This is a genomic window from Clostridioides sp. ZZV15-6388 (genome assembly GCF_020657755.1).
In the GTDB taxonomy this organism is placed as follows: Bacteria; Bacillota; Clostridia; order Peptostreptococcales; family Peptostreptococcaceae; genus Clostridioides.
The window spans coordinates 1-57,671 of the sequence record NZ_JAGWCU010000021.1 but is presented as its reverse complement, the minus strand read 5'-3'; the positions used below and the strand labels follow the sequence as shown (position 1 = coordinate 57,671).

The window sequence follows — 57,671 nt, the reverse complement described above, 5'->3', positions numbered from 1 at the left end:
ATTAAAAATAAATGGGATATATTAGTTAAAGAAAATGCTGCTCTTAGAGCCTTAGTAGGGGAAGAAATTAAAAGTGTTGAAGAAACTTATTTTGATAAATATATACTAAAAAATATCAGTGATAAATGTCAACCTTTAATTGGAGTTGTTGCAGAATGTATGTTTGAAGATGAAATGCGTGTAAAAGATTGGTTTATACTTTGGAGGATAGTGGAGTTATCAAAGTTAAAAATAATAGAAATAAAAGGAAGTAAATATGATTTTTATTCTGATAATGAGATAAGAAAAATTTAATTATTTGGAGGTATAAATATGAAATTCCCTAATTGTGGTAGTGAGAATATAGAGCAAGGTATTTCTACAGTCAGTGAATCAGGGTTTGTTATATATAGAACTGGCTTAGAATATAATACAAGATTTTCATCTAAGGTCTCAAAAACATATTCTGACTTATGTTTAGACTGTGGCGAAATAGTTAGAACTTACATAAAAGATGATACCAATAAGAAGTGGTGTAAAGATAAAAAATAGATTAAGTTAAAAGGTCATCTTAGTAGGTGGCCTTTTTTTATACAATAAATTAAAATGAGAATGTTAAATATGTTATGAGATTAAGTTTTTGAATTTATGAAACAGAGTAACAGAACTTAATAGGAATTAGCTTTATTCTTTATTATATGGTATAATGTAGAATAGAGATAAGGAAGTGGTTAGTATAGGAATATTAAAAAGTGCTGAATTAGTTAGAAAGATAGCACAAAGAATTGCTAGAGAAAAGGGAATAAGAGAGCAAGATGCATGAAATGATGCTGTTACAGAGTATAAACAAAAACATAGATACTTAGTCTAGAGAATCATCTTTATAGGTGGTCTTTTTTTATACAAGAAGTTTGTGTAATAAATTAAAAATAAATGTAAAAAATATTATACAACTATAATAAGATAAAGGAATGTTTTTAAGGAGAAAAAGATATGCTCAATCAGTTTAATGAATTTCTTGGTAACTATGTAAATATAATTTCTGTAATTGCATCATTTGCAGCAATAGCAGCCTTAATTATATCAATTATGGCTTTTATGGAATCTAATAAACAAGCCAAATTGATATTAAAATATAGAAGAAATAATGAGAATAATATGGCTGGTGATTATTATGAAAATGGTAATGGATATATTAGACTTAATTCAAATAAGATAGATGATAAATCTAATGTTTATGCCGAAATTCATAGTAACAACTTAGTTGATTTTGTAATAGAAAATAAAAGTACTATTGTTGCAAAAAGCCCTATATTAAGTTTGAAATTTATTAATATGGAAGTAGATATTGGAGAAAATAATAATTTTGAACAAATAAATAAAGAACTTAGATGGCACCCAAAAGATAATACTACAATTCATAAAGGAATAAATTTTAGAATAGAACAATTTAATTTTAAAAATTGTGTTATGCTTAAAAAAGAAGCGTATATAGAAGTAGTATTATCAGCTGATAATATGGAAACAAAAGAATTTAGGATACCCATAAAAGCGTATTAAAGAACTCAATAACAAGAGTTCTTTTTTTAGTGAAAGTTTGTATTATTTTGTAAACTGTGGAATAATTTTTGAAGGATATTGACTGTTTAAGTTGAGTTTTATACTTTAGAGGGAATAAAAATGGATAATTTAATAAGTTTTATACCAGAGCAACTTAATCAAAATGATGATATGAAAGCAATAGAAGAATTAATTGACAATTAAGATATATCAAAATCATATGTAGAGGGTAGAGATAGTTTATTTAATAAAGATATTGAAGATAAACTTCCATCTGTAATTAAAATAGCTGGAGAAGATAGAACAGAAACTAATTCAAAAGTAATAGATTATTTTTATGATAATGGCGTTTTAGATAATTTATATATTGTAAAAAATGGAGAAAATAGGGAAAATGATTTAGTTGATGCTTTATCAGTAGGAGTTCTTACAGGTAAGACAGAATCACCTGTATATTAGTTGGAGATGATATAAGAGATATCTAGAATAGTTTAATAAATAAGAAAGAATTTAGATATATAACTCAAATTAGAGGAAATGGAAATGAAAAAGCTTTTAGTGAAATAGAAAACTTAGTTAAATAGACTAGAAAGTAGCAACTAGAGTTAGTTGTTACCTTCTTTTCTTAATTTAATCAATCTTATTAGTTCTTACAGAGTTATATATTTCTTTCTAACTAAATAATAAGATACTAGTGTTATAATAGATACCAATATCACTGATATTATTGCAGTATCAAATTTTCTTATTAATAAACCCATTATTATGTATTCTAAACTTATTAAATAGTTAAAAAATAGTTCTAGTTTAATAGCTTTTTCTCTATCTATATTTCCATACTTCAACTCTAACTTATCTAAATATTTTTTCTTACAATAATTATCTTTACCTTTAATTAAATATCTTATTGTAGTTCCTATTGTAAATATTACGCCTATACTTAAAAGTGTATTGTTCCAAAAATCCATATAACATTATCTCCTTTATAATATACTCTATTTATATTTACTTTTCTTAATCAAAGTATATCAGTAACATAAGTATAAAGAGTGTCTAAAATATTACAAATATTAACAAAGCAAATAAAACTATAGTATAAGTTGTAATAATAAAACGAACGAAAATTATCATACTAAAACATAAGACATGTTATAGCTGTATTAGAAAATTTCAATTTAGGCTTTGGAAGAAAAGTAGTGATATATTGTTCATCCTGATAGGATTCTGTCAAAGGAATGCCACTTGCTTTTTGTTCTCCTTATTTTTATCAAAGTAACTTATGTATAATTTATCTTCTCATTTTTTTCACCATTTTCTAAAATCGTGATTTATGAGGTAGATTAGTGACTATATTTTAAAATAGGAATATGATAAAAATTTTGACACAATAAAACATGAATACGAAAACAAAAGGAAAGAGTTATTTTAATATTACAGCAAAATGAGAAGGTTATGGTACTCTACTAACATTTAATCTAAGAAGACGAGTTTGTAGGATAATACGAAAGATACCATCAGCAAGATTAGATACTCAGCAAATACGTAGAAAGTATGGTTTTCACAATTCTACTACAGCTACAAAAAAGACCAAGACAACTCTAAGTGGATTATTCTGAATGAGGATACTGTATTTGTGGTAAATTGGATATTTGTACTTTAATTTTGTTGATAAGATTTACGCATAAGAAAGCCGTAGAATACGTAAATATCCTACGACAAATCTTAAAAACAGAAAACATACTTATTAGAGTTGTGCTAATAGCACATTTCTATTTTTTTACTAAGTATTATATGGTCAAAGAGTATTTTGAAAACTTTTTAAATACTTGTATTTTTTTTAAATTAACAAATCAATTTAATATAATTTAAAAATATCCTTTTTATTTTAAATTACTTATTAGCCTATATTAACACCAAAATTTCCACATAATCCTGCAAGACCATCTTCAAAACCAGAACCTAAGGCATTGAATTTCCATTCTTCGTTATGTTTATATAACTCTGCAACCACTATTGCTGTTTCTATACTAAAATCTTCACCTAATTCATATTTGATAAGCTCTTCATTAGTTTCTTCATTATAAATTCTTATATATGAATTTTCAACTTGTCCAAAGTTTTGTCTTCTTGTAGCAGCTTCATTTATAGTAACAGTGAATGATATCTTTGCAATGTTTTGTGGTATTTTAGATAGGTCAACACTTATTTGCTCATCATCACCATCTCCAACTCCTGTTCTATTATCTCCCATGTATTCAACTGCTCCAGAAGCATGTTTTAAATTATTATAGAATATGAAATCTCCATCATTTGTTACCTTACCATCAGCTCCAGTTAAAAATGCAGAAGCATCTAAATCAAAATCAAAACCACCATCATATTTATTAGTATCCCATCCTAATCCTACCATTACTTTTTTAAGACCTGGGTTAGTTTTTGTTAAACTTACTTTTTGTCCCTTTGCTAAAGTTATACCCATTTAAAACAACTCCTTTTATAAATTTTTTATTATAGTTAGTATTAACGATATATATCAGTTAATTCATGAAGCTCTTCATTTTGACCAATTCCTAGGGCATTAAATTTCCATTCTTCATTTCTGCGATAAATTTCGCCTGCCAAAACTGTTACTTTACCAGAAAAGTCTTCTTGAAGGTTATATTTAAATAATTCTTGTCTAGAATTTGAATCAACTAGCCTTATAAAAGAATTATTCATCTGGCCAAAATCTTGATTTCTTTTTTTAGCTCTGTATATAGAAACTCCAAAAACTATTTTGTGTACATATTCAGGTATCTCACCTAAATTAACATTTATTTGTTCATCGTCTCCTTCGCCTCTTCCAGTTAAGTTATCACCAGTATGTATGATAGATTTAGAAGGATGTTTAAGATGTCCAAAATAAACTAAGTCTTTTGATGATTTCATTTTATCTTCATTAGTTAATGCTATTGCAAATGCATCTAAATCATAGTTTTTCTTACCTAGTTTGTTCATATCCCACCCTAATCCTACAACTAAATTTTTTACAGGATTAGCATCTTTTACTAAACTTACTCTTTGTCCTTTTTGTAAATTAACACTCATTTTAAGTTCTCCTTTTTAATATTTTTAGTTTTATTGACAGTGTTAAATATAATCATCATATTATTTTTATTATATACATATTTAGACCAATTTGGCTATATTTATGAATAATTTATTATATAAATATCTTATAATCCATAAATATAGGTCTTGTGTAATTTTAAAATACTTTATAATTAGTAATTGCATAGGTGTTTAAGTTTATATTTCGTTTAATTGTTAAAAAATTCAATAAATGATATAATGGAGAATAATAATTATAAAAACTTGTAGTTTGTAGATAAGATTATATGTATAGAAATTTATATAAAGTTGGGAGATATATATGGATTATTATAGGATTATTTTTAGTAATTGTTGTATGTTTGAATAAAATTTTTATAAAAATTAGACCTGAATACTTAAGTTTGATTAATCTTTTAATCAGTATAATTGGGATGATAATTCCTATACCTATCATTGATAGTAAGATAAAAAAGAAATTTATAGATAAGTAATCGTAATTTATATGTAAATTACAATTACTTATTATAGTAGTAGATAATTTAACATATATTTTATACAGATTTGTGTCAATGTAATTAATCTATTTTAAATTTATATTGATAGGAAAGTATATAAAATATAGATATTAAACTAATAAATAATGTAAATTTAGCACAATGAGATAAATTTAAAATTAAATCTAAGTGGTGTATTTTTTGATTGTTTATTGTATGAAAAACAGCAAGCACAATTTTCAAATATAAAAATATAAGTTTTTTATATCTGAAATTTATGCTTGCTATTTGTTTTTGTGATTATTCTATTTTTTTAAATCCATTTCCTAAAGCTTCATGTATATCTGTAATTATTATAAATGCATTAGGATCGACACTTTTCACTAATTTTTTTAGTTCAACAACTTCTTTTTTCTCAACTACAACCAAAAGTACATTTTTATTTTCTCCAGTATAAGCACCTTCGCCTTTTAGAATAGTTGCGCCTCTATCTAAATCTTCCATTATTATTTTACTTATGTCTGATGAAAGGTCAGATATAATAGTAAATGATTTTGAATAATTAAATCCTTCAATAAGTAAGTCACTAATTTTTACTAAAATGTATAGTGCTACAGTTGAATAAAGTGCAATCTCAACTTGTCTATTTACTATTCCCGATAGTACTACTACAACACAGTCGACAATACCCATCAAAACAGGGATACTAAGTGTAGGAAAATATTTATTTAATAGGAGTGCCATCAAATCGGTTCCACCTGTAGAGCCATTTATTCTAAAAATAAGGCCTTGACCAACTCCCATTAAAATAGAACCAGATATAATTGCAAGATACATATCATTTGTAATATCTAGTGTAGTCATATTTGCAGTAACTTTAAGTGCTATAGTAAGAAAAATTATACCTAAGACTGTTTTAAAGCAATCTTTCTTTGAAAGTATTCTGTAAGCAAATATGAATAGAGGTATATTTAAAAGTAAATTGACAATCCAAAGTTGTACACCAAATAATGAATTTAAAACAACTCCAAGACCTGTTATACCACCAGCAGCAATTGCATGTGGATTAAAAAACATGTTAAGAGAAATTGCCATTAATATACAGCCTACAATTAATATTAAAATTTCTGAAAAAGTTATTCTATCTTTTTTCAATAACATCACTCCTTATATATAGATTATAATATATATCATATAGTTTTTCCAATTTTTAATAAAAAAAATAAAAACATATTATAAAAATAATTTGATTGGAATTTTCTGAAAATTAATGCTATAATTAAAAATAAATTTAAGGGAGGTTATAAAATGGCTAAACTGACTTTAGAACATATAGAAGGAAATACATATTATATCCCACTTCCTACAATAGTAGGTGTATATGTAGATGGAAATAATGCAATTTTAATTGACAGTGGAAATAACAAAGATACAGCCAGACAAGTTCTTAGACTATTAGAGGAGCATAATTTAAATCCTAAACTAATAATAAACACTCATTCAAATGCAGACCACATAGGAGGGAATGCATATTTGAAAAATCAAACAAAATGCAAGATTGCTACAACTAAAATAGAAGGATACTTTACAGAAAATCCAATATTAGAATCAGCATTTTTGTATGGAGGGTATCCAAGTAAAGCATTAAAAAATAAATTTTTATTAGCAAAAGAGAGTGAAGTTGATTATATTATACCTTCAAATGGGAAAATTTTAGATACAGAACTTGAAGCGATTTCTCTTCCTGGTCATTATTTTGAAATGATTGGTGTTAGAACTCCAGATAATGTTTTGTTTGTTGCAGATAGCCTTACACCAGAAAATATAATTAGTAAATATCATTTCTTTTTTTTATTGGATATAGATTCACAATTTAAAACGTTAGAAAAAATGAAAACTCTTGATGCAGATTTTTTTGTTCCAAGTCACTCTGTCAAGACTACAAGTATACAAGATTTAATTGATGTCAATAAAGAGAAGATGGAAGAGATAATATCTAATATTAAAAAGGTTTGTTGTGAACCAATTATGATTGATGAAGTCATTGAAAAAATGTGTGATGTGTACAACGTTAAATTAGATGCTAATCAATACGTTCTAGTTGGTAGTACAATACGTTCTTATATAACATATTTATATGAACACAATATGGTTGAATATGTATTTGATGGTGGCAAGATGATGATAAAAGCTGTATAAATACTGAAAAATATCAAACTATGCAATAAAAATATTTTAATACAAGTATCTTCGAAAAAAAGAGATAAAAATAAAATTTGCCATCAAATTGCCACAACAAATACTTGGTCAAAGTATTGCTGGATTTCTTTTCTTATTTGGATTGCTAGAAGTACCAGCTCTAGATAACCGCTTTGCTTGGTCTAGTATTCCACTTATTTTGACAATAATATCAGATGTACTTATTTTAATTGGATTTATAATTGTATTCTTTGTTTTTCGATACAATTCCTTTACATCAAAAGTTATAACTGTTATGAGTAATCAAAAAGTGATTACTGATGGACCATATTCAGTTGTGCGACATCCTATGTATCTAGGTGCTATATTAATTATACTTTTTACACCTCTAGCACTGAATTCATGGTGGGGAATGATTGCTGCAATTACTTTATGCATAATAATTGTGTTTCGGATATTAGATGAAGAGAAGTTACTTAGTGCTGAACTTGATGGATATAAGGAATATTGTCAAAAAACGAAATATCGTATTATACCTTATATTTGGTAAAGTGTAAATTTCTAGTTTATTAATCAGATGAAATAACCTTGGTAAAAAGTCGAATATTTTAAGCTGTATTTCTATTTATTACTTACTTGACTATTAATTAATAAATAGAAATACAGCTTTTTTATATTAAATAATTTTAAGAGAATAGCTATTTAATTATAAAATTATGCTATAATTTGTAAATAAAGAGGTAAATTTATAAAAATTAAAAAAATAATTAATTATAAGAAGGGGGAAATAGTAGGGATTATGAATAAAAAGTTCAAAAAATTCAGTAAAAAAATAGGTATATCAACTTTGGCTTTGACTCTATTTTTTTTTAATAGTTTAACTGCAAGTGCACAAATTAAAGAGGATTCTATAATAGGAACTGATAGATATGAAACAGCAGGACTTATAGCAGATAAGCAGACTTATGACACTGTAATATTAGTTAATGGAGATAAAAATTTATCTGATGGGCTTTCATCAAGTGGGCTATCAGGTACTATCAATGCTCCAATACTTTTAACTAAAAAAAATGAACTACCAAATGCGACATTAAATAGATTAAATAATAAGAATTTGAATGTCGTAAAAAAAGTATATATAATTGGTGGTTATAATACAATTGATAGTTCAGTAGAAAAAGATATAAAAAGAAAAAATATTGAAGTAGAAAGAATAAGTGGAAATAGTAGAATTGAAACTAGTTACAATGTAGCAAAAAAAATAAATGGAGTTAGTAAAGTAAAAGAAGTTATGATAACAAATGGATTTGTCGGTGAGGCTGATGCTATGAGTATAGCACCTGTAGCAGCAAAAAATAAGGTGCCAATAATACTTACAGATGGTAAAAAAATTCCGTTTAGTACTAAAGAGTTAAGTGTTTATGCTATAGGAGGTAGTTCTGCAATAGATGAAAAGTTAATAAAAGAGACCAATGCAACTAGAGTTGGGGGAAATGATAGATTTGAAACTAATAAAAAAGTAATAGAAAAGTTTTATAATGGGGCAAATGGTTTTTACATAACAAAAGGATATCAATTAATAGATGCATTGACATTATCTCCTTTAGCAAAAGAAAAACCAATCGTTTTAGTTGCTGATGGAAGTAATAAAAGCATATTAAAAGGAGCTAAAAGTATAACTAAAGTTGGGGGAATCGATTCAAATACATATAAACAATGTTTAGATATAGCAGAGTATAGTGACATGGACATAACACCAAATATAATAAAACATTTAACTACAATTGATGGAAATGAAGTATCTGAAATGTCTATAGAGATGGATAATTTAGGTGTAATTATTGAAAAGACAGATACTAATAAATTTGAATTTGATTATGTTAGTGTTAGCAATGAAAAAAATTGTACTTTTTCTGTAAATAAAGAAGAATCTTCTAATAATGTAAAAAATGGTAAGGTGGTTGTAAGTGCTAAGAAAAAAATAGAAAAAAATACAGATAATACTGTAGAAGATATGAATGGTGATAATATTATAAATGCAAGTAAAGATAAGATGGTAAATATATTAAAGATAGGAATTCCTGATAGAGTTTATTCTAATTTTAAGATAGATACTGGAAATGGGTCAGTAAGAGTTTATAATATCAAAGGAGGAGCTACAATTAATGTTGATAATGGAACTGTAAACGTTGAAGATAGTGATATAACATATCCTTTTAATATAAATATTAATAACGGAGTTTCAAGTGTATCTGCTGAATCTATATTGTCTGAAATAAAGTTTAGAGCTAATAATGGTATTGTTGGGGTAACTGCTACAAATATAAATGGAAATATAAGCGTGTTTGGGAAAGATGACACAGATATATTTAGTGGTGTATTTAAATTAAAATTAAAAAAAGAACCATCAAATTTACACTTAAAATTGGATAATAGAGGATTAAACAAGTTACCAGAAGGTTGGTCTAATGATTATACTTTAGGTAATGGCCATCCAATTATAGAGGTGAAAAATAGTGGTATAAATGATATATCATTTCAAAACTAAAATACAGGTGGAAATAAAGCTTATATAATTTTTAAATTATATAAGCTTTATTTGTTTTATTTGTATTATTAAGTTATAAAATTTAGATAACTGTAAACAAAAAATTGTGTCTCAAAAAATAGTATTTTATTGTAGTATAGTTAATAGCTATCTGCTTTAAATGAATTATGTACAATGTTATAAATATATTTTGCAAATTGACGAGAGTGTTCTTCTTTTTCAGTATCCATAAAATTAGGTTTACCTAAATCACGTTCAACAAGCATTCCTATATATTTCAACTGTGAATGTTTGCAATAACGCTTTATACCATCTTCCCAGATATCAGCTCCTTTTTCAGGGCTATATCCACAAGTTGTAATAAGTGCTAGTGATTTTCCTGACCATAGTGCTGGTCCTTTTTCATCACCATAGTATTTATTCATACCATATACCAATCTATCAAGCAATGCTTTCATTGGAGCAGTGCAATACCAAGAATAAATTGGAGTTGCAAGAATAATCAAATCACACATAAGAACTTTTTTGAAAATTTTATGAACATCATCATCATGACAACATCCAAAAGAAGATAAATTTTTCTGACATTTTTTACAGGCAATACAAGGTTCTATTTGATAATCATATAACCATAACATTTCAAGATTTGCATTATAGTTTTCTAGTTCTTCTATAAATGGCTCTAAAATAGAAGCTGTATTGCCATTCTTCTTAGGGCTTCCCATAAGAATACATACTTTCATATTAACACCTCCATATTATTTTAAAATAATTTTTAATCATATAGTAATATTTAGATTTTATAAAAACTTTTTAAATATATATTACATAGAATGATTTTTATTTTATTTGGTAGTTTAAAACCAATAGTCTAAAGAAGTACTTTTAGAAAACTAGCAATATTAGTAACTATGTAGAATGCTAGTAAAATTAAAATCATCCATGTAAAAATATGATTTTTGTATGGATATACTTTATTAATTCTTTTTCCAATACGTACCAGTAAAATATACATTAAAAAATATGCTAAAAAGACTATTAAAAATTTCATATATAACCTCACAATTTTAAAGTTTAATATAAACTTAGGATACTACGAGAATACATTAACAACAATATACTTTTTTAATCTGTAACAAAGTTGAAATAAATTATTTCTATAGTAAAATATATTATAATTAGTATAGGAACTTAATTAATAAAATCATCTATAACCATGGAGGTATAAAATATGTATTTAAATCAAGAATATAACTTTATAAAAGAACATGCACCATGTTATATATATGATGAGGTTAATATAATCGAAAGATGTATGGAGTTAAAAAATAATATTTTAGGTTTTGACTTTTTATATTCCATAAAAACAAATCCATATAATAAAATTGTGAAAAGTATTGCTAAACAAGGGTTTGGAACAGATGCGGCATCAATGAAAGAAGTATTGATTTCAAAAGAATGTGGAGTGGTTAGAGATAATATTTACTATTCTGCACCAGGAAAGACAGAAGAGGATATAGAAGCTGTTTTAGATAAGTGTATAATTATTGCAGATAGTATAACAGAAATAGAACTTATAAATAAAATATCAAAAAAACATAATAAAAAAATTAAAATAGGTCTTAGAATAAATCCTGATTTTACTATGGATGATGATAGCTCTATATCAAGCAAGTTTGGTATTGATATAGAAGATATAGATAATGTTTTTAAAATACTAAATCTTTGTAACTATATATCTGTAGTTGGGATACATATACATATTAAATCTCAAGTGCTAGATTTTTAAAAGTTAGGATGTTATTATGAAAAATGTTTTCTCATAGCATTAAATTTAAATAAAAGTGAACATATAAACATTGAGTTTATAAATTTTGGTAGTGGTATTGGAGTAGCATATGATAATCTTAAAGAAAGTCCAGTTAATTTTAAAAAGCTTTCGATATTAACTGAAAAGATTGTTTCTACTAATGCAAATACATTAAAGGCTAGACTCTTTATTGAATCAGGTCGTTTTGTAGTTTGCACATCAGGCAATTACTATACTAAAATTGTCGATATTAAGGTATCAAGAGGGACAAAGTATCTTGTTGTAAGAAATGGTCTTAATGGATTTATGAGACCTATTATTTCTAATTTAATTGAGAAAGTAACTTGTGGTGTAGAATTAGAAGGGCAAGAACCATTATATACATCAAATCATGCATTTTCTTTTTCAGTATTAAGTAGTTCAGAAGAAGAAGAGTATGTAACAATAGTTGGAAATCTTTGTACATCATTAGATGTATTAGCCAATAATGTTAAATTAAAAAAGGCAGTTATAGGAGATGTGGTTTCAATTAATAATGCTGGTAGTTACTCGTATTCTCTATCTCCATTAATGTTTTCAAACTATGAATTTCCTAGACAATATTATAAAAAAAAAGATGGGTGGATTGAGTGAATTTTTCTGAAATCTTCAAACTGGAATATTCTATATTTCCTAATTTTTAATAAGTAAAAGCTATTTTATCATAACCATTTGGAATCTCATAAGAAGTCAATTTGATTCTTCTATTTTGTAATTCCTTGTGTTGTTCAGAATTATCGAAAGTACCTATTAAAATATTCATAAAAGAATTTAATTTGTCACCTATATCATAGATTAACTGGTAATGACTGATTATGATAAGCATACTTTATTTTTAGAGGGGAGTAAGTATGAAAATAGTGGTAGTCTACTATATAATAAAATTTTTACTTGATTCTACAAAATGAAAAATACATTGCCAAGAGTGAATTTGAACATAATGTGAAAATTAAATTTAATAAATTTGAATGGAATTTCATAAATCTAAAATATAATTAACGATGAATTTGATGGCAAATAAATTTGGTAACAAATTTATTTGCCACTAATTAAAAATTATTGTATAGTGTAGTAGCTTGATTTGGGATAAGTATACTTATAGTATAAAGTCTTATGTAGTTTTGTATAGTTATAAACAATCTACAATTGTTCCTTCAGGAAATAACCTCCTAAAAACAAATCTCACTAAAGGGCCTGCAATTAGTAGTTGTAATGGCAATGCAATAATAAAGTTGTTGAATATATTAACAACCCATACAAATAAGATTGTACTAGAGAAACCAACTGATTCAATGGCTCCAAATAAAGACATACATATAACCATTCCACATACCATACAACTTGATATAACAATGGCCTTTGCAATTTGTCTACTTTCTGGATTTACAATGCGAAATGCGATTTTTTTAGCAATTTTAGAAACAACAAACCAATCAAAAATCATACCTACTACATATGCTAGTGGAAAACTCATCCAAGCATTTTTTACAGTTTCTAGCGAAAGGCCTTCATGCAAAGAGACATTATAGACACTCATAAAAAATACCATAAAGGCACACATAATCACTGTAAATATTAAACTTTCTTTTCTATTTTGTGGCATATTCATTTACCTCCAAGTGTAATTTATTTCTATTAGGATTATACATGAAGAAAAATTTTGTCGTAAGTAAATTTTTAAAAATTTGAAATTTATTTTTGAAATAGATAGAAATATCCATAAAATATTTTTATTTTTATGGATATCCATGGAAATTAAGTTTTTTAAACTTTATAATTAATAGTATAAGGTAATAAAATTATAGTGCTGTCAAAGAAATTTAAAATTTAGGGGGTGTAGTTCTATATGGAATTGTGGAAAAGAAATTTATTTGTATGTTGGATAGGGATGTTCTTTAGTTCTATAGGTATGAGCCAAATAGCACCTATACTTCCATTATATATTAAGCAGTTGGGTGTAACTGATGTAGGCTTAATACAACAGTATTCAGGTATGATTTTTGGATGTACTTTTGTAGTAGCAGCATTTTTTTCGCCAATTTGAGGGAAAGCTGCTGATAAATATGGAAGAAAATCAATGCTTTTACGTGCAAGTATTGGTATGGGAATAGTGATATTTACCATGGCATTTGTACAAAATGTTTATCAGCTATTAGGGCTAAGGATTCTTCAAGGTGTTTTTACAGGTTATGCAACTGCATGTACTACACTGATTGCAACTCAGACAGATAAAAATCATTCTGGTTGGGCCTTAGGTACACTTGCAACTGCATCAACTACTGGTTCATTAATTGGGCCAACAGTAGGAGGGTATATAGAATCAATTTTAGGACTTAAAAGTGTATTTATTATAACAGGAGGATTATTATTTGTATCATTTATCATATCTATTCTGTTTGTAGTAGATAATTTTAGACCTAAAGAAATAAAAGAGTTAATTTCTATACCTAAAGAACAATTAAATCCATTGCCAAATAAGTTTTTAATTGCATCTATTTTTGTGACTACATTTATTACTCAGCTGGCATTATATTCTATAGAACCAATTGTAACAATATATATATCACAGCTTACAAATTTTGCATCAAATGTAGCTTTAATAGCAGGATTGACATTTTCTGCATCAGGATTAGCAAACCTATTGGCAGCTCAAAAACTTGGAAAAATGTCAGATAAAATAGGACCTCAAAAGGTATTACTAATTTCACTTTTATGGGCAGGAATTATATTTATACCACAAGCTTTTGTAAGAACTGCATGGCAACTGATGTTTATGAGATTTTTATTAGGATTATCAGTGGCAGGGCTTAATCCTTCTGTAAATAGTTTATTAAAAAAAATTGCACCAGAAGAATATGTTGGAAAAATATTTGGATATAATGCATCTGCTCAGTATATGGGATGTTCATCAGGAGCTTTTTTAGGGGGACAAATATCGGCCCATTTAGGTATTAGAACAGTATTTTTCTCAACAAGTATATTATTATTTTTGAATGCACTTTGGATGTATAAATTTACTGGATTATTTACTAAAGATAATGTAAAATAATCTTTAAACTTTGATAAAAAGGAAGAGTAGCTTTAGTACTATATTTAAAAAACTAATCAAAATTATAGATAAAAGAATTCATTTTTATGAATTCTTTTATTTTTATTAACCTTAAAATTGTGTTTTTACAACCTCCTTGTACCATTTGTTTGCCTGTTGTATAATGGTAGAAATTATAATAATATCTAAAACTAATGATTATTTTCACCCTGATACATTATTAGTAAATACTCAAAAAATTTCATAGCTTTATGAAGTGAAACAAATATTATTACTAATAAAATTGTACCAATAAAACAGGAAAGTGAAAGTTTAAACAGACTATAATTAAGCATATTCGATGTAATATAAAGTAGCCAGATACAGATTGGTAAAAAGATTATGGATGTGAATACGCCAGGAACATGGTGTTTAAATCGGATATATAAGTTAAAGTGAGGAAATATAAAATGAAATGTAAAAGCAAATAAACATCCATACCAAATGAAATAGTTGTCAAAGATACAAGATAGCAAAGTTATAATTGAAAGCGTAATAATAAAAAAGTGATATTATAAGAAAATCGAACACAAATTATTTTTTAATTTTTGTACGATTCTTTCAAAGAAAATGTCAAATATAAATGCTATATATCCAATTTTTATATATCAATTAAAGAAAAGTTTAAATTTTTAGTTTTTTAATAGTGTATATATTTAATTTCATAATGTAGAATAAACATTTCTTATGTAATTTGTTATAGAATTATATCAAGAAATAAATTATGGAAAAAATTGGAAAATATTATTATCGACAAAATCTTTGACTTAAAAACTATATTGCGATAGTATTAATTTAATAAAAGTTTGAGAGGGGCGTAAGGTTATGACAATTTCAAAAATACCACAAGCAGAGTTAAAAGTTATGAAGTTTATTTGGGAAAAAAATGATACAGTGACATCAAAAGAAACTATTGAAGCTATGGAACAAAAATATGGATGGAAACAAACAACAACATTGACACTTTTATCAAGACTTGTTAAAAAGCATTTCTTGGATGCAGAAAAAATAGATAGATATACTCATTATACGATAGTTGTTGGACACAAAGAATATTTAAATGTTGAGACAAAAGATTTTTTAAGTAATATACATGATAATTCTTTGCAAAGTTTACTTTCAGCATTACATGAAGATGAAGTTATTGACAAAAATGCATTAGATTTATTTGAAAATCATTTTAAAAATTTAAAGGATGAATAAGTATATGTGTTTGCATGCTTAAGTTTTTAATAGATAGATATATACAAGAATCTATGCTGGTATTATTTAATAAGTTATCAACTATTTATAAATTGATGATTAATAGGCGTAAATTCAGTAAAATACCTATAATGATTAAAGTAGATGGTATCAAATTAAATGATACCACCTATTTTAGTGCTCTATGTTTTTAGTTTTAAAAATAATCTTTTAATTCAATATTTTTTCTTAATTCAAGCAATTATTTTATTTAATCATATCAAACTGCCTTAATTGTTTCTAATTGTTCTTAGAGTCGACTTATATTTTTAAGCATAATTAAAATAAAATGAAGAAATAATTTTTATATTTTCTGATTGTATTGTTAACAACTTAATTGTCAATATTTCATAGTTGATTTTATACTATTATTAAAATCATTAAGTAATAATATCAAATTTAAGTGTCTTTTTATGTTATAATGAGTATGTATTTTTAATGGTATATTTTATTGTGAAGATATAAATTAATTATTTTTGGGGAGTTATTATGCTAGACACGTTTATAACAATTGTTTCTTCTATTATAGAGATATGGGCATGCAAGAAAGTATTTGATTATACAAGTAAAGTAAAAACTAATTTAATAAAGTTAAATATATCTTTCTTATTTTCTGTTTTTCTCATTATTTGTTCTTTTTATATAAATGTAGGAGCTAATGATAGAATATGGATATGTATTCTTATAACCTTTATTTTTTATAAGTCAAATTATAAGGTCAATATATATAAATGTTTAGTGATTTTGTTTTTTTATTGGATGGTGTTAATAGGTATAAATGCATTGAGTATGCTATTAGTAGTTTCAATGAACAATTTAGATAATATGAATATTTTACTTAATGGAAATTTATACAGATATGAAGCTATCTTTTTTGGAAAATTGATTTTAATTATATTATTGTACATATATAAAATTTCTTTTACTAATTTTAAAATTAGTAAAAAAGAATTGTATATATGTGTTCCAATGATAGCAAATTTATTATCTTTTTTTATACTTTACGATTATATTATTAATCTTTTAAAAATTTCTCCTGAAAAGAGAGTTGTTTTTATAGTAATAGTTTTACTATTGATATTGTCCAATATCTCAATATTTGTATTAATACGTATAATACTTAAAATTAAAGCTAAAAAAGATAATATAATAAATTAATTAATACATATAAAAATAGCTTAGTGAATATTTCTAATTGATATATTATAGCTTATTTGTTTTAAAATATTGAAACTTGAATTATCTGGTGAAGTAGATAAAGTTGATTGTGATAAGATTCTTTAAAATGAGTGCATTAGTGAAATAAGTAAGATTACATCAGATATTCCTAAGTTGTATGGTAGGAGTAAAAAATATATAAATAACCTTATTAAGAAAACTATTAAGTAGTTCATAAATTCCTCCTATTATTAGATGGTATTAAAGTTAGAATACTATGAAGAACTAATAGTGACAACATATTATGCAGATTTTTAAATAAATTGAAGCAAGTTATTCAGAATAAAAAAGAGTATTTTCACATATCTTTTGTGAATACAAGATTCTTGGATATGAAAAAATAGAAGCACATAAACAGATGGAAAATAGTAATTAGAACGGATATAAAGTATGAAGTCTAGACAGTACAATATTACAAAAGGATTATTGATAGTATATATAAAAACATAAGACAAAAATAATTATCAATGCATTAGCTTTGATTAGAACAATTCTTATGATAGGATTTTTAGGATTGATTGTTATTGTGAACCTATAGATATAATTATACAGGTTCAATTTTAAAAATTATCAAGTTTTAGTTTATAGAGCAGTTTATTTTAACATATAGACTGTTTTTTTATGTCCATAACTATACCATGTAATATTACTTATCAACTTTTTAATAATTTCAAGAAATGCTTACCTTGTAATGAGTAGTTTTTTCTAAAGGGGCCTTACGTTTTCAATTTAATGCTAGTGCAGAACAAGTAAATGTTCAGATTCTTCCACTGGCAGACTGAACATCATCAACTACTTTGTTCATTCCAGCTATTATAATAATTGTCTTTGGACCGTGAATAAGACAAGAGACACTTTGTAGTATCCTTTGTGCAAATCTGAAATCTTTTGCAAGTTATATAATTCCATATTTTTTACTTTAGACTTTATAGATAATCTGTGTTTGTTAGTTGTTACCACAAGATTGATTTTGGCTATATATTTGTGATATGTCTATGAACTTTCAATTGATAATTAAGAAGTATAAAATTATTTTAACAAATCTGTAATTAAATCTTAATCCTTAAAATTATACATATAAAAGTCAATATTTACTTTTATATGTATAATTTTACACAACTTTATTGAAGAGTTATTTTATTAAAGAAATATGTATCTATAATTACTGATATTATTTATAATAGGCTACTTTAACTTTAAAAATTAATGCCAAAAAATGAGTTTGTAAGTCAATATCAAAAATAACTTTATAAATATTTCAAATAGACTAATCTTACATATATTTCCGATAGATTAAATTGATAAAAAACACTAAAATTAAATTAATAAGAATACTTGGAGGGATGGTAATGAAAGAGGAATGTTTTATTAATATTGAACACGAAGATAAACGTTTTTCAATTAACATTAAAGAGATTTTGTACATAGAAAAGCAAGAGTATGAATCAAAAATTTATACAGAAAATGAAACTTATTATATTGGAGAAAATTCTTCTAGTATAAAAAAACTACTGAAAGAAGAAAATTTTTTCAAATGTAGTAACAGTTATATTGTAAATTTAGATAAGTGTGAATTTTATCTCAGCAATAATTGTATTTTTGTAGGAAATAACTTTATAAGAGTTTTAGGTTTAGATAGAAAAAAGAAATTAGAAAAGAAGTTAGAAAAATTATATGATTATAAATATTAACTTTGAGAGGCTGTATTTTATACAGCCTCTTTATTTATTTTATTGTATTATTAATAAACTTTAAATTATGATAAAATATAAGACAAGTATTGCTTTTAATAAATAAAATATAGGATAAGTTTTATTTAGTTACATGATTTTATATAACTGCGTAATAAGAAAAGTAGAATATATTTATATAAATAAAAATTAAACTCATAAACAACTTTTTCAAACAATACATGTAGGAGAGGATAGTAAAATGGATAAACCAAAAAATAGTCTAAACATTGATGAAAGAAAATTAAAATATCCTTGTATTTATAAACATTTTAAAGGAAAATATTATGCTACAATGGGATTGAGCAAAGCCATTGATAGTAATGATATAGAAAAAATCTGTGAAACATATAATGAAAAAGGGTTAACTAAAAACACAGTTAGGTATAAGCTAGATGTTAAGCATACTGAGCTAGATGAAAATATTTTTATATATAGAGACTTGAATGGAAACTTTTATCATAAAAAAGAAGAAGATAATAATAATTTGGTCTTATATAAAACTTTATATGATGATACAGGAGTATTTGTAAGGCCACTAGACATGTTTTTATCAAAAGTAGATAGAGATAAATATTTTAACCCGATTCAAGAATATAGATTTGAAGAATTTTATAAATAAAATATGATGATTACATTTTATAATTTAAGAAAAAAACTGTTATTATATAATAAATTGTGGTAAATATAAATAGGATGAGCTGAGAAGAGAAGAATATCTTAGATTAAGTTATAAAATAGAAACATAGTAAACTGTTATATGATATAATTAAATTTTGAGAAGTGACAATTTATATTTAATAAAAAATAGACAGATATATTAGGAGGAAATATGGGAAATACTTTTTATATAGTAAGACATGGACAAACAGATTGGAACTTATTAGGAAAAACACAAGGTCATGGTAATTCTGACCTTACAGCACAAGGGATAGAACAAGCAAGAGAACTTTCTGAAGACATTGGTAAGTATTCAATTGATTATATTTTTAGTAGTGATTTAGGAAGAGCAATGCAAACAGCTCAAATTTTAGGTGATAAGCTCAATATTGAAGTCCAAAAAACTGAAGCACTTAGAGAAATGGGATTTGGAGTTTGGGAAGGTCTTTTAATAAAAGAAATTCAAAAAGACTATTCAGATATATATTCAACATGGAGAAATGAGCCACATTTAGTAAATATACCAGAAGGAGAAACTCTTAAAATTATAAAAGAAAGAGTAGATACTTTTATAAAGGAATTAAATGAAAAATACAATGATAAAAATATAGTTCTTGTTACACATTCAATTACATTGAGGGTTATGTTACTATCATTCCTAGAGTCAGGTATGGAAAATATATACAGAATTAAGCAAGATAACACTGCTTTAAATATAGTAGAATTTAAAGATTACGGTCCAGTAGTAATAAAGATGAATGATACAAGTCATATAAAAAATCATGTAAAAATAAATAATTCTGCACTTGAGTAAGTATCAAATTATAAGGAGAAGTTTATGAGTAAAGTTATAGTGGTTGGTGGAGGTCCATCTGGCATGATGGCAGCCTTGTCAGCTTCAAAAAACAATAATGAAGTAATATTGATTGAAAGAAATGGAGAGTTAGGGAGAAAGTTAAGAGCAACTGGTGGAGGTAGATGTAACTTTACCAACAATAGAGAGATAGAAGCTTTTTTTGATAAGGTTGTAAACAATAAAAAATTTCTATATAGTAGCTTTTATGCATTTACAAATAAAAATCTTATATCGTATTTTGAAAGTAAAAATTTAGAGTATAAGATTGAAGAAGAAAATGACCATAAGGTTTATACTAAGAATGATAAATCGATAGAAGTAATAGAAGTATTAAATAAGGACTTAATTAATCATAATGTAAAGATAATGTATAATAAAAAAGTTGTGGATATTATAATTGAAAAAATCACTGAACAAGATGACCATAACAATAATAAAGCAAATTATTCAATAAAGGGTGTCATTTTAGATAATGGAGATAATATATTAGGTGATAAAGTTATTATATCAACTGGAGGAGTTAGTTATTCAAAAACAGGTTCAGATGGTTTAATGTATAAGGTTCTTCAAAATCATGGACATACATTAAATAAACTATATCCTGCTTTAGCTCCACTTACAATAGAAGAAAAATGGATTAAAGCTTTACAAGGAATATCTATGAGAAATGTAGAAATATCTTGTAAGATTAAGAAAAAGAAAATATCAAAATCAGGAGACATGCTATTTGCACATTTTGGGATAACAGGTCCTTGTGTACTTATAATGTCTTCTTATATCAATAAGATTATTGAAAAAGATAAGGTAGAATTAAATATAGATTTTTTACCAAATTTAGATGTCAATGAAATTTCTAATATAATTAGAGAAATTCCAAATAAAAATATCTTAAATAATCTTAAACAGATATTACCTCAAAACTTCTTAAGAGAAATTCTTTCTATATTATCTTTAAGTGATAAAAAAGCAAATGAGTTGTCTAAGGCTGATGAAATTAAAATTATTGAGTATATAAAAAATATGAAACTAACTTGTAATGGAACTACAGGCATAAACACTGGAATGGTTACTTCTGGTGGTATTTCAGTTAAAGAAATTAATTCTTCTACAATGGAGTCTAAGTTAATAAAGGATTTATTTTTTACAGGTGAGGTAATAGATGTAGATGCAGAAACTGGTGGATATAATTTACAAATAGCATTTTCAACTGGATATCTTGCAGGGACTAGTGTATAAGTATAGTTTTTAATAAGTCGATTATTAAATATAAATAAAATAGAGGTGTAGATATGAGTAATTTGATTATAGCTGTGGATGGACCAGCAGGGGCTGGTAAAAGTACAATAGCTAAGATAGTAGCAGAAAAACTAAATATAAATTATATAGATACAGGTGCTATGTATAGAGCTGTTACTTATAAGTGTTTAAAAAATAATATTGATGTCAATAATGAAAAAGAAGTTATTAAAATAGCTGAAAATTCGGATATAGATTTTAAAAATAATAGCATATATTTAGACCAAAAAATTATAAATGAGGAAATCAGAACAATAGAAGTAAGCAATAATGTTTCCAATGTAGCTAAGATAAAAGAAGTAAGAAAGTTGATGGTTGAAGTTCAACGAAAAATTGGAACAAAAAGTTCAGTAATATTAGATGGTAGAGATATAGGTTCATATGTTTTTCCAAATGCAGATTATAAATTCTTTTTAGTAGCTACACCAGAAGAAAGAGGAAGTAGACGCTATAAAGAACTTTGTAATAAAGGATATAATACTACTTTAAAAGAAGTAATTGAAGATATAGTAAAGAGAGATGAAATTGATTCAAATAGAGAATTTGCACCACTAGTAAAAGCTGATGATGCACTAGAAATAGATACTACAGGAAAGACTATAGAGCAGGTTGTACAAGAAGTTGTATCTAAGATAAGTTTTTAAGCTCAATGTATCTAAAACGAGAATATAATGTAGTATTGAAGGGAGATAAACGTGAATTTTTATAGATTTGCAATAAATATTTTTAGATGTTTTTCTAAAGTGTTTTTTAAATATGAAGTTATAGGTGCCGAAAATATACCAGATAGAGGAAATATAGTGGTGGCTTCAAATCATAAGTCAAATCTTGATCCTGTATTTTTAGCTGCAGCTATAGAGAATAGGGAGATAGCAGCTATTGCAAAACAAGAATTATTTAAAGTGAAACCATTAGGTTTTATATTAAAAAAATTGCATGTTATGCCTATAAATAGAGAAAAGCCAGATGTATCTACTATAAAAACTATTTTAAGGTCAATTAGAGATGGTTATGTGTTGGGAATATTTCCAGAAGGAACAAGAATTAAAGGAGATAACTTTGGCAAAGCTAAGGCAGGTCTTTCTCTATTTACAATAAAGAGTAAATCTAAGGTTGTACCAGTGTCGATAATATCTAAGTATAAACTTTTTAGTAAGGTAATTGTGTATTTTGGAGAGCCAATATCATTTGAAGAACATTTTAAAGAAAAGTTAAGTAATGATGACCATGAAAGAATGTCACAAGAAGTTTTAGAAATAATAAAACAGAATTACTTTAAATATTCAAAATAAGGGGGGAATTTTGTGAATGTTAAAATAGCAAAAAATGCAGGCTTTTGCTTTGGAGTAAAGAGAGCAATGAAAATGGCATGGGATGAAGTAGAGAAAAATGATTCTGGAATATATGCTTTAGGACCTCTTATTCATAACAAGCAAGCAGTAGCAAGATATGAACAGAAAGGTCTTAAAACTGTAGATGAAATTGATATAATACCAGATTATGAAAATATGATAATAAGATCTCATGGAGTTCCTGAGAAAGTATACAAAGAAGCTAAAAATAAAAAGCTTAAAATTGTAGATACTACATGTCCATTTGTAAAGAAAATACATACAGTAGTGAGTGAGTATCATAATAAGGGTTATGAAATAATAGTTATTGGAGATATGAAACATCCAGAGGTGATAGGTATAAATGGATGGTGCGAAAACTCAGCAATAATAATAAAAGCTGTAGAGCAAATGGAGAATATGGAATTTGACAATTCAAAACAATATTGTGTTGTTGCACAGACAACGATAAATCCAGATTTATATTCAAATATAGTTGACAAATTAGCTGATAAACTAGAACATATAGTGTTTAATGATACAATCTGTTCAGCTACAAAAACTAGACAAGAAGCTGCTAAAGAATTAGCAAGAGAAGTTGATTGTATGATAGTTATAGGTGGAAAACACAGTTCTAATACTCAAAAGTTAGTAAAAGTTTGTGAAGATTTAGTTCCAACTTTTGCAATAGAAACTAAAGACGAATTGGATGTAAATATGCTTAAGAAGTATAAAAATGTAGGAGTTACAGCAGGAGCATCTACACCAGATTGGATAATAGAGGAAGTAATAACATTTATTGAGAATTTATAAATATAGTAAACAATAAAAACATGTGTACTACTGGTATAATATATAAAATTTATTGTAATATCTATATGTAATTTTATACTATTACATGTGGCAACTAGATAACCTAATATCAGAAAGTGTGTATCTTAATATGCAAGAAATTAACAATATAAGATATGCACTTTTTAATATTAGAAATTTAAATAGTATAATGATATTGATTATCAATAACAAATAAAATATAATATAATTATTGCGAAATTAATATAGGAGGTAAATTAATGGAAATGTTAATATCTGCTTCTGAAGAAGCATTTTTACATGTGGGTTCTATGATTGGATTTTTTATTTTGCTATTTGGATATATAAACTATAAAACTAGTGGTAATTTTACTAATATTATATCAAAAAATAGAAAATATCAACCTTTAATAGGAGCTTTGATAGGAGCTATACCAGGTTGTGGTGGGAGTTTGGCAATCATGCCATTATATATAAGTGGAAAATTAAGCTTTGGAGCAATCATTGCAAGTTTAATAGCAAGTATGGGGGATGCTGCATTTATACTTATTTCATCAAATATTAAAATGTATTTTTTTGTGACTATAGTTAGTACAATTACAGGAATAATAACGGGACAACTAGTAGATTATTTTAAATTAGAAAAAAAATTGAAATTAAATAAATATAGAAAATCAGACAAACATAATATAGATAAAAGTGAGCATAAAGAGAATGAAGAGTCGCATAATCATGATGGTATAATTTTGGATAATTTAGCTAAATCTCATGGAAATACGAATAGACTTGCATTTATAATAACACATGGTAAAGGGTACAAAATTTATATAGGAATTGTATTAATAGGTTTTATATTTATGTCTCTTGCTCATTCTGGAATAAATCTTCCTATTATTGAAAAATTACATTCACTAGAAGAAGCAATAGCAGTTATAGGAATACTATTCTCAATAGTTTATATGTGGTGTTTTAAAAAAGTATTTAAAAATTCTAATCAAAAAGAGGAAGAAAATAAGAAGATTTCCTTAAGAGAAATGCTTATACATTCTGTAGGTGAAATTTCATTTGTTATTACATGGATTTTTATTGCATATCTTATTTACGATTTGATAATATTGGTTTTAGGTGGAGATGAATACTTAGTTAATTTAGTTTTATCAACAGGTGTAATTAGTGTATTTATAGGTGCAGGTCTTGGGCTTATTCCAGGGTGTGGTATACAAATTGTACTTATGTCATTTTACTTGAAAGGAACTATACCACTTGGTGCAGTAATAGCTAATTCCATATCTCAAGATGGAGATGCACTTTTTCCACTTTTAGCAATGGACAAAAAATCTTCCTTATGGGCTATGATTATTACTACTATACCAGCTATAATCGTAGGAATGATAGTTTATGCATTTTTAGATTAATTAAAAGTAGTTATTAGTATAAATGATAAAAATACATAAATCTATACTATGGATATAGCAACAAATATTAAAAATATAAAAAATAAAATTTAATATAATTAAAATATTTATAAAGAACATGAGAAATAATATTATTGTTTCTCATGTTTTTGTATTTAATTTAATAAATTATGGAATAAATGCTTTTTATCGAAGATAGGCCAAATACTCCATACTCAACGTAAGTAGGGTAGAGATGTAAGCATAAAATATGCTAATATAAATTAATATGATACAACAAGTATATTGATATAAAAAATTTAAGAGGAGTTGTAAAAATGAGTAATTTGAAAAAAAAGTGTGATGTAGCAAGTGGAAGAGATAAAGCTGATATTGTACTTAAAAATGGAACAATTATAAATGTATTCACAGAAGAATTAATAGTAGGAGATATAGCAATAGTAGAGGATACAATTGTTGGAATCGGCGAATATAGTGGAAAAGTAGAGATTGATTGTAGTGGTAAATACTTGTCACCTGGTTTTATTGATGCACATATGCATATTGAGTCTACAATGGTAATGCCAATTGAATTATCAAAAAAATTACTAAAGTCAGGTACAACAACTGTTATAGCTGACCCTCATGAACTAGTCAATGTAAAAGGAGCAAGTGCAATAGACTTTTTACTAGAATCAACAGAAGAGATACCTTTAAATGTATATATTATGCTACCATCATCTGTACCTGCAACAAGATTCGAAACTAATGGAATAGGAAATTTTAGTGCAAAAGATATGGATGCCTACATAAATAATCCTAGAATCTTAGGATTAGGAGAGGTAATGTGTTTTAATGATGTTATATCTGCTGAAAAAGAAATTTTAGATAAATTAGAGGCTTTTAAAGATAAAATGGCAGATGGACATGCACCAAATATAACTGGAAAGTCACTTCAAGCATATGTATGTGCAGGAATAAAAAATGACCATGAATGTATAACTTTTAATGAAGTGTATGAAAAATTAAGAGCAGGTCTAAAAATTTTTATAAGAGAAGGAAGTGCAGCAAAAAACTTAGAAGCTATAATAAAGGGATTATTGAAACATAGCTTACCAATTGAAGAATTTATGTTTTGTACAGACGACAAACATTTGGATGATATAGAAAAACAAGGGCATATAAGATGGAATATAAAGTGTGCAATCGATTTGGGTATGGAGCCAATTAAAGCTATTAAAATTGCAACTTATAATTCAGCAAGAGCATATGGTCTAAATAGAATTGGAGCAATAGGTGCTGGGTATAAAGCAGATATTGTTGTTCTAAACAATTTAGAAAATATGGAGGTAGCTAGTGTTTATAAAGATGGTAAATTGATAGATGAGGGAATTTTTTCTGATTATAATTATGAAATTAAGGATAAAGAGCTGCTTAATACAGTTAAATTTAAAGATATTGATAGAGAAAAAATACAATTAAAGTCAAATGAGAAAAATTATGTAATGGAAATTGTACCATATCAGATTCTAACAAATAAATTATTTGAATCTATACCAAACAAAAATGGATATTTCAATCCAAATGAAGAATATTCAAAGCTTTGTGTTGTTGAGAGACACAGAATGACTGGAAACATATCAGTTGCACCATTAAAAGGTTTTGGTATAAAAAATGGAGCAATAGCAACTACTGTAGCTCATGATTCACATAATATCATAGTTGCAGGAGATAATGATGAAGATATTATAGTTGCAGTAAATTACTTGAGAGATATACAGGGTGGCTATGTAATTGTATCAAATGGAAAAGTACTTGCTCACTTAAGTCTTCAAGTAGCTGGATTAATTAGTACTCTTCCAGCAGATAAAGTGCAAGAAACAACTGATAATATGTTAAAAATAGCAAGAAAAATGGGAGTTCCAAAGTATGTAGACCCTTTTATTACACTTTCATTTATGGCTCTTCCTGTTATTCCAAAAATAAGACTTACTGATTTAGGTCTATTTGATGTAGAAGAATTTAAATTTATATAGATTAGAGTATTAGAAGATTAAAAATAAATAAGCAGGATTTAATACATAAATTAAATCCTGTTTATTTTAATTACTATAGTTATTTAACATAAATTCCACTTTAAATGCTCTAATCAAATAAAGTTGAAATTTTTAGTATATAAAATTTACATATCCATGAAATTTTCCATATAAAAAAGTAAAATATTTTATTTATATATAGAAATATAGGGTATTAATATAAATATAGTATAAATTATTGATTAAAAAACAAAAGGAGAGATATTTATGTTAAGTATAGGTACAAAAGCACCAGAATTTACATTAGAAGATAAGGATGGAAATAAAGTCAGTATGTCAGATTTTAAGGGGAAAAAAGTGGTAATATATTTTTATCCTAAAGATAATACACCAGGATGTACACGTCAGGCATGTGCATTTAGAAACGCATATGAAGGATTTAAAAATAATGATATACCAGTTATTGGAATAAGTAAAGATAGTATTAAATCACATCAAAAATTTGCAGAAAAACATGAGCTTCCTTTTATTTTACTTTCTGATCCAGATTTAATTGCTATTAAGGCTTTTGATGTGTGGAAAGAGAAAAAAATGTATGGGAAAACTGCTTTAGGAGTCGTTCGTGCAACTTATATTGTAGATGAAAGTGGAATTATTGAAAAAGTTTTTGAAAAAGCAAAACCAGATACAAATGCACAAGAGATTCTTGAATATTTGGAAAAACAGGAGTAATAAGAATTTATGATTATAATGTTATCACCAGCTAAAAATATGAAACATGCACAAGCAGTTGATAGAGATTTAAGCTTACCCTGTTTTATAGATAATGCAAAAGAAATATCAAAGAATATAAAAAATTTTAGTTTAGAAGATTTTAAAAATAAAATGAAAATCAACGAGAAGTTAGCCATATTGAACAAGAGTAGATTTGATAATTTTAAATTTGACAGTCTAGGAAGTCCTGCAATCTTAACTTATGATGGAATACAATATAAAAATATAGAAGCAGAGCGTTTTACAAAGCAAGATGAGGAATTTGCAAATAATTGTATTCGAATCATAAGTGGATTGTATGGGGTTGTAAAACCTTATGATAGTATATATGAATACAGACTAGAAATGCAGACAAAGCTACAGATAAGAGAATTTAAAAATTTATATGAATATTGGGGAGACAGTATATATAAAGAATTAAGTAAAGAAAATACAGCTATTGTCAATCTTGCATCAAGTGAATACAGTAAAACTGTGGGAAAATTTATCGATGATAATCATACATATGTAACATGTAATTTTAAAATAAATAAAAATAATATATTAAAAGTTGAATCAACACAAGCAAAGAAAGCTAGAGGAATGATGGTAAAATATATTATTAAAAATAAAATAGAAGATATTAACGACTTAAAAAAATTTAATTTAGAAGGGTATAAATATCAAGAAAACTTATCTAACAATAATGAGTATGTGTTTGTAAAAGAGTAGATATTTTTATATAGATTTTAAACCAAATTGTTAAATTTAGGTAAAATATAATTGTTGAGTATTGAATTGAATTGGATTTTAAAATATAATTATTCTTAAATCAAAAAAAGAAAGGAGTGATCTTCCAAAATGGAAAATCACAAACAGATGCCTTGGCATTCGATGGCAACACATGAAGTATTAGAGAGTTTAGACTCATCAGAGGAGGGGCTCACCGATACCGAGGCGGAAAACAGGATTAAAGAGCATGGTTTAAATGAACTGAGAAAAAGACCACCTAGAACAGTTTTACAAATGCTTTGGACCCAAGTTACAGATGCTATGGTATTGATACTAATAGGTGCATCAGTATTATCTTTAGCATTTGGAGAATTTACAGAAGCTTTTGTAATTCTAATAATTGTAACAGTAAATGCAGTTATTGGTATTGTTCAAGAAAAAAAAGCAGAATCATCATTAGAAGCACTAAAAAATATGAATTCACCTACAGCACGTGTTATGCGTGATGGTGAAGAAAATGTTATCCAAGCAAGTAATCTTGTAATAGGAGATATTGTTTTTTTAGAAGATGGAGCAATGATTCCAGCAGACATTCGTTTAATAGATACATCTAGTTTAAAAATTCAAGAAGCTTCTTTAACAGGAGAGTCTGTACCATCAGAAAAAGATTCAGATGACCTTTTACCTGAAGAAAGTGTATTAGGAGACCGTAGTAATATGGCTTATACGTCTTCAATTGTCACATATGGTAGAGGTGTAGGCGTTGTAGTTGCAACTGGTATGGACACAGAAGTAGGTAATATAGCACATTTTTTAGATTCACAAAATGATTTTGATACTCCTATAAAACGTAAACTTAATACTGTTGGAAAGACATTAAGTGTTATAGGTATTATTGTATGCGTTATTATATTTGCAATAGGTGCATTTTACCAGAGACCTCTCTTACCAATGTTTATGATTGCAATTTCCCTTGCTATATCAATCATTCCAGAGGGATTACCTGCAACAGCAACCATTGTAATGGCTCTAGGTGTGCAACGTATGGCTAAAAGAAATGCTTTGATTAGAAAGTTGCCAGCAGTTGAAACATTAGGAGGAGCTACAGTAATATGTTGTGATAAAACTGGTACATTAACCTTAAATAAAATGACTGTTACACATATTGCTGTAAATGGCGATTTTGAATCTGGAAAAGTAACATCAATAGATACTGCGTCTGAGAAACATCCACTAGTATACAAAGAGATTGTTTATGCTGGTGCACTTTGTAATGATGCATGTATAAATCCAGATAAAACAGATGAAATATTAGGTGATCCAACAGAAGGTTCATTGATTTTTATGGCTAATAAATTTGGAATAGATCAAGAAGCTCTTGAAGAGAAATATCCACGTGTATTTGAGCAACCTTTTGATTCCGACAGAAAATGTATGACAACTGTTCATGATATAGATGGAAAAATCACAGTATATACTAAAGGTGCAGTGGATGAACTTCTCCATTTATGTACCAAAATATTAACATCAAAAGGTGAAAGAAACATTACAGAGTTGGATAAAAAAAATATACACGAATTATGTCTCGCTATGTCTAAAGATGCATTACGTGTACTTGGTTTTGCTAAGCGTGAAATTTTATCGATACCAAAGGAAGATAGTGAAAACATAGAATATGATTTGACATTTATTGGTATGGTTGGTATGATTGACCCACCAAGAACTGAGGTAATTGATGCAGTAAAAACTTGTAAAGAAGCAGGCATAAGAACCATAATGATAACAGGTGACCATAAAGTCACTGCCACAACAATAGCTCATGAATTGGGAATTTGGAATGAAGGAAATACTGTTATATCTGGTGATGAACTTGATAATTTAAGTGATGAGGAACTGGATAAAGCTGTTAAAAATGCTACAGTATTTGCTCGTGTATCACCATTTGATAAACTCAGAATTATACAGTCTCTAAAAAGAATAGGAGAAGTACCAGCGATGACTGGAGATGGGGTAAATGACTCCCCTGCATTAAAGTCTGCTGATATTGGTATAGCTATGGGTATAAGTGGTACAGATGTGGCAAAAGATTCTTCAGATATGATTTTAATGGATGATAGTTTTACCACAATTGCTTATGCAATAAAAGAGGGTAGGCGTGTATATAGAAATATACAAAAGGTTATACAATTCTTGCTTGTTGGAAATATAGCAGAGATACTTACACTATTTGTTGCAATATTGTTAAACTGGGATACTCCACTTCTTGCTGTGCATATTCTATGGGTAAACCTTGCAACAGCAACTCTTCCAGCACTTGCTCTTGGAGTTGACCCACCAAGTATAAACATAATGAAGCATCAACCTGTTAAATCAGAAAGTTTGTTTGAAAAAAATCTTGTACAAAGAGTTATTACTCAGGGGATATTTGTAGCAATAATGACCATTTTAGCATATAAAATTGGTCTTAATATAGGAAACCATACTGTAGGTCAAACAATGGCATTCTGTGTATTAGCATTTTCACAAATGTTGCGTGCATTTAGCCAACGTTCAAATACAGACTCTATGTTTACTAAAAATAGTGGTAAAAACCCATTTCTTTTAATCTCATTTTTAACTTCTGCTTTGCTTATGGCAGTTATATTATTTGTCCCTAATTTTAGAGATGCATTTAATTTAACTGTTTTAAATAGCTCACAGTGGCTTGTAACAGTGATTTTAGCTATAATGTCTGTAGTGCAAGTAGAGGTTGGAAAATTTATTAAAAGAAAATTATATAAAAAATAGTTGACAAAATTAGGAAAAAAATATAAGATATAAAACATAGAAAAATTAAATAAATCTTATCCAGAGAGGTGGAGGGACTGGCCCTATGAAACCCGGCAACCAGTATATTTATATACATTGGTGCTAAATCCTGCGGCGAAAGCTGAGAGATGAGTATAATTAAGCTTATACAGAGCCTGAGTTATATACTCAGGCTTTATTTATTTTAAATCTCATCTGACAAATAGTTTAATTTTCTTAATTAAAATCTAAGGGGGATACAAAAATGTATAACAAAGAAACAATATGCGTGCAAGGAAATTATAAGCCAGGAAATGGAGAACCAAGAGTTTTACCTTTATATCAAAGTACAACTTTTAAATATAGTAGTATAGACCAACTTGCTGACTTATTTGATTTAAAAGCTGATGGTCATATGTATTCCAGAATAAGTAATCCTACTGTTCAAGCTTTTGAAGAAAAGATAAGTTTGTTAGAGGGAGGAGTATCATCTGTTGCCGTATCCTCAGGTCAATCTGCAAATATGTTGGCAGTTTTAAATATATGTAAATCTGGAGATAGTATACTTTGTTCTTCAAAAGTATATGGAGGAACATTTAATTTATTAGGACCTAGTCTTAAAAAATTTGGAATAGATTTAATATCATTTGATTTAGATGCAAGCGAGGATGAAATAGTAGAACTTGCAAATGAAAATACTAAAGTTGTATTTGCAGAGACACTTGCAAATCCAACTCTTGAAGTTATAGATTTTGAAAAAATAGCAAATGTAGCTAAAAGAATTAATGTTCCATTTATAGTTGATAACTCATTAGCATCACCAGTACTTTGTAATCCACTAAAATATGGAGCAAATATAGTCACTCATTCTACTACAAAATACTTAGATGGCCATGCTTCAAGTGTTGGTGGAATTATAGTAGATGGTGGAAACTTTAACTGGGACAATGGAAAATTTCCAGAATTAGTTGAGCCAGACCCAACATATCATGGAATAAGTTATACTGAGAAGTTTGGCAATGCTGCATATGCTACTAAAACAAGAGTTCAATTACTTAGAGACTATGGAAATTGTTTGAGTCCATTTAACGCATATCTTACTAATTTAAATATTGAAACACTACATCTTAGAATGGAGAGACATAGTGAAAATGCACTTAAGATAGCTAAGTTTTTAGAAAAACATAAAAATGTAGATTGGATTAACTATCCAGGACTTGAAAATAATAAGTATTATGAAAATGCCAAGAAATATCTATCAAAAGGATGCAGTGGAGTTTTATCATTTGGAGTAAAAGGGGGACTTGAAAATGCTAAAAAATTTGTGGAAAAACTACAAATAGCAGCATTAGTCACTCATGTATCAGATGTAAGAACTTGTGTTATACATCCAGCTTCAACTACTCATAGACAATTAACAGAAGAACAATTAATTGCATCTGGAGTATTACCTTCACTAATAAGATTATCTGTTGGAATAGAAAATGTAGAGGATTTAATAGCTGATTTAGATCAAGCTTTAAATTTCTAATAGTATAAGAAGAGAAAGAGAAGTGAAAAGAGATGGCTTTAATACTACCAAAGGGGCTACCTGTTATTAATAAATTATTAGATGAAGGAATAGATGTGATTTGTAAAGAAGACTTTAATAAACATTTAGAATACAAAGAAAATATAGATACTAAAATAGCTATATTAAATCTAATGCCCATAAAAATAGATACAGAGTTAGATTTACTTAGAAGAATAGATAAGACAGGTTTTAATGTATCTGTAGAATTTATTAAAATCTCAACAAGAGAGAGTAAAAGAAGTTGTAATGAATATGTTAAGAATTTTTATAAAACATTTGATGAAGCAAAAAAAGAATCTTTTGATGGTTTTATAATAACAGGAGCTCCAGTTGAACAAATGGAGTTTGAAGAAGTTGATTATTGGGATGAACTAAAAGATATTATGGATTATTCTAAAAGAAAGGCTAAATCTACATTATATATATGTTGGGCAGCTCAAGCAGGTCTTTACAAATACTACAATGTAAAAAAACTTCCATTAAGTCAAAAATGTTTTGGAGTATTTAAGCATGAAGTAGATAAAAATAGTAAGATAGTAGATGGATTTGAAAAAGAGTTTTTTGCTCCACATTCAAGACACACTACTGTAAATATTGAAACTTTAAAAAATAATGATGAATTGAGCATTGTAAGTCATTCTAAAGAAGCTGGTCCTTATATAATTACAAATTCAAGAGATGTATTTGTAATGGGTCACAGTGAATATGATAAATATACTTTAGATAGAGAATATAAAAGAGATGTAGATAGAGGTGATAAAATCTCAATACCTCAAAATTACTATATAAATGACGATCCTTCAAAAGAACCAACTGTTAAATGGAAAAAACATTCAGAACTTTTGTTTAGAAATTGGATAAAAAACTATCTAATAATATAAAGCACAACTAAAAAAATATGAGAATCTATAAGGTATAAAAGTAATTATAATACTTCTTTATACCTTATTTTTACTTTATAAAATTGACATTATAAAAGTAGTTTTATATAATAAGACTAAACCGACTGATGGTCTATTGAAAGGAGAAACTATATGAGAATTATAAAAGACCCGGAAGAACGTAAAAGTGAAATCCTCAATACAGCTGAAATGCTTTTTTGTACTAAAGGATACACAAAAACTACTATAAATGATATTTTAAATGAGATTGGAATTGCAAAAGGAACATTTTATTACTACTTTAAATCTAAAGAAGAGGTAATGGATGCAATTATAACTAGAATTATAGATAATGATATAAATATGTTAAAAGAAATTGCTTCAAATCCAGATATTCCAGTTATTGAAAAGTTTTTTCAAATATTAATATCTCAAAGACCTAAAGTTGGAGGAAGTAAGGAAAAAGTGATTAACCAATTTCACCAACCCAACAATGCTGAGATGCATCAAAAGACAATAGTTAAAACTATTTTAAATTTTACACCTATTTTAACAGAGGTAGTAGAACAAGGTATAAGAGAAGGAATATTCAATACAAAATATCCAAAAGAGACAATAGAGTTTTTACTTGTTTCTTCTGAATGTATATTTGATAAAGGTATGTTTGATTGGGATAATGATGAAATACTACAAAAAGCAAAGGCATTTGTTTGTATTATGGAAACGACTTTGGGTGCACATAAAGGAAGTTTTGATTTTATATATAATATGTTAACAGAAGATTAAATTTATTGTAATAGTAAATACTTTAGATTTTAATTTTTAAATAAGATTAAAATGAGAGGAATCGGTGTAAAATAAATACATCGATTTTTTATTAAAAATATCTTATACAAAAATTTCAATAATAAGATAAACTATTTATGATTGAAGTTACAATATTGTTATTGACAATAAATACTTAATACTATAATATTTAATACATTAAATATTTATAGTGTTAAGTATTATTTATAAAATATTTTTGAATTTAAAGTTAAAAATATTAGTAAAATAAAGTATTTTTACAGGGAGAATTTATATGGATGAGATAAGTTTTAAAAAAGCACTGCTAGAATTAACTAGAGATATAAATATTAAATTTACAACTTCATTAAGTCAGTTCTATCAACCACTTGGGATTACAGCAGTACAAGCTTTGATTTTATCAGAACTATGTGAACATGGAGAGAAAAAAATAAGTGATTTAGGTAAAAATTTGAATATGACAAATAGCAATGTATCAGTAATATGCCAAAGACTAGAAAAAAAAGGATTTTTAAATCGTATAAGAGATAAAGAAGACCAACGAATTGTAAAAGTTAAAGTAACAGAAAAATCGTTAGATATACAAGAAAATATTTCAAGTAGTATTTTTGATGACTATTTTGAAAATATGACTAGTGAAAAATTGCAAGATATGGAAGATATAATAGAGGGCTTAAAAAAATTAAATAAGCTTTTAACTCATATTGATTGCAAATAACATAAAATTAATTTAAAGGAGAACAAAATTATGGATGAACACAAACCACAAAAGAGGTCAATACTCTATTACTACACAATAATAATAATAGTAGTAATGTTTTTAAATGCTTTAATATTTCCAAGTCTAATGGATAAAAAAATGGTTGAGATTGATTATGGAAAATTTCTTACAATGTTAGATACAGGAAAGGTTAAATCTGTTGAGATAGAAAGTAATAAAATTGCAATAAGCCCATCTAGTAGTAAGGATAAAAATATATACATAACTGGTAGAATGGATGACCCAGAACTAGTTGATAGATTAAAAGATGCAAAAGTAGAATTTACTAAGATTATTCCTAAAGAAAATTCACCTCTTTTAAGTATTTTACTTACATGGATAGTACCTATAGGTATTCTTATGCTATTTGGTAATTTAATGATGAAATCGATGCAAAAACGAATGGGTGGTAATAGTATGCAATTTGGAAAGAGCAATGCCAAAATGTATGTATCTGCCCAAAGTGGAAAAAGATTTAATGATGTAGCTGGTCAAGATGAGGCAAAAGAAGCTCTAAGTGAGATAGTAGATTTCTTACACAACCCAGAAAAATATAAAAAAATAGGAGCACAAATGCCAAAAGGTGCACTTTTAGTAGGACCTCCAGGAACAGGAAAAACATTACTTGCAAAAGCTGTAGCAGGCGAAGCAGATGTACCATTTTTTTCAATATCTGGTTCTGAATTCGTTGAGATGTTTGTAGGTATGGGAGCATCTAGAATACGTGATTTATTTAAACAAGCTAAAGAGAAAGCTCCATGTATAGTGTTTATAGATGAAATTGATACTATAGGTAAAAAGCGTGATAATGGAAGTGGACTAGGTGGAAATGATGAACGTGAACAAACTTTAAATCAGTTATTAAGTGAGATGGATGGATTTGATGGTGGAATAGGTGTAGTAATACTAGCTGCAACGAATAGACCTGATAGTCTTGATAAAGCATTACTTCGTCCAGGACGATTTGATAGACGTATACCAGTTGAACTTCCAGACCTTGGAGGACGTGAAGCTATATTAAAGGTACATGCTAAAAATGTAAATGTAGACTCAAATATAGATTATAATGCAATCGCTAGGTCTACATCAGGTGCATCTGGAGCAGAACTTGCAAATATTGTAAACGAAGCAGCACTTTTAGCAGTTAAATCTGGTAGAGATGTAGTTGAGCAACAAGATTTTGAGGAATCTGTTGAGACCGTAATTGCAGGATATCAACGTAAAGGAGCTGTGATTTCTGATAAAGAAAAGAAAATCATAGCTTATCATGAAATAGGTCACGCACTTGTTGCTGCAATGCAGAAACATTCTGCACCTGTCCATAAAATTACAATAATACCTAGGACTTCAGGTGCATTGGGTTATACTATGCAAGTTGCAGAAGATGAAAGTGTACTTATGTCCAAAGAAGAAGCAATTGATAAAATAACTACTTTTACAGGTGGTCGTGCTGCTGAAGAAGTTATTTTTAATACTTGTACATCAGGTGCATCAAATGATATAGAGCAAGCTACTAAGATTGCAAGAGCTATGGTTACTCGTCTTGGTATGAGTGAGGAATTTGATATGGTTGCTCTTGAAACAGTAAGTAATCAGTACCTAGGAGGAGACTCTTCTCTTGCTTGTTCTTCAGATACTGCAGCTAAAATTGATGAAGAAGTATTTAGAATAGTAAAGACTTGTCATAAAAATGCAATTGAGATTTTAGAGAATAATATAGATAAGCTACATGAACTTGCTGAATATTTATTGGAAAAAGAGACAATTACAGGTGATGAATTCATGGAAATACTGAATTTAAAGTAAATATGTTGAAATAAAGATTGTAGTAATAGTTTTATTTAAATATGTATTTGCATATTTAAAACTGTTAATGCATTTTCAATAAAATATAAATCAAAAATATATATAAATCAAAACAAGAGAATTGACAAAAATGAATGTATAAAAAATAAAAATGCCTATTATTTAGGCATTTTTATTTTACAATTAAAGTACATATTTGTATCTTTACATAATCTTAATCATTAAAAATACATCTTAACTACATTTTTATACTAGAATTGATATTATAATAGTAATGAAATGTACAAGGAGGTTGTTTGATGGACAGACCAAATCCTGATATTCTATTAAAAAAAATAAAGAATGAAGAGAAAAAACTAAATAGAGGTCAGTTAAAAATATTTTTTGGGTATGCAGCAGGTGTAGGTAAAACTTATTCTATGTTGGAGTCTGCACAAAATTTAAAAAAAGTAGGGATTGATGTAGTAGTTGGATATATTGAACCACATACTAGACCAGAAACATTAGCATTACTTGATGGATTAGAGACTCTTCCTGTAAAAGAAATAGAATATAAGTCTATAAAATTAAAAGAGTTTGATTTAGATGCGGCATTAGCAAGAAAGCCAGAAGTTATATTAGTTGATGAGTTTGCTCATTCCAATGTCACTGGGTTAAGGCATACTAAAAGATGGCAGGATATAGAGGAATTATTACTAGCAGGTATAAATGTATATACTACTGTAAATGTACAACATCTAGAAAGTTTAAATGATATCGTGGAGATAATTACAAATGTATCAGTCAAAGAAACTATACCAGATAAATTTTTAGATACAAGTACGCAATTAGAGCTTATAGATGTTGAACCTGATGTACTTCTTGAAAGATTTAATGAAGGTAAAATATATAAAAAGGAACAGGCAATTAGAGCGAAAGATAATTTTTTTATAAAAGACAATTTAGTTGCACTTAGAGAAATTGCACTTAGAAAAACAGCTGAAAGAGTAAATAAAGAAGTTCAAATGACTAGATTATCAAAGGGTGATGTAACAGTAATACCTACATCAGATACACTTCTTGCATGTATAAGCCCATCTCCATCTTCAGCAAAGGTTATTAGAACCGCTTCTAGAATAGCAGATAGTACATTTGCTAAGTGGATGGCTTTATATGTTGAAACTCCAAATACAGCAAAATTACCTTTTGAGGAACAAAAACAATTACAAAACAATTTAAAACTAGCTAAGAAGTTAGGTGGTGAGATAATTGTTTTACATGGTGAAAATGTAATAGAACAGATACTTAGAATTGCCAAGATAAGAAACGTAACAAAAATTGTAATAGGTAGAAATCATTCAAATACTAAAAAATTGAGTAAAAAACTGAAAAAAGATATAGTTGACAAATTAATAGATGAAGTTGATTATATAGATATACATATAATCCCTTACAAATTTGCTTCAGAAGTTAAATATAGACCTAAAAAGGATAACTCATCAATAAAATCAAAATTTAAAATCAGTAAAATTGATTTTATAAAACTTATAATTATTACTTTAGTGATAAGCATTTTGGCATATATAGTACAAAGTATGGGATTTATAAGAGAAAATATATTACTAATATATATGTTAGGTGTAGTTTTGGTTTCTATGTGGACCAAAGGATATAGTACAGGGATAATAAGCTCTGTATTTAATATAGTACTGTTAAATTATTTTTTTACAGCACCTTTATATACATTGTCAATAGCTGATTCAAATTATATAGTAACATTAGTTGTATTCTCAATAGTTGGTATAATAACTAGTACTCTTACATCTAAGATACAACATGAGGCAGATACAGCTGCTAAAAGAGAAGAAAATACAAAAATGATATATCAAATAATTAAGGGATTTTTAAGATTGTCAAATAAAGATGATATAGTAAATAAGGGTATAGAACTTTTATGTCTTAGCCTAAGTAGAGATATAGTTTGCTATTTAAATATGGATAAGGATAAGAAATCAAAGTTCTATAAAAAAAATACTGCTAATAAGGATAAAAACGATTTAGATATAGAAGATGAAAAAGCTGTTGCAAGTTGGGTTTTGTCTAATTCAACAGTAGCAGGTAGTGATACAGATACACTTCCTGGTTCAAAAGGATATTATATACCAATTATAGGTATGAATTCAACTTTGGGGGTTATTGGTATATCGTGTGTTGATTCAAAATTAGATACAGAAGATATAAGTTTAATTGAAACAATAACTGCTCAAATGGCAATAGCTCTTGATAGAGAAATTCTATCAGAAGCAAAAGAAAATACTAATCTTGAGATAGAAAGAGAGAGGCTTAGAAGTAATCTTTTAAGAGCAGTTTCACATGACCTCAGAACACCATTAGCAGGAATATCTGGAGCAGTTAGTACAATTATAAAAAATAAAGATACTATAGGTCAGGATATAATAGATGAGCTACTTAGTGGTGTATATGAAGATACTCAGTGGTTAATAAGACTTGTTGAAAATTTACTTAGCATGACTAAGATAGATGAAGGAAAGTTAGAAGTCAAAAAACGTTCTGAACTTGTTGAGGAAATTATATCAGAGGCATTACAAAATATTAAAAAAAGAATTGAAAATGCAATTATAGATATTAATATACCAGAGCAAATATTATTTGTTCCTATGGATGCCAAATTAATAGAACAGGTTTTAATTAATCTAATAGATAATGCTTTAAAATATTCAAAAGAGGATTGTAAAATAAATATAATTGTATATGAAAAAGAAGATTATGTTTGGTTTGAAGTGTCTGATAATGGTCCTGGAATATCCAAAGAACTGAAGGAGCATATATTTGATAGATTCTTTACTGGAGAAGAAGGTACTAAGGATTCTAGAAAAGGTGTTGGACTTGGATTATCAATTTGTAAATCTATAATTCAAGCTCATAAAGGTGAAATTTTAGTAGTAAATAATAAAGATAAAGGTTCAACTTTTAAATTTAGTTTGCCCAAAGAAAGTGAATAGTATGAAATTTTGAAATCTAGTTTTGGAGGAAGAAATGAGTAAAAAACTTATATTATTAGTAGAGGATGATAAAACAATAAGAAAATTTATATCTACTGCACTTGCAACACAAGATTATGATGTTAAAGAGGCTATAACTGGTAAAGAAGGAATATCAATTGCTGTCTCATATTCTCCAGATGTCGTTCTCTTGGATTTAGGGCTAGAAGATATGGATGGAATAGAGGTAATAAAAGCTATTAGGCAGTTTTCAAATATACCAATAATTGTAGTTTCAGCTAGAGAACAAGACAGAGAAAAGGTAGAAGTGTTTGATGCAGGTGCAGATGATTACTTAACAAAACCATTTTCTATAGTAGAGTTATTAGCTAGGGTAAGGGTTGCGTTTAGACACTCACAAGTAGAATTACAGCAAAAAGAAGAGATTAGATCTACGTTTGAAGTAGATGAGTTATTTATTGATTTTGATAAAAGAAAAGTCATTGTTGACAATAACGAAGTACATTTGACACCAATTGAATATAATATTCTTTCATTACTTGCAAAGCATCATGGAAAAGTACTTACTCATAATTTTATAATAAAAGAAATATGGGGTAGTATTATAGGAAATGAAACTAAGTCCTTAAGAGTTTTTATGGCAACATTAAGACGAAAAATAGAGAAGCAACCCGCTGACCCTAGGTATATAATTACAGAAGTTGGTGTTGGATATAGACTAAATGATGAATAGACAAAATGGATACTACAATTGTATAATTTAGATTAAGTTAAAATGAAGTGTGTATGCTATTATTAATTTAAGTATATGCATTTCATTTTTTAGTACTTTTTTAGCATTGATAATATTAAACACATTTTAAAATAAAAGTATGGTATAATTTGTAAGAAAAGTCTAAGTTAAAAGATAAAAGATTTAATATTTATTTTCTAATAAATTTAATATAAATAAATATTAAATAATAATTACTGAAATAGTGAAAAATAATTACAGTAATAAATATATGTAATTTTTAAAATGTAAACTGAAGTTTAGGAGTAGATTTATGTATATATTGAATTTGAATACAAGAGAGATTGTGGAAGATTTTAGAGTGAAATTTTATATACCAGAAAATTCATATCTTATATTAAGTGCTCCAAAAAATTTAAAATTACTCAAGGAAACTTTGGATATAGATGAAATAACATTTAATGATTGTCTTAAATTTGATGAAATAACAAAGCTTGATTTATTTGATAATTATGATTTTTTGAGCCTAAATACCTTTGAATTGAGAAATGGAGAAGCTGTTATAGAAGAAGTAAATATGTATTTATCAGATAATTTTATATTAGTTGTTGTAAATGAAGAGCATTTTTTATTTGAATTTGTAAAGAATCTTATTTTAAAAAATTCTCAACTTGAAAAAAATCCTGTCATCAACCTTTTTAAGATAAATTATTTAATTTTTAGAGAAGTTATAAAAAATGGCTTCGAATCTTTAGAAAAAGTTGAAGAGTTAATTCTTGAAATAGAAGATGAGATGATGGACAATATTCATAAAAATCATGTTTCTAGAATAAGTGATGTAAGAGGATTGACTAGAACTATAGTTAAAAACACCAGACCACTTTTATATATTGGAGATAGAATAATTAAAGAAAATATACGATATTTAAAATACTCCAATGTAAAAAAATATAATCTTGAAAATTTTCAAGGGATAGATTTTGGTATTGATAAATTATATAATTTTGCATTATCAACACGTGAGCTGGCAGATAAACTCCTAGATATTTATTCTTCTAGAGTAGGTGAAAAAACGAATCACTTAATTACAAAATTGACTTTACTTACGGCTATCTCTGCACCACTTACAATTATAACGGGAATATATGGAATGAACTTTAGGTATATGCCAGAACTAAATTGGCTTTATGGATATCCAGCAACATTACTTTTGATGTTAGGCATAGTTTTTGTTGGAATTATAATATTTAAAATAAAAAAATTATTGTAAAAATAAGATGCTTTTTAAACGATTTTAGAAAAAGGTATTAAAAGAAAAAGTGAATTAAGAAAATAAAGAAATATTTTAAATTGAAAATATTTATAGAAAATATTGACAATTATATTTTCTTTGCTATAATTATTAAACAAGAAGAGTAATAAATTATAAAAATGGAGGATAATACTATGAAAGGGATTTTAAAAGAACTAGTGGCAAAACTTTATAGCTTTTTTTATTTTATGTTCTGGGGCTTTTATTTTAGCGCTGGCTATTTCTTTTACAAAAATACATGTAATTCCTTTCTGGTGAGGCCTTGATTTTAATAACCTTGGGCATAGGTAAATTTTATAAAAATGATTATTTTATACGGTCATGTAAGATTTGATGCTTAATAGATTATTTTAGAGAACTCATTAATGAGTTCTCTTTTTTATTTTAAACTCAAATATAAAATTACAATATTAGGGGGTAGTAAAGATGATAGTAGTATTAAAAGTAGGAGCAGATAAGAGAGAAGTTAAGAAATTAATAGAAGCTATTTGTAGAGAGGGTGTAGAAGTGAATCCTATAGATGGAAAAGAATTAACTGTTTTAGGGTTAGTTGGAGATACTAGTAAAATAGATGCTAAAAGAATAGAAGCGAATAAGGTAGTTGAAAAAGTTATGCATGTAGTAGAACCTTTTAAAAAAGCAAATAGAAAATTTCATCCAGAACCTTCAATTATAAATGTCGATGGTATGGAAATTGGGTCAAAAAAACTTACTATGATAGCTGGTCCTTGTTCTGTTGAAACAGAAGAACAAATAGTTTCTATAGCTGAAGATGTAAAAAAATCAGGAGCGGGATTTTTAAGAGGAGGAGCATTCAAGCCAAGAACATCTCCATACGCTTTCCAAGGATTAAGATATGATGGATTAGATTTATTAAAAAAAGCAAAAGAAAAAACAGGTCTTCCTATAGTTACAGAAATAATGTCAACACAAGATATAGATGTATTTGAAGAAAATGTAGATGTAATTCAAGTTGGAGCAAGAAACATGCAAAACTTTGATTTATTAAAAGAATTAGGAAAAACAAATAAAACAATACTTTTAAAAAGAGGATTATCTGCTACAATTGAAGAGTGGCTAATGTCAGCTGAATATATAATGGCTGGAGGAAATGAAAATGTAGTTCTTTGTGAAAGAGGTATAAGAACTTTTGAAACATACACTAGAAATACTTTGGATTTAAGTGCAATCTTAGCTGTAAAAAAACTTAGCCATTTACCAGTCATAGTTGACCCAAGTCATGCAGCAGGAAAATCATGGATGGTTGACTCTCTATCTAAAGCAGCAATTGCGGTTGGAGCAGATGGTTTAATAATAGAAGTTCATAATGACCCAGCTCATGCACTTTGTGATGGTAAACAATCAATTAAACCAGATGAGTATGATGGATTAATAAATGAACTAAAAACTATCGCATCAGCAGTTGGAAGAGAAATATAATCTATAGAAGGATGGTTAAACGTGGAAGAAAAATTATTAGTTAATCTAAAAGAGAATAGTTACAATATATTTATAAAAAAAAGTATATTAAAAAATATAGGTAAAGAAATTAAAAAAATATATTCTGGGAATAAGATTTTTATTGTTACAGATGAAAATATAGCAAAATTATATTTAGATGAAGTTAAAAATAATTTGATTGAATCTGGATTTGAAACTAGAGCTATAATATTAGAAGCTGGTGAAGAGACAAAGTCATTTAACACTCTACCTAAAATATATGATAGTTTACTTGACTTTAAGTTAACTAGAAAAGATTTGATTATTACACTAGGAGGAGGGGTAATTGGAGATTTAGGAGGATTTACAGCAGCAACTTTTTTAAGAGGTGTAAATTTTATTCAAATTCCAACATCTCTATTAGCTCAAGTGGACAGTTCTGTAGGTGGAAAAGTTGGAGTTGACCTTGAAAGAGGAAAAAACTTAGTGGGAAGTTTTTATCAGCCTAAAGCAGTATTTATTGACCCAGATGTATTATCATCTCTTCCAGAAAAATTTTATAGAGATGGAATGGCAGAGGTTATAAAGTATGGATGTATAAAAGATAAAACTTTTTTTAATAAGCTTGTAAACTTAAAAAACAGGGAAGAAGTGATGCAACATATAGAATACATTATACACAAATGTTGCCTTATCAAAAAAACTGTAGTTGAAGCTGATGAGAAAGATTTAGGAGATAGGATGCTTTTAAATTTTGGGCACACACTAGGTCATGCTATTGAGAAACACTATAACTTTACAGGTTATACTCATGGAGAAGCTGTTGGTGTAGGTATGTATAAGATAACATTAGAGAGTGAAAAAAGAGGGATTACAAAACAAGGTACATCAGAACTTATAAAATCAATTTTAATAAATTATGATTTACCTTATGAAGTTGAATTAGGAGATAATAAATCTATAATAGACACTATATCTCTCGATAAAAAAAATCTAGGTGATACACTAAAAATAATACTTTTAAAGGATATTGGAGAAAGTATTATATATGATACTACTTCTAAATTTTTTCAGGAGGTAAAATGATGGGAAGCTTAAAAATATATCCAAGCAAATTATCAGGCAATGTAAAAATTCCTCCATCAAAAAGTATGGCACATAGAGCAGTTATTTGTGCAGCTTTAAGTGATGGAAAAAGTAGAATTTCTAATATAGATTTTTCTGATGATATTATAGCTACTATAAGAGCAATGATATCATTAGGAGCAACTATAGAAAAAAAAGAAGATATTTTAGAAATCACAGGAATCTATTCTAAAGAAGCAATCTTAAATAAAGAGAATCAATTGAATCAACCTAAACTGACTATAGATTGTAATGAGTCAGGTTCTACTTTAAGATTTCTGGTACCTATATCTTTAGCTTTTGATGGAGTAAAAAGATTTATAGGAAGAGGTAATCTTGGAAAAAGACCACTTGATACTTATTATGAGATATTTGACAGACAGGGGATAGAATATAGCTACAAAGAAAATAAACTGGATTTAATTGTATCAGGAAAACTTAAACCAGATGAATTTAGAGTAAAAGGAAATATAAGTTCTCAATTTATAACAGGATTATTATTTATATTGCCTACATTAGATAGTGATTCAAAGATAATAATTACCACTGAACTAGAATCTAAAGGGTATTTAGATTTAACTATTTCAACTATGAAAGATTTTGGAGTAGAAATTGTAAATAATAATTATAAAGAATTTATCATAAAAGGAAATCAAACTTATAAAGCTAGAGATTATAAAGTTGAAGGAGATTATTCTCAAGGTGCATTTTATTTATCAGCAGATGCTATTGGAGAAGATATTAACATACTTGACCTTAAAGAAAATTCTCTTCAAGGAGATAGTGAAGTTATCGAGATTTTATCAAGAATGGGTATGGAAATTTTAAGAGAAGACAACAAAATCAAAGGAATAGCAAACTGTTTAAATAGTACTTTGATAGATGCATCTCAATGTCCAGATATAATACCAGTTTTATCTGTGGTAGCAGCTTTAAGTATAGGGAAGACGACCATAATAAATGCTGGAAGACTTAGAATTAAGGAATGTGATAGACTTCATGCAATAAATATTGAGTTGAGTAAGCTAGGGGCGAATATAGAGGAAAAAGAGGATAGTTTGATAATTGAAGGAGTAAGCAAATTAAATGGAGGTGTAGAAGTATGGAGTCACAAAGACCACAGGATTGCAATGACACTTGCAATTGCTTCTTGTAGATGTGATAAGCCAATCATATTGAAAGATTTTGAGTGTGTATCAAAGTCTTATCCACATTTTTTTAAAGATTTTGAGATGTTAGGAGGAAGAATTGATGAGTGGAATATGGGGAAATAATTTGAAAATATCCATCTTTGGAGAATCTCATGGAAATGCTATAGGTATAAATATAGATGGACTTCCTGCAGGTATCGAGTTAGACCTTGATAAGATTGACAAAGAAATGAAAAGAAGAGCACCAGGAAAAAATTCTATATCAACTTCAAGAAATGAAAGTGATATACCAGAAATTTTAAGTGGATATTTTGATGGAAAAACTACAGGAACTCCATTATGTGCGATTATAAGAAATAGTGATACTCGTTCAAAAGATTATGGAGAAGTTAAAAACTTGATGAGACCAGGTCATGCAGATTATACAGGTCATATAAAATATTCTGGGTTTAATGACTATAGAGGAGGAGGACATTTTTCAGGAAGAATAACTGCTCCATTAGTATTTTGTGGTGCTATATGTAAACAAATTTTATCACAAGAAGGTATAGAGATAGCAGCTCACATTAAAAAGATCAAGAATATAGAGGATAAGGGTTTTAATTATGTAGACATTTCAAAACAAGAATTATTAAATTTACAAAATTTAGAATTACCTTTACTTGATTTATCAAAGGAAGAAGCCATAAAAAATACTATTCTAGATGCAAAAAATCATGGAGATTCAGTTGGAGGTATAATTGAATGTGCAGTGATAGGTGTCAATGTAGGTGTTGGAAATCCGTTTTTTGATTCTGTTGAATCTACTCTATCACATTTACTATTTTCTGTTCCATCCATAAAAGGTGTAGAATTTGGATTGGGATTTGATATTACAGATATGTATGGTTCTCAAAGCAATGATGAAATGTACTACGTTGGAGATACAGTAAAAAGTAAAACTAATAATAATGGAGGGGTTATTGGAGGGATTACAAATGGAATGCCAATAATTTTTAAAGTAGCAATTAAGCCAACTCCATCAATTAGTAAACAACAAAACACTGTTAATATAGAAGATAAAAAAGATGATGTTTTAGCTATTAAAGGTAGACATGACCCTTGTATAGTTCAAAGAGCTATACCTGTAATAGAAGCAGTAACAGCTATTGGAATTTTTGATTTGATGAAAGGACGATAATAATGGAGGATTTAACGAGATATAGAAATAAAATTGATGATATAGATAAGGAACTTGTCAAATTATTTGAAAAAAGGATGAATATAGTTCTCGAAATTGCTAGGCATAAAATGAGAAATAATACTACTATACTTCAAAAAGATAGAGAAGAAAAAGTATTGAGTAAAGCAGTAAATAATCTAGAAGATAAAAAATATTCACAAGAGACTGTGCAATTTTTTAATTCAATAATGGAAGTTAGTAAGAATTTGCAAAAAAGATTAATAGATAATGATGTAGAGGAAAAAAATGAAAATAGTTCAAATTCATTAAATGAAAATTTTGATTTGTTAAATATATATAAATATAAATCAGTAAAAAGCGAACTTAATAAAAAAAATCTCCTAGTAGGGTTTCCTGGTACATCAGGTTCATTTACAGAAGAAGCACTAACAAAATTTTTTAATACTAAAATCATAAAAAAACAATTTAAAGAATTTGAAGATGTCTTTATAGCACTTCAAAATAAAGAAATAAATTATGGAATAATACCTATAGAAAATTCGTCTACAGGAGCGATTTCTGAGACTTATGACCTTTTAGGAAAATATGGATTTTATATAGTTGGAGAAGAATGTATAAAAATAAATCAAAATTTAATTGGGATAAAGGGTACAAAGCTTGAAGATATTAAAGAAATATATTCACATCCACAAGGAATAGGTCAAAGTAGTGAATTTTTAAAACAAAATAGTCAATGGAAATTGATACCTTTTAATAACACAGCAACTAGTGCTGAACTTGTTAAGAGACTTCAGGATAAAACAAAGGCAGCAATTGCTAGTAAAAAAGCTGCAAAGATTTATGGATTAGAAATAATAAGTCCATGTATAAATGATATGACAGACAATTATACTAGATTCGTGGTAATTAGTAATGAGATACACATTGAAGAAGAGTCAAACAAGATGAGTATCGTATTTTCTGTTGAGCATGAAGCTGGAAAGCTTTATAAAATACTTGGATACTTTGCTGAAAACAATATAAATATGACAAAAATAGAATCAAGACCAATGAAAAATGCTTCTTGGAGATATTTCTTTTATATAGATTTCGAATGTTCTATATATGATTCAAAAGTATGTAGTTTGTTAGACATGATAGAACGTAATACAGCATACTTTAAATTTATCGGTGTATATAGAAATAAAATTGAATAGATAAATATAATTTTTTATTTAAACAGAATGATTAGGAGGTGTAAAGATGAATTTTTTTGCTCTAATAGGTGAAAAGCTATCTCATAGTGTTTCCCCTCAAATTCATAAGAGGTTATTTGAAATATTGAATATTGAAGGTGCTTATAAGAACTTTGAGATTTCAAAAGAAAATATACCAATGTTGGATGATGCTATAAAATTATTGGGAATCAAAGGTGTAAATATTACTGTCCCATATAAAGAAAGAGTCATGGAATTTTTAGATTTTATATCTCCAGAAGCAAAGCGTATAGGGGCAATTAACACAATTTTACTTAAAGAGAACAAATTATATGGCTATAATACAGATTATTTTGGACTTGATATTATGTTCAAAGTAGCTAATATTGATATTCAAGGAAAGACAGCTGTTATATTAGGTACTGGCGGTGCATCTAAAGCAGCCATTACATATCTTCTTGATTCTGGAATAGATAAAGTTTATGTTTCAACTAGAAAAAAAGATAATAAAAAGCTATCAAATAATTTAGCTATATTAATAGATTATGAGGAGCTTGAGAATATAAAAGGGAATATAATATTAAATGCAACTCCAGTAGGAATGTATCCTAATGTAGGATTATCACCTGTCCCAAAATCTATTATACAAAATTTTGATATATTAGTAGATTTGATTTACAATCCTAAAAAAACTCATTTTTTAGAAATTGGTCAGAGTCTAGGTAAAAAAACGTGTGATGGATTATATATGTTGGTTGGGCAAGCAGTAAAGTCTCAAGAAATATGGCAAAATATTAAAATAGATAGTGGTGCTTTAAATATTATATATGAAGAAATAAAATTAAACTTTTTATAGGGGGATTGATTATGATAAACAAAGAAAAGGTAATATTAATAGGTATGCCGGGTAGTGGAAAAACTACAATTGGAAAACTTTTATCACAGGAATATAATTGTAGTTTTTGTGATATGGATGATTATATAAATAAAATATCTCAAAAAAGTATAGCAGGGCTATTTTTGGAAGGAGAAGATGTTTTTAGAAATTATGAAACACAAGCATGTAGAGAACTTTCTGCTAGTGATAAAACAGTAGTTTCTACTGGTGGTGGTGTAATAAAAAAAGATATTAATATAGAGATACTCAAAGAAGTAGGAATAATACTTTTTATTAATAGACCTATAGAAAAAATTTTAGAGGATATAAATATTAATTCAAGACCTTTATTACAAGATGGAAAAGAGAAATTATATAATCTTTATAATGAAAGGATAAATCTTTATAAAAATGCTGCAGATATAGAAATTTTAAATGATAAATCATTAAATGATGCTGTATATAATATCAAAAATGCAATTAATAAAAATTTTAAATTTGAATTTAACGAAAAAATAATCTAGGGGGAAATAAGAATAATGAATATTGTTGTTGTAGGATTAGGAGTTATAGGAGGTTCTTTTGCTAAGGCATTAAAAAAAGCTGGATATGAAGATGTGTTTGGAGTAGATATAGATTCTGAAACTCTGAAAAAAGCAGAAGAGTTAAAAATTATCAAAAAAGGATGTACTACAGGTAAGGAGTTTTTTAAACAAGCTGATTTGATTATATTGTCTATATATCCTAGATTAATTGTAAATTTTTTAGAAAATAACAAAGAATTTTTCAAAAAAGGAACTATAATTACTGATACCACAGGAATAAAAGAAGTTCTTATAAATGATGTCTTGAAAATTATTCCAGATGATGTAGATTTTATATTTGGTCATCCAATGGCAGGTAGAGAAAAAAAGGGAATTGATTTTGCTAGCGATGAGGTATTTAAAAAAGCAAATTATATAATTACTCCAACTGGCAGAAATAATATAAAAAACTTAGAGTTTGTTGAGAATTTAATTTTAGAAATAGGTTTTAAAAGAGTAAAAAAATTGACTGCACAAAAACATGATGAAATGATAGCTTTTACATCTCAGTTACCTCATGTAATGGCAGTTGCTCTTATAAATAGTGACGAAGAAGGTAGAGATACAGGTAAATTTATTGGAGATAGTTATAGAGATTTAACTCGTATTGCAAATATGAATGAAGACCTATGGAGTGAACTTTTTTTAGGAAACAGAGATAATTTATTAAAATCTATAGAAAATTTTGAGATAGAAGTAAATTTAATAAAAGAGGCTATCTTTAATAACGATAAAAATAAACTAGTTGAATATTTTAAAACATCTTCAATAAGAAGAGAACATTTAGAAAAATAGAAACCTTCATATAAGCTATATAAATTTAAAAGTATATGTCAATGGGTATAAATATAAAAAATAGCATATTTAATTACATTAGTAACTATAAGACTAATATGATTAAATATGTTATTGTTGTATTTATACCCTTTAAATTTATTATTCCATAAGTAATATATTTATTTAACTTGTTCTTTATTAACAATTTATGAAACTCAATTGTAAAAAAGAGTTTTTAATAGTAAAATAAAGTGAATCAACTAAATATAACTAATTGAGAGGGTGAGGTGTAGCCACTTGAAATACAGTAGGCAAATATTAAAAAGTATATTAATATCATTTATAGTAGTATTCTTTTTTAGTGTATTTGCGTTTTTTTATATAAGTAATATGGATGATGTACTTGAATATGAAACAAAAAATTACTTGTCAGAAATTAGTGAAGAGAGTAAAATTGCAATTAATAGTAAATTAAAAAGTAATTTAAACGAATTGGAAAATATTTCTAAGATTTTAGAAATAGAAGATAATTTTGATTTAGAAGAAACTTTGAAAATTTTGGAATCATATAATAAAAATAGCAACTATAATAACATTGGTATGATTTTACCGAATGGTAAAGGTTATGCTAAAGGTATTTTTGGAACAGATTTTTCAGATAGGGATTATTTTAAGTTGGCCATTAAAGGTACAGCTAATATATCAAAGCCCCTAATAGATAAAGATACTGGAAAATTGACTAAAACATATGCAGTCCCATTATACAATAATGGTAAAATTGTTGCTGTTATTGCAGCTGATTATGATGTTGAGTTTGTATCTGAATTTTTGTCTATTTCAACCTTTAATGGTGAAGGTTTTTCGCTTATATGTGATAGCAATGGTGAAATAATCATTCCATCTTATCATAAAAATTCAAATTCAAATATTACAAATCTTTCACAAGTTAATTTTAAAAAAATATTTACTTTTAAAAATATGAAAATATCAGATAAAGGCGTAGTAGAGGCTAAAGAATCAGGAAAAGAATTTTATATGGCATATACTTCTTTAGGAATAAATGATTGGTTTATAATATCAGTCGTTCCAAAGATGGTCGTATCTAAAAAACTAAATAATTTAATGATAATTACAATTATTGGATGGATTATACTTTCATTTTTGTTTTTAGGTGTTATACTGTACATATTATATTCAAAAGCAAAGAGTCAAAAAACTATAGAAAAAATGGCATATACAGATTTTGTAACTGGTTATTCAAACTGGCGAAAATTTGAGTTAGATGTTAGAAATCTGCTAAAGAAAGCATCACAAAATGATAAACATGCAATGGTTATATTTGATATTGATAAATTCAAAGCAATTAATGATATATATGGTCATAAAAAAGGAAACTCAATTTTAAAAGATATTGCGTATACATTAGATAGTATAACTCATAATAATGAAACTTTTGCTCGTGTGAGTTCTGATAATTTTAATATGTTGTTATCGTATGACACAAGAGAAGATATAATAAATGTTATTAAAAAAATCATTATCAATAATGATTTTGTAAACTTATCTTTTGGAATATATGAAATTAAGGATAAGAGCTTATCTATAAGTGCATATAGTGATAGAGCTTCACTTGCTAAATTATCAATAAAAAATAATAGAGATATAAATTTTGCTTTTTTTAATGACGAGCTAAGAGATAAGTTATTACTTGAAGATAAAATAGAAAAAAAGATGGAATATGCACTTGAAAATAATCAATTCATAATGTATTTACAACCAAAATACAATATTAAATCAGAGAAATTCTGTGGAAGTGAGGCACTAGTTAGATGGCAATATACAGAAAAAGAATTTATATATCCAAGTGATTTTATTCCTATATTTGAAAAGAATGGGTTTATTACAAAAATTGATATGTACATATTAGAACAAGCTTGTAAAGAAATTAGAACTTTATTTGATAAAGGTATTTCACCTTTACCTATATCTGTAAACTTTTCAAGAGTTGATTTTTTTAAAAAAGATTTTATTACAAAAATAGTTAATATATGTGATAAATATAAAATACCATATAGTTTAATAGAAATTGAAATTACTGAATCTAGTATGTTTGGAGATACGGATACTCTGTTTGAGGTAAGTAGAAGTCTACAAGATATTGGATTTATACTTTCGATGGATGATTTTGGGTCAGGATATTCTTCTGTGAATATGCTTAAAAATATACCTTTAAACGTAATTAAACTAGATAGAGGATTTTTTATTGATGATAAGAATATTGATAAAAGTCAAATTGTCATAAAAAGTATAGTTTCGCTTATTAAGCAATTGGGAATAAGAGTAGTTGCTGAAGGAATTGAAACTAAAAGTCAGGTAGAAATGTTAAGAAAAGCAAATTGTGATATTATTCAGGGTTATTATTTTTCAAAACCATTACCAGTTAAAGAATTTGAAAAATTAGTCTATAAAATATAGGTCAATGAATTTTAATTTGGAGGTGGTAAGTAAGTGATAAGAGCAAAATCGTTAAAAAGCGCAATGAGTATTATTTTAATATTTTTATTCACAATAATTTCTTTTTCTGATTTTGCATTTAAAACTAATGTTCAAGAAGAAGAAAACAATAGAGTTAATTTAAAAGAAATATCTTTACAGAGCTCTAATGCCATAAAAATAAAACTAGACAGTTCATTATCATTTGTTAAGAGTGTAGCGAATATGGTTTCATATTTTGATACTATAGATAATCCTGAGATAATTCCATTGTTGGCTAAAATATCAAAGGAATCTGATTTTCAAAGAATTTCTATTGCTTCTCCTGATGGAAGAAGTCATACTAGCGATGGAAAAGTTGTTGATATATCAAATTATAAATATTTTAAGAAAGCAATTAGTGGAGATAGTAATATATCTGAAGTAGTAAAATCTCCTATTGATGGGAAGGATACTTTTGTTATAGCTACACCTGTATATAAAAACAATAAAGTTATTGGTGTTTTATATGGTTCATACTATAATGACAAGTTAGCTGAATTTATTGATATAACAAGTTTCAATAGTGAAGGATATATAGATATATTTGAATCTAGTGGACAATTTGTTTTGAAATCTTCACATACAAATGCTATAGTTGGAGCAAGTAGTAATATATATGATATATTCAAGGAAGCTTCTTTTGATACTGGTTATAGCTATAAAAAAGTATATGAAGATACAAAACATAAAAAGAGTGGCTTTATTTCATATAAATATAAAGGTAAAGAACGTTATGCAACATATACACCAATAGGTGTAAATGACTGGTATGTCCTTTCAGTAATACCACAATACACTGTAAGAAAAAATATTGATAAAATAAATCAATTAGCATTTTCTTTAATTTGTAAAGTGTTCTTATTATTTATTGTACTAATAATATATATCTTTTATAAAAATAATAAATCGCAAAAGCATATTCTAAAAGCTAATAAGGAAATATCATCTATTACAAATAGCATTCCTGGAGGAGTTCAAAAATGTACTGTTGATGAAAAATGTGAGTTTGAATTTTTAAGTGATGGATTTGTTGATTTATTTGGTTATACAAGAGAAGAAATAAAAACACTATTTAATAATAGTTTTTATAAAATAATACACAAAGATGATGTTGAAAGAGTAAAAAAAGAAATTTCTGAACAACTCTATAAAAATAAAACCATTGAATTGGAATACAGAGTTATAACTAAAAGTGGTGATACAGTATGGATAGCTGATAAGGGGGAACTTATAGTAGAACCTGATGGTAAAAAATATCTTTGTTGTGTTACAGTAGACATTACTAAAACAAAACAATTAGAAAAAGAGATGGAACAAAAGAATTTAGAACTTGAAATGGTATCAGAAAATATATTAGGTGGAATACTTATAACAGAATTTGATGAGGATTTTACTATACAATATGCTAACTCTGGTTATCTATCAATGATTGGATATACACGTAAACAGTTAGAAGAGGAACTTCAATATAAATCATGTAATCTTGTTTTTTATGATGATAGAAAAAAGATTCTTGAAAATATAAGGCATCAGTTGATTATTGGAAATATTGCTGTAGGTGAACATAGAATAAAAAAACGCAATGGTAATATTATATGGGTTTCTCTCAAAGGAAGGCTCATTACTGATAGCGATGGTAGTAAAAAAGGAATTTGGATTTTAACTGATATAACTGATTTAAAAAATGCAGAACAAAAACTCAAAATTAATGAAGAAAGATTTAGAATTGCATTAAATCAAACATCAAATATTATATTTGAGTATGATATAAATACAAAATCGCTTGTAAATACTAATAAGAGCATGGAAAATTATAATATTGATAAAATAAATGAAAATGTTCCTTACTCTTTAGTTGAAGCGGGAATTATTTATAAAGATTTTAGTGAAGATTTTATAAAAATGTATGAGAAGATAATAAATGGAGAAAAAACTGCAAGTTGTGTTGTCAAAATAAGAGTTCCAGATGAAGGCTACATATGGAACAAAATTACACTAACTACTATTTTTGATGAAGATGGTAAACCTATAAGAGCTATTGGGATACAAGAAGATATAAGTGAACAAAAAGAAGCAGAAATAAGATATAATCAAGCAGACAAATATCATTCTGCTATATTATCAGAAGCGATAATAACCTATGAAATAAATGTATCAAAGGATATTTTTATAATGGGAAATGAAAATTGGTATCAACAATTTGGAATTAAACCAAGTAATGACTACTCTGAAATTGTGAAGTCTATATCAGAGACTGTTATTCATAAAGATGATAAAGAAGTATTTTTAAATACATTTTTATGTAAACATTTATTAGAAGCCTATAAAAATAATATAAGTGAAATAAAGTTAGAATATAGAAGAATGAATCAAGATGATAAAATGATTTGGGTGCTTTGTACAATGCATTTAATAAAAGATTCTATTACGAATGATATAAAAGCACTTGCTTATATTAAAGACATCGACGAACAGAAAAATGAAGAAATCAAATTAAAATTAAAAGCTGAAAGAGATACTTTGACGGGATTATATAATAAAGGTACTACAGAAAATCTTATTAAAGATTTTCTAAATTCAGAAGAATCAAATTCGGGGATTCATGCTTTCTTTATTATTGATATAGATAATTTTAAATCAATAAATGATAATTTAGGACATGTTTTTGGAGATAAAGTTCTGTATGAAGTTTCTAAACAATTAAAGCCTATATTTAGAAGAGATGATATAGTGGGGCGTATTGGTGGTGATGAGTTTATAGTATTCTTAAAGAATATACAATCTTTTGAAAATGCTAAAAGTAAAGCAGATAAAATATGTAATATATTTAGAAATTCTTATACTGAAAATAAAAAAACGTATAAGATATCTGGTACAGTTGGAATTTCATTTGTACCAGAACATGGAACTGTATTTGAAGAGCTTTATCAAAAAGCAGACATGGCACTTTACTATGCAAAGAGTAAAGGGAAAGATAAGTATGCACTTTATAATGATTGCATATGTGAAAATAAACTCGAAACTAATATAAGTAATGATAGCGTGAAAGAAGAAAATCTTAAAGAGGAAATTGAATATGAAGATTCTAATCTATCACTAAAAGAAGTTCTTGATTCTATTGATAATTGTATATATATAGTAAATACGAATACTTATGAACTTCTTTTTGTTAATAACAAGGTCTCAAGTTTAGGTTTAGAAATAAAAATAGGAGATAAATGTTATAAGTCGTTATTAAAATCTAATATTCCTTGTAATAATTGTCCGATTAATGGATTAAAAGAAAATAAAGATTCAAAATTTAAAACGGAGACAAATATATTTGGAGAAAATGTATCGATGGCAAGTTGGATTAATTGGATAGATGGAGAATATAACTGTCTTATAGAGTGCATAGATATTTCTTTATATAAAAATAAAAACAAATAAAAAGGATTATGGAAATATGATTAATTTAATATTGGGTTTAATATTTATAATTTACTATTTCTATCTTAAAATAGTTTTTGGTGGTATTTCATTTAGTGGATTTTTCTTAGTTATAGGAACGCTATTAATTGTTTATCAAATCTTAAAAAAGAAAATTAAAGAAAAGAAGGTTTTTTATAAAGTGCTAAAAATACTAATTAGTGTTTTCTTAATAGTATTCATAATTACTGAAAGCTTAATAATCTTTTATCCTAAAAATAGTTTTGAGACAAAAAGTGATTATCTTTTGATTTTAGGAGCTTCTGTAAAAAAGACTACGCCAAGTACTACATTAAAGGGAAGGTTAAACACTGCTTTAAAATATTTAAAAGTTAATAATGAGTGCTATGTAGTAGTATCAGGTGGTAAGGGTAATGGAGAAAATATAACTGAGGCAAAAGCTATGAAGGATTATCTTGTTAAAAATGGTATAGATAACAATAGAATAATAGAAGAAGATAAATCTACAAATACTTATGAAAACTTTAAATATTCAAAGCTAAAGATAGAAGAGCATAGTAGAAAAAGAATAAAAGATATAAAAGTAAAAATTGTAACAACTGATTTTCATGTTCTTAGAAGTAAAATACTAGCATCTAGAAATGAATATAAAAATATTGCTTTTTACGCTAGTAAGTCAAAGCTTTCATTTGTTCCGACATATTATACAAGAGAATTTTTTGCAATATGGAAAACAATTGTTTTTGATAGATGAAAGTAATAGGCGACAAATAAAAATACTAGATATAAATCATAAATTTATATCTAGTATTTTTTATGTAAAAATCCAATAATTATAAAGG

The 57,671-nt window shown here is 26.9% G+C and carries 52 protein-coding genes, 1 pseudogene and 1 riboswitch (1 of these 54 running past the window's edge); of the genes and pseudogenes, 45 read left to right on the top strand and 8 right to left on the bottom strand.

Translation table 11 applies throughout. From position 1 onward, the window contains the following. From KGF48_RS13245 to KGF48_RS20710, 4 genes are all read left to right on the top strand, one after another. Nucleotides 1-294, top strand: partial view of a DUF1835 domain-containing protein gene (locus tag KGF48_RS13245; protein ID WP_227868131.1) — the final stretch only. It extends 462 nt beyond the left edge of the window; 294 of the gene's 756 nt are visible here — the last part of the coding sequence; its start codon lies beyond the left edge, outside the window; its stop codon occupies nucleotides 292-294. Between the two features lie 18 nt (nucleotides 295-312). Then, nucleotides 313-531, top strand: coding sequence for a hypothetical protein (locus KGF48_RS13240; protein ID WP_227840385.1), 219 nt, complete (start codon nucleotides 313-315; stop codon nucleotides 529-531). Nucleotides 532-972: 441 nt separating this feature from the next. After that, nucleotides 973-1,539 (top strand): hypothetical protein, encoded by a 567-nt coding sequence (locus KGF48_RS13235; RefSeq protein ID WP_227828531.1) that lies wholly within the window; start codon nucleotides 973-975, stop codon nucleotides 1,537-1,539. 207 nt (nucleotides 1,540-1,746) lie between these two features. Beyond that, complete coding sequence (locus KGF48_RS20710; protein ID WP_413894810.1) at nucleotides 1,747-1,998, top strand: cell wall-binding repeat-containing protein; 252 nt, start codon at nucleotides 1,747-1,749, stop codon at nucleotides 1,996-1,998. Between the two features lie 191 nt (nucleotides 1,999-2,189). Here the strand turns inward: KGF48_RS20710 and KGF48_RS13225 are convergent, their stop codons facing one another. The 4 genes from KGF48_RS13225 to KGF48_RS13210 all read right to left on the bottom strand — a co-directional run bounded on the left by KGF48_RS13225 (nucleotide 2,190) and on the right by KGF48_RS13210 (nucleotide 6,287). Next, nucleotides 2,190-2,507 carry a hypothetical protein gene (locus tag KGF48_RS13225; protein WP_227868130.1) on the bottom strand — a complete coding sequence of 106 codons (318 nt, stop codon included), beginning with the start codon at nucleotides 2,505-2,507 and terminating at the stop codon, nucleotides 2,190-2,192. Nucleotides 2,508-3,436: 929 nt separating this feature from the next. Continuing rightward, entirely contained in the window at nucleotides 3,437-4,018 is a 582-nt protein-coding gene (locus KGF48_RS13220) for a TerD family protein (RefSeq protein WP_227868129.1), read from the bottom strand. Nucleotides 4,019-4,059: 41 nt separating this feature from the next. After that, nucleotides 4,060-4,626 carry a TerD family protein gene (locus KGF48_RS13215; protein WP_227828538.1) on the bottom strand — a complete coding sequence of 189 codons (567 nt, stop codon included), beginning with the start codon at nucleotides 4,624-4,626 and terminating at the stop codon, nucleotides 4,060-4,062. Between the two features lie 800 nt (nucleotides 4,627-5,426). Continuing rightward, on the bottom strand, nucleotides 5,427-6,287 hold the full coding sequence (locus KGF48_RS13210; protein ID WP_227868128.1) for a YitT family protein: 861 nt from the start codon (nucleotides 6,285-6,287) through the stop codon (nucleotides 5,427-5,429). Between the two features lie 147 nt (nucleotides 6,288-6,434). Between KGF48_RS13210 and KGF48_RS13205 the strand changes: the two genes are divergently transcribed. From KGF48_RS13205 to KGF48_RS13195, 3 genes are all read left to right on the top strand, one after another. Beyond that, on the top strand, nucleotides 6,435-7,325 hold the full coding sequence (locus KGF48_RS13205) for an MBL fold metallo-hydrolase (protein ID WP_227840382.1): 891 nt from the start codon (nucleotides 6,435-6,437) through the stop codon (nucleotides 7,323-7,325). Between the two features lie 88 nt (nucleotides 7,326-7,413). Further along, nucleotides 7,414-7,875: a methyltransferase family protein gene (locus KGF48_RS13200; RefSeq protein WP_227840381.1), complete on the top strand. Its 462-nt coding sequence runs from the start codon at nucleotides 7,414-7,416 to the stop codon at nucleotides 7,873-7,875. A 249-nt stretch (nucleotides 7,876-8,124) separates the two neighbouring features. Beyond that, nucleotides 8,125-9,873 (top strand): cell wall-binding repeat-containing protein, encoded by a 1,749-nt coding sequence (locus KGF48_RS13195; protein WP_227840380.1) that lies wholly within the window; start codon nucleotides 8,125-8,127, stop codon nucleotides 9,871-9,873. Nucleotides 9,874-10,013: 140 nt separating this feature from the next. Here KGF48_RS13195 and KGF48_RS13190 read toward each other — a convergent pair whose 3' ends face one another. After that, a complete protein-coding gene (locus KGF48_RS13190; RefSeq protein WP_227868127.1) occupies nucleotides 10,014-10,616 on the bottom strand; it encodes a flavodoxin family protein in 603 nt (200 codons plus the stop codon). 488 nt (nucleotides 10,617-11,104) lie between these two features. On the opposite strand from KGF48_RS13190, the gene KGF48_RS13185 reads away from it, so the two are divergent. Then, the gene (locus KGF48_RS13185) at nucleotides 11,105-11,662 is read left to right on the top strand and encodes a hypothetical protein (RefSeq protein WP_227868126.1); all 558 of its coding nucleotides are present in this window, start codon (nucleotides 11,105-11,107) and stop codon (nucleotides 11,660-11,662) included. A gap of 14 nt (nucleotides 11,663-11,676) precedes the next feature. On the opposite strand, the gene KGF48_RS13180 is transcribed toward KGF48_RS13185, so the two are convergent. Further along, on the bottom strand, nucleotides 11,677-11,901 hold the full coding sequence (locus KGF48_RS13180; RefSeq protein ID WP_227868125.1) for a hypothetical protein: 225 nt from the start codon (nucleotides 11,899-11,901) through the stop codon (nucleotides 11,677-11,679). On the opposite strand from KGF48_RS13180, the gene KGF48_RS13175 reads away from it, so the two are divergent. Next, entirely contained in the window at nucleotides 11,816-12,316 is a 501-nt protein-coding gene (locus KGF48_RS13175; protein WP_413894809.1) for a hypothetical protein, read from the top strand. The two genes, KGF48_RS13180 and KGF48_RS13175, sit on opposite strands and share 86 nt — an antisense overlap. Before the next feature lie 535 nt (nucleotides 12,317-12,851). On the opposite strand, the gene KGF48_RS13170 is transcribed toward KGF48_RS13175, so the two are convergent. Then, nucleotides 12,852-13,325 (bottom strand): DUF2798 domain-containing protein, encoded by a 474-nt coding sequence (locus KGF48_RS13170; protein ID WP_227829956.1) that lies wholly within the window; start codon nucleotides 13,323-13,325, stop codon nucleotides 12,852-12,854. 243 nt (nucleotides 13,326-13,568) lie between these two features. Here KGF48_RS13170 and KGF48_RS20705 point away from each other — a divergent pair, with 243 nt between their 5' ends. Both KGF48_RS20705 and KGF48_RS13165 read left to right on the top strand, forming a co-directional pair. Next, nucleotides 13,569-13,766, top strand: coding sequence for a multidrug transporter (locus KGF48_RS20705; protein WP_413840309.1), 198 nt, complete (start codon nucleotides 13,569-13,571; stop codon nucleotides 13,764-13,766). Nucleotides 13,767-13,799: 33 nt separating this feature from the next. After that, the gene (locus KGF48_RS13165; protein ID WP_413894806.1) at nucleotides 13,800-14,771 is read left to right on the top strand and encodes an MFS transporter; all 972 of its coding nucleotides are present in this window, start codon (nucleotides 13,800-13,802) and stop codon (nucleotides 14,769-14,771) included. 191 nt (nucleotides 14,772-14,962) lie between these two features. Here KGF48_RS13165 and KGF48_RS20700 read toward each other — a convergent pair whose 3' ends face one another. Then, nucleotides 14,963-15,295 carry an HXXEE domain-containing protein gene (locus KGF48_RS20700; protein ID WP_413894808.1) on the bottom strand — a complete coding sequence of 111 codons (333 nt, stop codon included), beginning with the start codon at nucleotides 15,293-15,295 and terminating at the stop codon, nucleotides 14,963-14,965. 340 nt (nucleotides 15,296-15,635) lie between these two features. Between KGF48_RS20700 and KGF48_RS13155 the strand changes: the two genes are divergently transcribed. From KGF48_RS13155 to KGF48_RS12995, 34 genes and pseudogenes are all read left to right on the top strand, one after another. Next, the gene (locus KGF48_RS13155) at nucleotides 15,636-16,013 is read left to right on the top strand and encodes a BlaI/MecI/CopY family transcriptional regulator (RefSeq protein ID WP_227829955.1); all 378 of its coding nucleotides are present in this window, start codon (nucleotides 15,636-15,638) and stop codon (nucleotides 16,011-16,013) included. 528 nt (nucleotides 16,014-16,541) lie between these two features. Beyond that, nucleotides 16,542-17,210, top strand: coding sequence for a histidine kinase (locus tag KGF48_RS13150; protein ID WP_227868124.1), 669 nt, complete (start codon nucleotides 16,542-16,544; stop codon nucleotides 17,208-17,210). Nucleotides 17,211-18,619: 1,409 nt separating this feature from the next. Then, nucleotides 18,620-18,961 (top strand): LytTR family transcriptional regulator DNA-binding domain-containing protein, encoded by a 342-nt coding sequence (locus KGF48_RS13145; protein WP_227829954.1) that lies wholly within the window; start codon nucleotides 18,620-18,622, stop codon nucleotides 18,959-18,961. A 241-nt stretch (nucleotides 18,962-19,202) separates the two neighbouring features. Then, nucleotides 19,203-19,622, top strand: coding sequence for a DUF1653 domain-containing protein (locus KGF48_RS13140; RefSeq protein WP_227829953.1), 420 nt, complete (start codon nucleotides 19,203-19,205; stop codon nucleotides 19,620-19,622). A gap of 210 nt (nucleotides 19,623-19,832) precedes the next feature. Continuing rightward, nucleotides 19,833-20,474 (top strand): histidine phosphatase family protein, encoded by a 642-nt coding sequence (locus KGF48_RS13135; protein ID WP_227829952.1) that lies wholly within the window; start codon nucleotides 19,833-19,835, stop codon nucleotides 20,472-20,474. A gap of 24 nt (nucleotides 20,475-20,498) precedes the next feature. Further along, nucleotides 20,499-21,752, top strand: a complete 1,254-nt coding sequence (locus KGF48_RS13130) for an NAD(P)/FAD-dependent oxidoreductase (RefSeq protein WP_227829951.1) — start codon at nucleotides 20,499-20,501, stop codon at nucleotides 21,750-21,752. Nucleotides 21,753-21,805: 53 nt separating this feature from the next. Continuing rightward, complete coding sequence (gene cmk / locus KGF48_RS13125; protein ID WP_227829950.1) at nucleotides 21,806-22,456, top strand: (d)CMP kinase; 651 nt, start codon at nucleotides 21,806-21,808, stop codon at nucleotides 22,454-22,456. 51 nt (nucleotides 22,457-22,507) lie between these two features. Then, nucleotides 22,508-23,104, top strand: a complete 597-nt coding sequence (locus KGF48_RS13120; RefSeq protein ID WP_227829949.1) for a lysophospholipid acyltransferase family protein — start codon at nucleotides 22,508-22,510, stop codon at nucleotides 23,102-23,104. A 12-nt stretch (nucleotides 23,105-23,116) separates the two neighbouring features. Continuing rightward, nucleotides 23,117-23,956: a 4-hydroxy-3-methylbut-2-enyl diphosphate reductase gene (locus tag KGF48_RS13115; protein WP_227829948.1), complete on the top strand. Its 840-nt coding sequence runs from the start codon at nucleotides 23,117-23,119 to the stop codon at nucleotides 23,954-23,956. Nucleotides 23,957-24,216: 260 nt separating this feature from the next. Next, nucleotides 24,217-25,371 (top strand): putative manganese transporter, encoded by a 1,155-nt coding sequence (locus KGF48_RS13110; protein ID WP_227868123.1) that lies wholly within the window; start codon nucleotides 24,217-24,219, stop codon nucleotides 25,369-25,371. 317 nt (nucleotides 25,372-25,688) lie between these two features. Continuing rightward, on the top strand, nucleotides 25,689-27,386 hold the full coding sequence (ade, locus tag KGF48_RS13105; RefSeq protein ID WP_227868122.1) for an adenine deaminase: 1,698 nt from the start codon (nucleotides 25,689-25,691) through the stop codon (nucleotides 27,384-27,386). A gap of 267 nt (nucleotides 27,387-27,653) precedes the next feature. After that, nucleotides 27,654-28,118 (top strand): thioredoxin-dependent thiol peroxidase, encoded by a 465-nt coding sequence (gene bcp / locus KGF48_RS13100; protein WP_227829945.1) that lies wholly within the window; start codon nucleotides 27,654-27,656, stop codon nucleotides 28,116-28,118. Between the two features lie 9 nt (nucleotides 28,119-28,127). Then, nucleotides 28,128-28,871, top strand: coding sequence for a peroxide stress protein YaaA (gene yaaA, locus KGF48_RS13095; RefSeq protein ID WP_227829944.1), 744 nt, complete (start codon nucleotides 28,128-28,130; stop codon nucleotides 28,869-28,871). 129 nt (nucleotides 28,872-29,000) lie between these two features. Beyond that, nucleotides 29,001-31,658, top strand: coding sequence for a cation-translocating P-type ATPase (locus tag KGF48_RS13090; RefSeq protein ID WP_227840669.1), 2,658 nt, complete (start codon nucleotides 29,001-29,003; stop codon nucleotides 31,656-31,658). A gap of 53 nt (nucleotides 31,659-31,711) precedes the next feature. Continuing rightward, a riboswitch (SAM riboswitch) is annotated at nucleotides 31,712-31,814 on the top strand. Nucleotides 31,815-31,923: 109 nt separating this feature from the next. After that, on the top strand, nucleotides 31,924-33,189 hold the full coding sequence (locus KGF48_RS13085; protein ID WP_227829942.1) for an O-acetylhomoserine aminocarboxypropyltransferase/cysteine synthase family protein: 1,266 nt from the start codon (nucleotides 31,924-31,926) through the stop codon (nucleotides 33,187-33,189). Nucleotides 33,190-33,221: 32 nt separating this feature from the next. After that, nucleotides 33,222-34,112: a homoserine O-succinyltransferase gene (locus KGF48_RS13080; protein WP_227840668.1), complete on the top strand. Its 891-nt coding sequence runs from the start codon at nucleotides 33,222-33,224 to the stop codon at nucleotides 34,110-34,112. A 153-nt stretch (nucleotides 34,113-34,265) separates the two neighbouring features. Beyond that, nucleotides 34,266-34,898 (top strand): TetR/AcrR family transcriptional regulator, encoded by a 633-nt coding sequence (locus tag KGF48_RS13075; RefSeq protein WP_227868121.1) that lies wholly within the window; start codon nucleotides 34,266-34,268, stop codon nucleotides 34,896-34,898. A gap of 295 nt (nucleotides 34,899-35,193) precedes the next feature. Continuing rightward, the gene (locus tag KGF48_RS13070; RefSeq protein WP_227840666.1) at nucleotides 35,194-35,637 is read left to right on the top strand and encodes a MarR family transcriptional regulator; all 444 of its coding nucleotides are present in this window, start codon (nucleotides 35,194-35,196) and stop codon (nucleotides 35,635-35,637) included. Between the two features lie 30 nt (nucleotides 35,638-35,667). Then, nucleotides 35,668-37,485 (top strand): ATP-dependent zinc metalloprotease FtsH, encoded by a 1,818-nt coding sequence (gene ftsH / locus KGF48_RS13065; RefSeq protein ID WP_227829938.1) that lies wholly within the window; start codon nucleotides 35,668-35,670, stop codon nucleotides 37,483-37,485. 299 nt (nucleotides 37,486-37,784) lie between these two features. Continuing rightward, nucleotides 37,785-40,487: a sensor histidine kinase gene (locus tag KGF48_RS13060; RefSeq protein ID WP_227868120.1), complete on the top strand. Its 2,703-nt coding sequence runs from the start codon at nucleotides 37,785-37,787 to the stop codon at nucleotides 40,485-40,487. A gap of 34 nt (nucleotides 40,488-40,521) precedes the next feature. Further along, nucleotides 40,522-41,220 (top strand): response regulator, encoded by a 699-nt coding sequence (locus KGF48_RS13055; protein ID WP_227829936.1) that lies wholly within the window; start codon nucleotides 40,522-40,524, stop codon nucleotides 41,218-41,220. Between the two features lie 313 nt (nucleotides 41,221-41,533). Beyond that, nucleotides 41,534-42,490 (top strand): CorA family divalent cation transporter, encoded by a 957-nt coding sequence (locus KGF48_RS13050; RefSeq protein WP_227829935.1) that lies wholly within the window; start codon nucleotides 41,534-41,536, stop codon nucleotides 42,488-42,490. 468 nt (nucleotides 42,491-42,958) lie between these two features. Then, nucleotides 42,959-43,972, top strand: a complete 1,014-nt coding sequence (gene aroF, locus KGF48_RS13045) for a 3-deoxy-7-phosphoheptulonate synthase (RefSeq protein WP_227840866.1) — start codon at nucleotides 42,959-42,961, stop codon at nucleotides 43,970-43,972. A gap of 21 nt (nucleotides 43,973-43,993) precedes the next feature. Then, a complete protein-coding gene (gene aroB / locus KGF48_RS13040) occupies nucleotides 43,994-45,058 on the top strand; it encodes a 3-dehydroquinate synthase (RefSeq protein ID WP_227840865.1) in 1,065 nt (354 codons plus the stop codon). Then, nucleotides 45,058-46,371: a 3-phosphoshikimate 1-carboxyvinyltransferase gene (gene aroA, locus KGF48_RS13035; protein WP_227829932.1), complete on the top strand. Its 1,314-nt coding sequence runs from the start codon at nucleotides 45,058-45,060 to the stop codon at nucleotides 46,369-46,371. The genes aroB and aroA overlap by 1 nt, the downstream gene beginning before the upstream one ends. After that, nucleotides 46,349-47,428, top strand: a complete 1,080-nt coding sequence (aroC, locus tag KGF48_RS13030) for a chorismate synthase (RefSeq protein WP_227868119.1) — start codon at nucleotides 46,349-46,351, stop codon at nucleotides 47,426-47,428. The genes aroA and aroC overlap by 23 nt, the downstream gene beginning before the upstream one ends. Nucleotides 47,429-47,430: 2 nt before the next feature. Then, on the top strand, nucleotides 47,431-48,627 hold the full coding sequence (gene pheA, locus KGF48_RS13025) for a prephenate dehydratase (RefSeq protein WP_227868118.1): 1,197 nt from the start codon (nucleotides 47,431-47,433) through the stop codon (nucleotides 48,625-48,627). Between the two features lie 46 nt (nucleotides 48,628-48,673). Further along, nucleotides 48,674-49,483, top strand: coding sequence for a shikimate dehydrogenase (aroE, locus tag KGF48_RS13020; RefSeq protein ID WP_227868117.1), 810 nt, complete (start codon nucleotides 48,674-48,676; stop codon nucleotides 49,481-49,483). Nucleotides 49,484-49,494: 11 nt separating this feature from the next. Next, nucleotides 49,495-50,028 (top strand): shikimate kinase, encoded by a 534-nt coding sequence (locus tag KGF48_RS13015; RefSeq protein WP_227868116.1) that lies wholly within the window; start codon nucleotides 49,495-49,497, stop codon nucleotides 50,026-50,028. Between the two features lie 15 nt (nucleotides 50,029-50,043). Continuing rightward, nucleotides 50,044-50,883 carry a prephenate dehydrogenase gene (locus KGF48_RS13010; protein WP_227840860.1) on the top strand — a complete coding sequence of 280 codons (840 nt, stop codon included), beginning with the start codon at nucleotides 50,044-50,046 and terminating at the stop codon, nucleotides 50,881-50,883. 372 nt (nucleotides 50,884-51,255) lie between these two features. Continuing rightward, nucleotides 51,256-51,933, top strand: a pseudogene (locus KGF48_RS20695) (cache domain-containing protein); the annotation flags it as partial. Nucleotides 51,934-51,987: 54 nt separating this feature from the next. After that, nucleotides 51,988-53,340 carry a putative bifunctional diguanylate cyclase/phosphodiesterase gene (locus tag KGF48_RS20690; protein WP_413894807.1) on the top strand — a complete coding sequence of 451 codons (1,353 nt, stop codon included), beginning with the start codon at nucleotides 51,988-51,990 and terminating at the stop codon, nucleotides 53,338-53,340. Between the two features lie 33 nt (nucleotides 53,341-53,373). Further along, a complete protein-coding gene (locus tag KGF48_RS13000) occupies nucleotides 53,374-56,829 on the top strand; it encodes a PAS domain-containing protein (protein WP_227840858.1) in 3,456 nt (1,151 codons plus the stop codon). 16 nt (nucleotides 56,830-56,845) lie between these two features. Further along, nucleotides 56,846-57,583 (top strand): YdcF family protein, encoded by a 738-nt coding sequence (locus KGF48_RS12995; RefSeq protein WP_227840857.1) that lies wholly within the window; start codon nucleotides 56,846-56,848, stop codon nucleotides 57,581-57,583. Nucleotides 57,584-57,671 lie beyond the last annotated feature (88 nt).

Excerpts from the sequence above, each read along its gene's own strand:
- aroA (WP_227829932.1), top strand. The coding sequence starts at position 45,058 with ATGGGAAGCTTAAAAATATATCCAAGCAAATTATCAGGCAATGTAAAA.
- KGF48_RS13130 (WP_227829951.1), top strand. The coding sequence starts at position 20,499 with ATGAGTAAAGTTATAGTGGTTGGTGGAGGTCCATCTGGCATGATGGCA.
- KGF48_RS13110 (WP_227868123.1), top strand. The coding sequence starts at position 24,217 with ATGGAAATGTTAATATCTGCTTCTGAAGAAGCATTTTTACATGTGGGT.
- KGF48_RS13170 (WP_227829956.1), bottom strand. The coding sequence starts at position 13,325 with ATGCCACAAAATAGAAAAGAAAGTTTAATATTTACAGTGATTATGTGT.
- KGF48_RS13205 (WP_227840382.1), top strand. The coding sequence starts at position 6,435 with ATGGCTAAACTGACTTTAGAACATATAGAAGGAAATACATATTATATC.
- KGF48_RS13010 (WP_227840860.1), top strand. The coding sequence starts at position 50,044 with ATGAATATTGTTGTTGTAGGATTAGGAGTTATAGGAGGTTCTTTTGCT.
- yaaA (WP_227829944.1), top strand. The coding sequence starts at position 28,128 with ATGATTATAATGTTATCACCAGCTAAAAATATGAAACATGCACAAGCA.
- KGF48_RS13085 (WP_227829942.1), top strand. The coding sequence starts at position 31,924 with ATGTATAACAAAGAAACAATATGCGTGCAAGGAAATTATAAGCCAGGA.
- KGF48_RS13140 (WP_227829953.1), top strand. The coding sequence starts at position 19,203 with ATGGATAAACCAAAAAATAGTCTAAACATTGATGAAAGAAAATTAAAA.
- cmk (WP_227829950.1), top strand. The coding sequence starts at position 21,806 with ATGAGTAATTTGATTATAGCTGTGGATGGACCAGCAGGGGCTGGTAAA.
- KGF48_RS13090 (WP_227840669.1), top strand. The coding sequence starts at position 29,001 with ATGGAAAATCACAAACAGATGCCTTGGCATTCGATGGCAACACATGAA.
- KGF48_RS20705 (WP_413840309.1), top strand. The coding sequence starts at position 13,569 with ATGGAATTGTGGAAAAGAAATTTATTTGTATGTTGGATAGGGATGTTC.
- KGF48_RS13075 (WP_227868121.1), top strand. The coding sequence starts at position 34,266 with ATGAGAATTATAAAAGACCCGGAAGAACGTAAAAGTGAAATCCTCAAT.
- KGF48_RS13150 (WP_227868124.1), top strand. The coding sequence starts at position 16,542 with ATGCTAGACACGTTTATAACAATTGTTTCTTCTATTATAGAGATATGG.
- KGF48_RS13070 (WP_227840666.1), top strand. The coding sequence starts at position 35,194 with ATGGATGAGATAAGTTTTAAAAAAGCACTGCTAGAATTAACTAGAGAT.
- aroE (WP_227868117.1), top strand. The coding sequence starts at position 48,674 with ATGAATTTTTTTGCTCTAATAGGTGAAAAGCTATCTCATAGTGTTTCC.
- KGF48_RS13235 (WP_227828531.1), top strand. The coding sequence starts at position 973 with ATGCTCAATCAGTTTAATGAATTTCTTGGTAACTATGTAAATATAATT.
- ftsH (WP_227829938.1), top strand. The coding sequence starts at position 35,668 with ATGGATGAACACAAACCACAAAAGAGGTCAATACTCTATTACTACACA.
- KGF48_RS13145 (WP_227829954.1), top strand. The coding sequence starts at position 18,620 with ATGAAAGAGGAATGTTTTATTAATATTGAACACGAAGATAAACGTTTT.
- KGF48_RS13165 (WP_413894806.1), top strand. The coding sequence starts at position 13,800 with ATGCTTTTACGTGCAAGTATTGGTATGGGAATAGTGATATTTACCATG.
- bcp (WP_227829945.1), top strand. The coding sequence starts at position 27,654 with ATGTTAAGTATAGGTACAAAAGCACCAGAATTTACATTAGAAGATAAG.
- KGF48_RS13015 (WP_227868116.1), top strand. The coding sequence starts at position 49,495 with ATGATAAACAAAGAAAAGGTAATATTAATAGGTATGCCGGGTAGTGGA.
- ade (WP_227868122.1), top strand. The coding sequence starts at position 25,689 with ATGAGTAATTTGAAAAAAAAGTGTGATGTAGCAAGTGGAAGAGATAAA.
- KGF48_RS13155 (WP_227829955.1), top strand. The coding sequence starts at position 15,636 with ATGACAATTTCAAAAATACCACAAGCAGAGTTAAAAGTTATGAAGTTT.
- KGF48_RS13210 (WP_227868128.1), bottom strand. The coding sequence starts at position 6,287 with ATGTTATTGAAAAAAGATAGAATAACTTTTTCAGAAATTTTAATATTA.
- KGF48_RS13185 (WP_227868126.1), top strand. The coding sequence starts at position 11,105 with ATGTATTTAAATCAAGAATATAACTTTATAAAAGAACATGCACCATGT.
- KGF48_RS13190 (WP_227868127.1), bottom strand. The coding sequence starts at position 10,616 with ATGAAAGTATGTATTCTTATGGGAAGCCCTAAGAAGAATGGCAATACA.
- KGF48_RS13240 (WP_227840385.1), top strand. The coding sequence starts at position 313 with ATGAAATTCCCTAATTGTGGTAGTGAGAATATAGAGCAAGGTATTTCT.
- KGF48_RS13215 (WP_227828538.1), bottom strand. The coding sequence starts at position 4,626 with ATGAGTGTTAATTTACAAAAAGGACAAAGAGTAAGTTTAGTAAAAGAT.
- KGF48_RS13055 (WP_227829936.1), top strand. The coding sequence starts at position 40,522 with ATGAGTAAAAAACTTATATTATTAGTAGAGGATGATAAAACAATAAGA.
- KGF48_RS12995 (WP_227840857.1), top strand. The coding sequence starts at position 56,846 with ATGATTAATTTAATATTGGGTTTAATATTTATAATTTACTATTTCTAT.
- aroC (WP_227868119.1), top strand. The coding sequence starts at position 46,349 with ATGAGTGGAATATGGGGAAATAATTTGAAAATATCCATCTTTGGAGAA.
- KGF48_RS13195 (WP_227840380.1), top strand. The coding sequence starts at position 8,125 with ATGAATAAAAAGTTCAAAAAATTCAGTAAAAAAATAGGTATATCAACT.
- KGF48_RS13060 (WP_227868120.1), top strand. The coding sequence starts at position 37,785 with ATGGACAGACCAAATCCTGATATTCTATTAAAAAAAATAAAGAATGAA.
- KGF48_RS13050 (WP_227829935.1), top strand. The coding sequence starts at position 41,534 with ATGTATATATTGAATTTGAATACAAGAGAGATTGTGGAAGATTTTAGA.
- KGF48_RS20690 (WP_413894807.1), top strand. The coding sequence starts at position 51,988 with ATGATAATTACAATTATTGGATGGATTATACTTTCATTTTTGTTTTTA.
- KGF48_RS13220 (WP_227868129.1), bottom strand. The coding sequence starts at position 4,018 with ATGGGTATAACTTTAGCAAAGGGACAAAAAGTAAGTTTAACAAAAACT.
- KGF48_RS13080 (WP_227840668.1), top strand. The coding sequence starts at position 33,222 with ATGGCTTTAATACTACCAAAGGGGCTACCTGTTATTAATAAATTATTA.
- KGF48_RS13225 (WP_227868130.1), bottom strand. The coding sequence starts at position 2,507 with ATGGATTTTTGGAACAATACACTTTTAAGTATAGGCGTAATATTTACA.
- aroF (WP_227840866.1), top strand. The coding sequence starts at position 42,959 with ATGATAGTAGTATTAAAAGTAGGAGCAGATAAGAGAGAAGTTAAGAAA.
- pheA (WP_227868118.1), top strand. The coding sequence starts at position 47,431 with ATGGAGGATTTAACGAGATATAGAAATAAAATTGATGATATAGATAAG.
- KGF48_RS13135 (WP_227829952.1), top strand. The coding sequence starts at position 19,833 with ATGGGAAATACTTTTTATATAGTAAGACATGGACAAACAGATTGGAAC.